This is a genomic window from Scytonema sp. NUACC21 (assembly GCF_054684315.1).
Window position 1 is genome coordinate 57,672 of the sequence record NZ_BAAFZH010000085.1, and the last position, 57,671, is coordinate 115,342.

44 protein-coding genes, 7 pseudogenes and 1 CRISPR repeat array (2 of these 52 cut by a window edge) are annotated in these 57,671 nt (G+C 41.7%); of the genes and pseudogenes, 25 read left to right on the forward strand and 26 right to left on the reverse strand.

Annotated features, from left to right (window positions below):
- From ACYRY3_RS20695 to ACYRY3_RS20730, 8 genes are all read left to right on the forward strand, one after another.
- Positions 1 to 1,245, forward strand: the end of a protein-coding gene (locus tag ACYRY3_RS20695) for a peptidase domain-containing ABC transporter (RefSeq protein ID WP_460203503.1). Its footprint begins 1,758 nt before the window's first position; 1,245 of the gene's 3,003 nt are visible here — the last part of the coding sequence; its start codon lies off the left edge, out of view; it ends in the stop codon at positions 1,243 to 1,245.
- A gap of 99 nt (positions 1,246 to 1,344) precedes the next feature.
- A complete protein-coding gene (locus ACYRY3_RS20700; RefSeq protein WP_460203504.1) occupies positions 1,345 to 2,901 on the forward strand; it encodes an HlyD family efflux transporter periplasmic adaptor subunit in 1,557 nt (518 codons plus the stop codon).
- A 62-nt stretch (positions 2,902 to 2,963) separates the two neighbouring features.
- Positions 2,964 to 3,746, forward strand: coding sequence for a peptidylprolyl isomerase (locus ACYRY3_RS20705; protein WP_460203505.1), 783 nt, complete (start codon positions 2,964 to 2,966; stop codon positions 3,744 to 3,746).
- A 483-nt stretch (positions 3,747 to 4,229) separates the two neighbouring features.
- Positions 4,230 to 4,451: a hypothetical protein gene (locus ACYRY3_RS20710; RefSeq protein WP_460203506.1), complete on the forward strand. Its 222-nt coding sequence runs from the start codon at positions 4,230 to 4,232 to the stop codon at positions 4,449 to 4,451.
- Between the two features lie 95 nt (positions 4,452 to 4,546).
- Positions 4,547 to 4,837 carry a hypothetical protein gene (locus tag ACYRY3_RS20715; RefSeq protein WP_460203507.1) on the forward strand — a complete coding sequence of 97 codons (291 nt, stop codon included), beginning with the start codon at positions 4,547 to 4,549 and terminating at the stop codon, positions 4,835 to 4,837.
- Positions 4,838 to 5,107: 270 nt separating this feature from the next.
- Positions 5,108 to 5,359: a hypothetical protein gene (locus tag ACYRY3_RS20720; RefSeq protein ID WP_460203508.1), complete on the forward strand. Its 252-nt coding sequence runs from the start codon at positions 5,108 to 5,110 to the stop codon at positions 5,357 to 5,359.
- Positions 5,360 to 6,018: 659 nt separating this feature from the next.
- The gene (locus ACYRY3_RS20725) at positions 6,019 to 6,279 is read left to right on the forward strand and encodes a hypothetical protein (RefSeq protein WP_460203509.1); all 261 of its coding nucleotides are present in this window, start codon (positions 6,019 to 6,021) and stop codon (positions 6,277 to 6,279) included.
- A 78-nt stretch (positions 6,280 to 6,357) separates the two neighbouring features.
- On the forward strand, positions 6,358 to 6,612 hold the full coding sequence (locus ACYRY3_RS20730; RefSeq protein WP_460203510.1) for a hypothetical protein: 255 nt from the start codon (positions 6,358 to 6,360) through the stop codon (positions 6,610 to 6,612).
- A 284-nt stretch (positions 6,613 to 6,896) separates the two neighbouring features.
- On the opposite strand, the gene ACYRY3_RS20735 is transcribed toward ACYRY3_RS20730, so the two are convergent.
- From ACYRY3_RS20735 to ACYRY3_RS20765, 7 genes and pseudogenes are all read right to left on the reverse strand, one after another.
- On the reverse strand, positions 6,897 to 7,760 hold the full coding sequence (locus tag ACYRY3_RS20735) for a hypothetical protein (protein ID WP_460203511.1): 864 nt from the start codon (positions 7,758 to 7,760) through the stop codon (positions 6,897 to 6,899).
- Positions 7,761 to 8,402: 642 nt separating this feature from the next.
- A complete protein-coding gene (locus ACYRY3_RS20740; protein WP_460203512.1) occupies positions 8,403 to 9,248 on the reverse strand; it encodes a hypothetical protein in 846 nt (281 codons plus the stop codon).
- 564 nt (positions 9,249 to 9,812) lie between these two features.
- Entirely contained in the window at positions 9,813 to 11,225 is a 1,413-nt protein-coding gene (locus ACYRY3_RS20745) for a M16 family metallopeptidase (RefSeq protein ID WP_460203513.1), read from the reverse strand.
- Positions 11,226 to 11,367: 142 nt separating this feature from the next.
- Positions 11,368 to 12,327, reverse strand: a pseudogene (locus ACYRY3_RS20750) (M16 family metallopeptidase); the annotation flags it as partial.
- 203 nt (positions 12,328 to 12,530) lie between these two features.
- Positions 12,531 to 13,025, reverse strand: a complete 495-nt coding sequence (locus ACYRY3_RS20755) for a DUF6985 domain-containing protein (protein ID WP_460203514.1) — start codon at positions 13,023 to 13,025, stop codon at positions 12,531 to 12,533.
- A gap of 139 nt (positions 13,026 to 13,164) precedes the next feature.
- Entirely contained in the window at positions 13,165 to 14,157 is a 993-nt protein-coding gene (locus tag ACYRY3_RS20760) for a tyrosine-type recombinase/integrase (RefSeq protein WP_460203515.1), read from the reverse strand.
- Between the two features lie 99 nt (positions 14,158 to 14,256).
- Positions 14,257 to 14,646: a four helix bundle protein gene (locus ACYRY3_RS20765; protein ID WP_460203572.1), complete on the reverse strand. Its 390-nt coding sequence runs from the start codon at positions 14,644 to 14,646 to the stop codon at positions 14,257 to 14,259.
- A gap of 974 nt (positions 14,647 to 15,620) precedes the next feature.
- Here ACYRY3_RS20765 and ACYRY3_RS20770 point away from each other — a divergent pair.
- Positions 15,621 to 16,253: pseudogene (locus ACYRY3_RS20770) on the forward strand (biliverdin-producing heme oxygenase); the annotation flags it as partial.
- Positions 16,254 to 17,244: 991 nt separating this feature from the next.
- On the opposite strand, the gene ACYRY3_RS20775 reads toward ACYRY3_RS20770, so the two are convergent.
- Positions 17,245 to 18,336 (reverse strand): glycosyltransferase family 4 protein, encoded by a 1,092-nt coding sequence (locus tag ACYRY3_RS20775; RefSeq protein WP_460203516.1) that lies wholly within the window; start codon positions 18,334 to 18,336, stop codon positions 17,245 to 17,247.
- Between the two features lie 356 nt (positions 18,337 to 18,692).
- Here ACYRY3_RS20775 and tsaA point away from each other — a divergent pair, with 356 nt between their 5' ends.
- Positions 18,693 to 19,259, forward strand: coding sequence for a tRNA (N6-threonylcarbamoyladenosine(37)-N6)-methyltransferase TrmO (gene tsaA, locus ACYRY3_RS20780; RefSeq protein ID WP_460203517.1), 567 nt, complete (start codon positions 18,693 to 18,695; stop codon positions 19,257 to 19,259).
- A gap of 706 nt (positions 19,260 to 19,965) precedes the next feature.
- Here the strand turns inward: tsaA and egtC are convergent.
- A complete protein-coding gene (gene egtC / locus ACYRY3_RS20785) occupies positions 19,966 to 20,763 on the reverse strand; it encodes an ergothioneine biosynthesis protein EgtC (protein ID WP_460203519.1) in 798 nt (265 codons plus the stop codon).
- A gap of 550 nt (positions 20,764 to 21,313) precedes the next feature.
- On the opposite strand from egtC, the pseudogene ACYRY3_RS20790 reads away from it, so the two are divergent.
- A pseudogene (locus ACYRY3_RS20790) lies at positions 21,314 to 21,573 on the forward strand (DUF433 domain-containing protein).
- Positions 21,574 to 22,279: 706 nt separating this feature from the next.
- On the forward strand, positions 22,280 to 22,636 hold the full coding sequence (locus ACYRY3_RS20795) for a hypothetical protein (protein WP_460203520.1): 357 nt from the start codon (positions 22,280 to 22,282) through the stop codon (positions 22,634 to 22,636).
- Between the two features lie 59 nt (positions 22,637 to 22,695).
- On the opposite strand, the gene ACYRY3_RS20800 is transcribed toward ACYRY3_RS20795, so the two are convergent.
- Positions 22,696 to 23,559, reverse strand: a complete 864-nt coding sequence (locus ACYRY3_RS20800; protein WP_460203521.1) for a WCX domain-containing protein — start codon at positions 23,557 to 23,559, stop codon at positions 22,696 to 22,698.
- Between the two features lie 270 nt (positions 23,560 to 23,829).
- Here ACYRY3_RS20800 and ACYRY3_RS20805 point away from each other — a divergent pair, with 270 nt between their 5' ends.
- Complete coding sequence (locus ACYRY3_RS20805) at positions 23,830 to 26,475, forward strand: CRISPR-associated protein Csc3 (protein WP_460203522.1); 2,646 nt, start codon at positions 23,830 to 23,832, stop codon at positions 26,473 to 26,475.
- On the opposite strand, the pseudogene ACYRY3_RS20810 reads toward ACYRY3_RS20805, so the two are convergent.
- From ACYRY3_RS20810 to ACYRY3_RS20830, 5 genes and pseudogenes are all read right to left on the reverse strand, one after another.
- Positions 26,406 to 26,873, reverse strand: a pseudogene (locus ACYRY3_RS20810) (ABC transporter ATP-binding protein); the annotation flags it as partial. The gene ACYRY3_RS20805 and the pseudogene ACYRY3_RS20810 sit on opposite strands and share 70 nt — an antisense overlap.
- Positions 26,874 to 26,888: 15 nt before the next feature.
- Positions 26,889 to 27,731, reverse strand: coding sequence for an ABC transporter permease (locus tag ACYRY3_RS20815; protein WP_460203523.1), 843 nt, complete (start codon positions 27,729 to 27,731; stop codon positions 26,889 to 26,891).
- 22 nt (positions 27,732 to 27,753) lie between these two features.
- Entirely contained in the window at positions 27,754 to 28,182 is a 429-nt protein-coding gene (locus ACYRY3_RS20820; RefSeq protein ID WP_460203524.1) for a hypothetical protein, read from the reverse strand.
- Positions 28,183 to 28,950: 768 nt separating this feature from the next.
- Positions 28,951 to 30,258, reverse strand: coding sequence for a glycosyltransferase family 4 protein (locus tag ACYRY3_RS20825; RefSeq protein WP_460203525.1), 1,308 nt, complete (start codon positions 30,256 to 30,258; stop codon positions 28,951 to 28,953).
- A gap of 1,927 nt (positions 30,259 to 32,185) precedes the next feature.
- On the reverse strand, positions 32,186 to 32,359 hold the full coding sequence (locus ACYRY3_RS20830) for a hypothetical protein (protein WP_460203526.1): 174 nt from the start codon (positions 32,357 to 32,359) through the stop codon (positions 32,186 to 32,188).
- Between ACYRY3_RS20830 and ACYRY3_RS20835 the strand changes: the two genes are divergently transcribed.
- On the forward strand, positions 32,358 to 34,523 hold the full coding sequence (locus ACYRY3_RS20835; protein WP_460203527.1) for a GumC family protein: 2,166 nt from the start codon (positions 32,358 to 32,360) through the stop codon (positions 34,521 to 34,523). The two genes, ACYRY3_RS20830 and ACYRY3_RS20835, sit on opposite strands and share 2 nt — an antisense overlap.
- 103 nt (positions 34,524 to 34,626) lie before the next feature.
- On the opposite strand, the gene ACYRY3_RS20840 is transcribed toward ACYRY3_RS20835, so the two are convergent.
- Complete coding sequence (locus ACYRY3_RS20840; protein WP_460203528.1) at positions 34,627 to 36,216, reverse strand: helix-turn-helix domain-containing protein; 1,590 nt, start codon at positions 36,214 to 36,216, stop codon at positions 34,627 to 34,629.
- A gap of 1,183 nt (positions 36,217 to 37,399) precedes the next feature.
- On the opposite strand from ACYRY3_RS20840, the gene fdxB reads away from it, so the two are divergent.
- The 3 genes and pseudogenes from fdxB to ACYRY3_RS20855 all read left to right on the forward strand — a co-directional run.
- Positions 37,400 to 37,693 carry a ferredoxin III, nif-specific gene (gene fdxB / locus ACYRY3_RS20845; RefSeq protein WP_460203573.1) on the forward strand — a complete coding sequence of 98 codons (294 nt, stop codon included), beginning with the start codon at positions 37,400 to 37,402 and terminating at the stop codon, positions 37,691 to 37,693.
- Between the two features lie 738 nt (positions 37,694 to 38,431).
- The gene (locus ACYRY3_RS20850; RefSeq protein ID WP_460203529.1) at positions 38,432 to 39,430 is read left to right on the forward strand and encodes a cytochrome c oxidase subunit II; all 999 of its coding nucleotides are present in this window, start codon (positions 38,432 to 38,434) and stop codon (positions 39,428 to 39,430) included.
- A 105-nt stretch (positions 39,431 to 39,535) separates the two neighbouring features.
- Positions 39,536 to 40,555, forward strand: a pseudogene (locus ACYRY3_RS20855) (cytochrome c oxidase subunit I); the annotation flags it as partial.
- Position 40,556: 1 nt separating this feature from the next.
- On the opposite strand, the pseudogene aat reads toward ACYRY3_RS20855, so the two are convergent.
- Positions 40,557 to 41,033, reverse strand: a pseudogene (gene aat / locus ACYRY3_RS20860) (leucyl/phenylalanyl-tRNA--protein transferase); the annotation flags it as partial.
- A gap of 135 nt (positions 41,034 to 41,168) precedes the next feature.
- Between aat and ACYRY3_RS20865 the strand changes: the two are divergent.
- On the forward strand, positions 41,169 to 41,498 hold the full coding sequence (locus ACYRY3_RS20865) for a hypothetical protein (protein WP_460203530.1): 330 nt from the start codon (positions 41,169 to 41,171) through the stop codon (positions 41,496 to 41,498).
- A gap of 71 nt (positions 41,499 to 41,569) precedes the next feature.
- Here the strand turns inward: ACYRY3_RS20865 and rpsN are convergent, their stop codons facing one another.
- The 5 genes from rpsN to ACYRY3_RS20890 form a co-directional block, all read right to left on the reverse strand.
- Positions 41,570 to 41,872 (reverse strand): 30S ribosomal protein S14, encoded by a 303-nt coding sequence (rpsN, locus tag ACYRY3_RS20870; RefSeq protein ID WP_460203531.1) that lies wholly within the window; start codon positions 41,870 to 41,872, stop codon positions 41,570 to 41,572.
- Between the two features lie 90 nt (positions 41,873 to 41,962).
- Positions 41,963 to 42,685 (reverse strand): endonuclease III, encoded by a 723-nt coding sequence (gene nth / locus ACYRY3_RS20875; RefSeq protein WP_460203532.1) that lies wholly within the window; start codon positions 42,683 to 42,685, stop codon positions 41,963 to 41,965.
- The gene (gene rseP / locus ACYRY3_RS20880; RefSeq protein ID WP_460203533.1) at positions 42,661 to 43,758 is read right to left on the reverse strand and encodes an RIP metalloprotease RseP; all 1,098 of its coding nucleotides are present in this window, start codon (positions 43,756 to 43,758) and stop codon (positions 42,661 to 42,663) included. Before rseP ends, nth begins: the two co-directional genes overlap by 25 nt.
- 126 nt (positions 43,759 to 43,884) lie before the next feature.
- Positions 43,885 to 45,165, reverse strand: a complete 1,281-nt coding sequence (gene serS / locus ACYRY3_RS20885; protein ID WP_460203534.1) for a serine--tRNA ligase — start codon at positions 45,163 to 45,165, stop codon at positions 43,885 to 43,887.
- Between the two features lie 117 nt (positions 45,166 to 45,282).
- Positions 45,283 to 45,855: a DUF3611 family protein gene (locus ACYRY3_RS20890; RefSeq protein WP_460203535.1), complete on the reverse strand. Its 573-nt coding sequence runs from the start codon at positions 45,853 to 45,855 to the stop codon at positions 45,283 to 45,285.
- Positions 45,856 to 46,808: 953 nt separating this feature from the next.
- Between ACYRY3_RS20890 and ACYRY3_RS20895 the strand changes: the two genes are divergently transcribed.
- Both ACYRY3_RS20895 and ACYRY3_RS20900 read left to right on the forward strand, forming a co-directional pair.
- Positions 46,809 to 47,162, forward strand: a complete 354-nt coding sequence (locus tag ACYRY3_RS20895) for a PadR family transcriptional regulator (RefSeq protein WP_460203536.1) — start codon at positions 46,809 to 46,811, stop codon at positions 47,160 to 47,162.
- 130 nt (positions 47,163 to 47,292) lie between these two features.
- On the forward strand, positions 47,293 to 47,820 hold the full coding sequence (locus ACYRY3_RS20900) for a cofactor assembly of complex C subunit B (protein ID WP_460203537.1): 528 nt from the start codon (positions 47,293 to 47,295) through the stop codon (positions 47,818 to 47,820).
- 395 nt (positions 47,821 to 48,215) lie between these two features.
- Here the strand turns inward: ACYRY3_RS20900 and ACYRY3_RS20905 are convergent, their stop codons facing one another.
- Complete coding sequence (locus tag ACYRY3_RS20905; protein ID WP_460203538.1) at positions 48,216 to 48,533, reverse strand: DUF3155 domain-containing protein; 318 nt, start codon at positions 48,531 to 48,533, stop codon at positions 48,216 to 48,218.
- A 277-nt stretch (positions 48,534 to 48,810) separates the two neighbouring features.
- Here ACYRY3_RS20905 and ACYRY3_RS20910 point away from each other — a divergent pair, with 277 nt between their 5' ends.
- Positions 48,811 to 50,247, forward strand: coding sequence for a sensor histidine kinase (locus ACYRY3_RS20910; protein WP_460203539.1), 1,437 nt, complete (start codon positions 48,811 to 48,813; stop codon positions 50,245 to 50,247).
- 186 nt (positions 50,248 to 50,433) lie between these two features.
- On the opposite strand, the gene ACYRY3_RS20915 is transcribed toward ACYRY3_RS20910, so the two are convergent.
- The 3 genes from ACYRY3_RS20915 to ACYRY3_RS20925 form a co-directional block, all read right to left on the reverse strand.
- A complete protein-coding gene (locus ACYRY3_RS20915) occupies positions 50,434 to 51,678 on the reverse strand; it encodes an S-layer homology domain-containing protein (RefSeq protein WP_460203540.1) in 1,245 nt (414 codons plus the stop codon).
- Between the two features lie 724 nt (positions 51,679 to 52,402).
- On the reverse strand, positions 52,403 to 53,098 hold the full coding sequence (locus tag ACYRY3_RS20920; protein WP_460203541.1) for a TraB/TrbI/VirB10 family type IV secretion system protein: 696 nt from the start codon (positions 53,096 to 53,098) through the stop codon (positions 52,403 to 52,405).
- 411 nt (positions 53,099 to 53,509) lie between these two features.
- On the reverse strand, positions 53,510 to 54,472 hold the full coding sequence (locus ACYRY3_RS20925; protein WP_460203542.1) for a GNAT family N-acetyltransferase: 963 nt from the start codon (positions 54,470 to 54,472) through the stop codon (positions 53,510 to 53,512).
- A gap of 449 nt (positions 54,473 to 54,921) precedes the next feature.
- Positions 54,922 to 55,547: a CRISPR direct-repeat array (repeat unit 38 nt; unit sequence ACTTGAAACTTAGCGATTCCTGGCAACGGGATTGAAAC).
- Positions 55,548 to 55,612: 65 nt separating this feature from the next.
- On the opposite strand from ACYRY3_RS20925, the gene ACYRY3_RS20930 reads away from it, so the two are divergent.
- The 4 genes and pseudogenes from ACYRY3_RS20930 to ACYRY3_RS20945 all read left to right on the forward strand — a co-directional run.
- On the forward strand, positions 55,613 to 55,735 hold the full coding sequence (locus tag ACYRY3_RS20930) for a hypothetical protein (protein ID WP_460203543.1): 123 nt from the start codon (positions 55,613 to 55,615) through the stop codon (positions 55,733 to 55,735).
- 743 nt (positions 55,736 to 56,478) lie between these two features.
- Positions 56,479 to 56,721 (forward strand): annotated as a pseudogene (locus ACYRY3_RS20935) (IS1634 family transposase); the annotation flags it as partial.
- Positions 56,722 to 56,990: 269 nt separating this feature from the next.
- Complete coding sequence (locus ACYRY3_RS20940) at positions 56,991 to 57,263, forward strand: helix-turn-helix domain-containing protein (protein ID WP_460203544.1); 273 nt, start codon at positions 56,991 to 56,993, stop codon at positions 57,261 to 57,263.
- Between the two features lie 12 nt (positions 57,264 to 57,275).
- Positions 57,276 to 57,671: the 5' end (the start) of a hybrid sensor histidine kinase/response regulator gene (locus ACYRY3_RS20945; RefSeq protein WP_460203545.1), read on the forward strand. It continues 2,469 nt past the right edge of the window; only the first 396 of its 2,865 coding nucleotides appear in the window; the start codon lies at positions 57,276 to 57,278; its stop codon lies off the right edge, out of view.

Sequence of the window (57,671 nt, forward strand, 5' to 3'; positions counted from 1 at the left end):
ATTGTGCCGCCATTTTTCCTCGTAGCACTGTTTTCTACCACGATTTTGCGTCGTATTTCCCGAGAGATTTTTACCGCAGGCGCAGAAGAAAACAGCTATCTTATCCAATCCTTAACCGGGATTCGCTCTGTCCGCTCAATGGCAATTGAGCAAACAGTACGCTGGCACTGGGAAGAGCTTTTAAACAAGCTGATTAAAAAAGGATTTAGAGCACAAGTTATTGCCAACCGCCTACAGATTATCAGTGCAACTATTGAAACTTTAGTAACAACAGGGTTACTGTGGTACGGAGCATCATTGGTTATTCAGAACCAACTGACCATTGGTCAACTCATAGCCTTCAATATGTTGTTAGGCAACATTATTCGTCCCTTCCAGCGCCTGAGCGTGCTGTGGAATCAACTGCAGGAAGTGATGGTTTCTGCGGAACGCATTAACGACGTGCTGGAAGCCGAACCGGAAGAAGACTTGTTCACCTCATCCCGTCAATCTTTAAGAAAGCTTCACGGTCACATTCGCTTTGAGAACGTAACTTTTCGCTATCACCCAGAAAGCGAAATCAACGTGCTAGAAAATCTCACTTTTGAAATCCAGCCCGAGCAAACGGTAGCAGTAGTAGGGCGTAGCGGTTCCGGGAAAACTACCCTTTCCAAATTAATCTTAGGGCTCTATCCTCCGACAGAGGGGAAAGTCTTAATAGACGGTCATGACATTACCACTATTTCTCTGCGATCGCTGCGTTCTCAAATCGGTACTGTAGACCAAGATACCTTTTTGTTTGGCGGTACGATTCGGGAAAACTTGAGTATTGCTCATCCAGAAGCCTGTTTGGAAGAGGTCATGGAGGCAGCTCGTCTGGCTGGTGCTGATGAATTTATTCAAAAATTACCAATGGGCTACGAAACCCAAATCGGTGAGGGTGGTGGAATGCTCTCCGGGGGTCAGCGCCAACGTTTAGCGATCGCCCGTGCATTATTGGGCAATCCCCGGTTCCTAATTTTTGATGAAGCCACTAGTAACCTGGACGCAGAATCAGAACGGATTATTCAAAATAATTTGAAAACCATTCTCAAGGGACGCACCAGTTTGATAATAGCCCATCGCCTTTCTACGGTACGCAATGCTGACCTCATAATCGTGTTGGATCGAGGTGTATTAGTAGAAAGCGGTACTCATGATGAATTGATTGCTAAAAAAGGACATTACTACTACCTCAACCAGCAACAACTAGCTCACGCAGGTTAGTCATCAGTCAGTAGTTGTCAGTCCACCACTTTATTTCACGATCTTTCCTAACTTTCCTATTTTTCCTGTCTTTCCTACCTTGTAGTTGGAGAAAGAAATATGCCACAACCATCTCATCATTCATCGTCCTATCTTGCTAGAAGCGAGCCAGATGAATATAGAAGTGACAAAAGTATAAAGAATAATGCAAATCTCGCTGAGATTGAGATAAACGCAGCAAGTGAGGCAAATGATTGGCACTACGGTACTGAAGAGCTGCTAGATGCTTTACCACGTCCTTGGGCTCGCTCTTTGCTTTATCTGTTACTCGGTTTTTGCGCTATGGCTATACCTTGGACAATACTGTCAAAAGTCGATGAGACGGGCAGTGCTAGAGGACGTATAGAGCCAAAAGGCGCAACACAGAAAATAGATAGTCCAACTCTTGGAAGCGTCCGGGCTGTAAAGGTTAAAGAAGGTGAAAAAGTTAAAGCCGGACAGATTCTGGTCGAATTAGAGTCGGATGTGCTACAAAGCAATCTCCAACAAACTTATGCAAAATTACAGGGTTTACAAACCCAACAGGCTTCTTTAGAAGTTCTTAAGAATCAGTTAATGCTCTCTGTTCGGACACAGCAGCAACAAAATCAAGCTCAAGAATTGGCAAAACTTGCTCAAGTCGAACAGGCGCGGCAGAACCTAAATGCTCTCAAAACTGCTTATAACATCCAAAAGGAAGAAAAACTGGCGAAAGTTAACCAGATGCAGCAAGCTCTGGATTCTAGTAAAGCAGCTTATAAGGTAGCATTCGTTCGTTTTCAAGGTGCTCAAGAAAAAGTCCCACGTTATAAAAAAGCTTATGAAGACGGTGCCATTTCACAAGATCGCTTCAATGAGGTGAAACAGTCAGAAAAAGAAAGTTCCGAACGCCTTATCCAGGCTCAAACAGAGATTTTGCAAGCTCAATCCGGGCTGCAAGAACAACAAAGCATTTATGAGAAAGCCCTGCATCAAGCTAAATCAGAGATCCAGCAAGCCTCACTTCGCCTGCAGCAAGAAGAACGAAGTTATCAAAGCTTGATTCATACAGGGAAACTTGCAAGCCTCAAAACTGAAGAACAACTTAAAGAACTGCAAGCAAAGACCGATTCCCTGCAATCAGAAATTGCCCAAACTCAAAGCCAAATTACATCCTTAAAGATTCAGTTGCAGGAACGATTGGTGCGATCGCCCATCGATGGTGTCATTTTTGAGCTGCCTGTTGCCAAGCCAGGAGCGGTACTCCAAGCTGGTGAAAGAGTTGCCCAAATTGCACCCAAAAATGCCGGCTTAGTTCTCAAAGCTAAGATGCCAAGTACCGAAAGCGGCTTCTTGAAAGCGGGGATGTCAGTCAAAATTAAGTTTGATGCATACCCATTTCAGGAATACGGCATCGTACAGGGGAAAGTGACTTGGATTTCTCCAGACTCCAAAACGAGCGAAACACCTCAAGGCAATATAGAAACCTATGAGTTAGAAGTTGCTCTGGATGAATCATATCTCCACAATGGCAACAAACACATTCCAATTACCCCCGGACAGACAGCAACAGCTGAGGTCATTGTCCGTCAGAGGCGTGTCATTGACTTTTTATTAGACCCATTTAAGAAATTGCAAAAAGAAGGCTTGGAATTGTAAGCACTCTTCACAACACTCCCGATCTCCGCTCCTAAATCCAACATCCTTGGAGGGATTGCGTCATGTCAAACATTCTCAATATTTCTGATGAAGACATAGTTCACTACATTAAGTTCTCTTGTCAGATTCCTAGTGTGGTTGAAGCTATTGCTACACAAAAAATTATTGCCGAAACAGCCCAACAAGAAGGAATTACAGCCACGCCAGAAGAAATACAGCACGAAGGAGATAGATTTCGGTTCGCTAAAAAACTGGTGAAAGCCACAGACACTTGGGATTGGCTGAAACACCATCATTTTTCTCTGGAGGATTTTGAAGCCTTAATTCAGACCAACGTCCTTTCTCGAAAGTTAGCGCACCATTTATTTGCAGATAAAGTCGAACAGTTTTTCTACGAGCACCAACTCAACTATATTCTCGCTGTAACTTATGAAATCATCTTCGATGATAGGGATTTGGCTTTAGAACTGTTTTACGCCCTTGAAGAAGGCGAAATCAGTTTTCCAGAAATTGCTCGCTCTTACATCTCAAATCCAGAACTTCGTCGCACGGGAGGATATCAAGGGCTCAAACGACGTGGAGACTTTCGACCGGAAATTGCAGCAGCAGTATTTGCCACAAATCCTCCACAGATTCTCAAACCCATCACTACATCCAAAGGAGTATATTTAATTTTTGTAGAGGAAATTATTCAACCGCAATTGGACGAACAACTACGCTTTCAAATACAGCAAGAATTGTTTTCTGGCTGGTTAAAGCGACAAATTGAGCAACGACAGATTCTGGTTTGTTTAAGTTCAGATAGCAATTTACAACTATCCCAAGAACCTTTACCGTCAGCGTAAACGTTTGAAAATAAGCAGCCCTAAAACGTAGGACTGGCTTTTATCTAAATTTACTGAATAAGAATTGAGTGTAAAAAATTCACTATTTTTGCATTGGCTATATCTTTCTCAATTTACTTTGTTCAGTAAGTAAATAAGATGTGAATGATTGAACATATTTCGAGAGTAAAGGAATTTTATTATGAATAAATAAAAAGCTTTAGTACAAATTTTTTTTATTGTTCTCTCTTATTAGAGTGAATGGGATTCCTGCGTTTATTTTTATGCTGAAAATCCTAAAAACTCTAGGGTAAGAGAGATATATCTGTTGGAAATAAAAAGCTTTTTACTATTATAAAGTTCGGCTATTTATTTAAATAAAAAAATAAAGTTTTTGTAAAAACACTAGTTATTTAGTTTTAGTAGTGTTATTGTTTAAATGTCACTAGAAAACGAATGGAAGTGACAAAAAGATCAGTTTAGTAATTCTTAGGAGAACCAATCATGATTATCAACGATCTTTCTCACGTAGAAATCGTTACCGCTGAAGACAACAATATTCAAGGTGGATTAGCAGTTTCAAATGCTAATGCTAGTGCATTTGCGAATGGTAACTTCTTTGCTGGCACATCAACCAGCACTTTTACTTCTGCTTCTTCATCGTTCTTCTTCTTCCCCTTTAACTCAGCTAGCTCTACCTCTAGCTCTTCTTCTGCTGCAGATTAAATACACTTTAATCTTAGAGTGCATTTAGGCTAGAAAAATCGCTGAAAGCTTTTCACAACTTTCAGCGATATAGCTATTTACCAAGGAGATCTTTCATGGAACGATTAAGAATTCTCGATCTCAGCTTCTGTGAAAATGAAGTTTCCGATCTCGGTCAAGTACAAGGAGGAAATCTTGTAGTTGGCTTAGCAGTTGGTTTTGATGCCGCTAACAGAACCGCCTTTACTTCAAACTTCTCTTTTGAGAGAACTGGTTTGACTAGTGCCGATATTATCGTTAGTGGTGGTGCTAGTGCTAGTGGTGCTACTGGTGGCGCTGCTAGTGGCGCTGCTGCTGCTGGTGGATTTGTTAGTGTCTTTTCCTCTGCATCTGCAACAGCCTCCTAACCTTGTATAACCAGATTTTAAGTAGTCTTTAGGAGCCATCACCATAAAGACTACTTAATTCAAAAGTTACTACCTAAAGCACCGGTTCGGTCATCCCACCCAACCCAGTTTCTGTGTTTTTAAAGACCAAGATTTCCTCGCCTACACTCAAAAAAACTGGCTTTTTTCTCTACTTTTGAAGAGCAGATTTGCTTTTTAGAAGCCCCGATGAGGCTCGTGATTTTCATCAATAATTAATATTTACATAGTAATCCTAAAAAGGAGAATAGGATGGAAATTCGTGATTTGGACTACCAGCAAGGTTATTTAGAGCCTCTGAACGATCTGAGAGATGAAAGGATAGTTGGGGGCAATGGTGGTGTCATTGTCTTATCTACAACTGGAACGTTACTTATTGCCGACTATACCGGAGGCAATACCATACAAGCCAGTAATGCTAGCTTTGCTTCAATTACAGGGTCTTTTCCCGATGTTCAGATAAGTGGTGGAACATTAATTCAAGGAATAATACAACCACGTTAGATTCAAGTCTTTTTCCCAACGTCAGCAGTATAAGTTAGCAGAGGTGCTCGAACCGTCAAAGTGTGTTTGTAGATGCAAGCACACTTTAAATATATAGTCTCATATGTTGCACCGCTATTCCACTCCAAGACACAAGCTCAAGAGTATTACAACAAGAAGGTAATAAGGGCTGGAACCTTGCTTAAGTCTTCACGCATTAAGAGGTCATTTGTAAAGGGTGGGCAATACCCACCAGAGCAAACTCTTGGTTGGTATTGCTGCCAACATGGAACCCTTATTGTTGGGTAGAGTTCTGCCAACGCCACTTCACTCAACTCTGGAGACTAGAGCACTTTTTGTGGCTCCCCAACCTACCTCTTCTTAATATTTACTTTATAAATCATCTCTAAGGCAAGCTCTCGGTTGTTATACATAAAAAGACTGGGCTTTCGTAGCTCTCACTTGAAAAAAGCAAGTTTTTAAACATTACTATATTGATAGTTTTTATTTATCATTTAGCTAGAATTTTGTTTTAGCTAAATTATTCTTTTTTGCGTATTTTTTAAAAAAAATATATTGAAAATCATTTAAAAACCTCTTGCTAAATTAACAATAATGTCTATAATTAAATTATTGAATTGATACAATTCAATTTCAACAATCTCACCTAAAAAGAATTTATGGCTACTACGCTAAAAATAGCTGAATTGAAGCCTACAAATCAATTTGAGCCAGTTTCTGACTCAGATTTAGAGGCAATTCATGGAGGCGAAGGTTTCCAATTGGTTATAGGTTCGACCAGTGCCACCACAGGTGCTGCCATAGGAGGAAGAGTTCAAAACTCTACTAACTCCTTTTTTACTTTAAACGGAGGAGTTGGATCGGATTTTTTCTCTGCTTCCGTTCAAAGTACTGCTATCTCAACTTCTTTCCCTTTCTAAAAATTATTAGGAAGAATTTTAGAGGGATAGCGAATAAGATACGTCAGCATACAATCAAGAAAACTCAACGGAGAAATTATGGCTAGCATCAAAATTGCTGAATTACAATCTGGCTTGTTTGAAGAAGTATCAGCTACAGATTTAGAGGCTGTCAATGGGGGTACTACTCCTGGTGCTCAATTTACTGGCTCAACTTCAGGAGCCATATTAGGTTTTGCTAGTGGTGGTGGAACAACAAGTGTTGGTTCACAGAGTACCAGCCAACTTTCTGGTGTAGTAGGTAATTTTAACGTATTCTTTGGCACGCAAACCTTTGGTTTTACTACACCCTAGTTAGTTCACCTTAAGTATTAGCTAAAATAGTTGTTGGGGCTGGAATTAAGATTGAATTCTAGCCCTTTATATTTACAGCACATTGCAACGCGGAGGAGGTACAGACTGTTGTAAGGGGGCAAGGCGTTGCGCCCCTACCGATGTACTTCATTTACCTGAGATACGCTGTAAATGTCGTGCCTTGTGTCACAAAACAGTTAATTGGGAACTGTTAGGCAGTCTGCTATATAAAACCTAGACAAGTCTAGACTTTACTTTCTACCTCATTGGGAGCATGGGAGCGATTATCTCTCTTCGTTACCTACTAATAATGCAGCCGAAGAGGATTTTTGGCGTTTGCGTATCCAGGTAACACCAAGTACCGTGCAACTAAACAGAGAACTTAGAATTGATGAGCATTCGGGGACTTGAACTCTAACTTGGTTCCTTTTAACTTCAACTAACGTTACAAGAGTTGATTCCTTAAAAATACGGGAATATGTACCGTTGAAAGAAGCCCTAGCATATTCTTGTATTCCATCGGTAGATTTATCAATGTCAATCTGGTTTGGCGCAAAGACGATATTGGAGCTTTGTTGAATTTTAAAAACGTCGTTACCTGGAGTTTGTAAATTTCCAGCTATTGTAAAAAAGTCTAAAAGACTACCATTGGTACTGTCGTATAGTTCTAATGAGAGAAGCCCATCAGCAGTAGCAAGTTCAGTATTTGGATCGTCTATCGATGTTTCCAGATTTAATAAGCCGTTGAAGTCAAAAGAAAACTTTTCGCCTGCTTGTACCTTAAAGTTATAACCGAAAATGGCAGCAATGCTTGCTCCCTTTCCAATATAGTTATAACCTTGACCTTGAGCCTGACTAACTGATGAGTTAGAGGCAGATGTCAGGGAAGAGTTTGTTCCATCGGCTATAAAATTTGCAGTTGCATCAGCATTGGCGCTGACTTGACCACCATCGCTAATCGCTTCAGTTGTAGTATCAGTTAGAGTTTGAACACCTAATGGGCTAATACTAAACCCGTTAATGTTAAATTCTGCGACAGAATGTGCAAAAGTAGCAGCCTGACTTGGTGAAGTTGCCAACATTGAAGTGGCGATCGCAGGCGTGGCTAGCAGCAAAAACTGTTGACCAAAGTTCAAGTATTTTCTCATATAATTATTGGTTGACGAATACGAATTGCGTTACAAACAAGGCAAAGTTACTGACCCGTTTCAATAGAGGACAGCAGGAAAAAGCTGACAAACGATGTTATTGCTCTAGAAAAATTGCCCAGATTCCGGTGTCATGTTTTATATCTTGCACCACTTACAAAAAGGCTTCTAGGCTCGAAATTGTCCGTGTATTATTCAATATTCAAAAATCCGATTAAAAAAATCGATTTCTTTAAATTGGCTCAATTTAATATCGATTTTTCAATCAAAAAAATCGGGTTTTTGAAATGTTTGAATAGAGATTTTAGAGCGTCATAGACAATAGATGTTATGTGCGATGTAACTATACTAATGGTGTCTCAAATAGTTTTTTATAAAACTCAAGTAAATTACTGTGTTTTTTTAAGTAGAGGATTAGCAATGCGCTTGTAAAGCTAATTATAAAAAATTGTAAATTATAGTTTTAATAAAGTTTAAATGAACAAGCAGACATCAAAAGGTTAAGTAAATAAAAAATAGGGTGTGGAGGTAAGCGGTATTACTTAGTTCCACACCCGCTCGCAAAAATGAGCTTTGCTTGTATAGCCTCACCCGCAGGATTTTGTCGAGTGATTGCTTAAAACCTTAAATTGTGGCGTCTTGTCAGCAGGGCTTACTCAATGCGTTGTCCTCAGGCTTGGCAGTAGCTAATTGACGTTTAAGTTTAGCAGCAATACTCATTATGCCCGAGGATAAAACTAAAGCTAGGATTGCTGAAGGTTCAGGTGCTTTGACTCTGGTCTGATTGCTTTTAACTTCTACTAGAGTTACCTTCGTGTTGTTAGTGAAAGTGCGTTGAAAAGAACCCTCAACAAAAATTCCAGCAGTTTCTTCTGTTCCTTCAAAATCCAATTCTTGAGATACCTGAGTTAAGGAAACATTATCACTTGTGTCAAAGACAACAAAGTCGTCATTGCCTTCCGTAATTAAATTTCCACTAAGACTAAAGAAGTCTAAAATGCGATCGCTAGCCGCATCGATTAAAAAGAAAGATATATCTCCACGGGCTGTTGCATTCTCTACAGGTGAGTTATCTATTGATGTTTCCATCTCTAAATTCGCCAAAAAATCAAAAGACAGCGTTTGATTTGTGTCAACAGAGAATTCACCGATAACTTGAGCTTTACTTTCTGCTAGCCCCAGATAATCTTTACCGTCACCAGAAGCTCCACTGAAAGATAAATTGAATGCTTCTGGTGGAGTTGTGGTAAAAAGTGCGTATGCTTGAGCAATCGCTTGCACCCTACCATCCTTAGCAATAGCAACAGTGTTGGTGTCAGTCTCTGTTCCAATATTGACTGGAATTTGACTAAAGTTTGTAAACTCTAGTGCTCCTTGAGAAGTTGCAAAAGTAGCAGCTTGACTGGGGTAAATTGCTAACAAAGAACTACCAAGAGATGGAGCAGTCAGTAACAATCCACGCTTTATGATTTCCTGGTATTGCTTCATACGTTTTTTGTTTGTACTTTTATCGCGCTTGTATTGCAAGTGTTGTATCAAACTTGCTGGTTTACCTTGGTAGTTAGGAAACAGCAAAAAATGAGCTTGGATAATTCTCAAGCTGCTTGTACCATCGGCAGAAATTTTCTTCTGTTGAAGAATGCTTGTTACTATTCCTTACACCCTAACTCCAGTAATAACCGCATCCGTACTTCAGTAATGTACCCTGGAACGTAGATAATTGGTTACATAAGTATACTAATCGCCCCTCAGTAAGTTTTTTGTAAACTTTAAGTAAAAGACAGTATTTTTATTCAAAAGTTTAGTTATGCTCTTGCAAAAAATAGAAAAAAGTATAAATTGATACTAAAATAGGGTGCTTTAACCTTTAGACAAAGTGTGAAGCCCAGCCATTGATTAGCAGAAAATTAGCTTAATCCAAAAGAAGCCCCACGCCTGACACGAAGTGCAGCGTGGGATGAATTTTGGGATAATCAGGTTGCGTCAAGCGACCTATGTTGACCCGCCGCTAATTTATAGATGAAAAATGGCAATCTTGAACCAAAGAAATAGCTATTTGTTCTGCGCTTGTGTTGGCGAACCAGGAATAGTCACATCTATGGGTGTCACCTCTGCTGATAGCTTTGTCAAAGGCGGATTAATAGCAGTTTGATTACCCACCACCAGAGTGACTAAATTCTCTGGTTTAAGATATTGCTTGGCAACCCGTTGTACATCGGCTGCTGTGGTTGCGGCTACCGCTTTTTGATAGCGGAACAAGAAATCAGAGGGATAGCCGTAATATTCATAGCGCATCAAACGTGACAGCGTTTGACTGGGGTCTTCAAAATTGAAGACAAAAGAATTGAGAGTGGACTCTTTTGCAAAAGCCAATTCTTGTGGTTTGACAGGTTCTGCTTGCAAGCGCTTAATCTCTGCTTGAACCGCTTTGACAAACTGTACCGTAGCATCAGAACGTGTTTGTCCGCCAGCAATGAAAACTCCAGGGTAATCATAGCGGGGGCTCCAGGAACCATATACTGAATAAGCCAAGCCTTGACGGGAGCGTACCTCATTAAATAAGCGTCCACCAAACCCACTCAAAACCCCGTTTAACACATCTAGCGCTGGGTAGTCGGGATTGTTGAGCAATCCTCCCAAATGCCCGATCAGAATATTACTTTGAGTTAATTGGGGCTGATTGACAAAAAAGGTACCACCTGTTCTCGCTTGGGATACTGAGGGTAACTGAGGTTTAGCCATTTGAGGATTAGCTTTCCAATCACCGAGCTTGGCTTGGATAAGCGATCGCATTTTTTTAGAGTCAAAATCCCCCACAATGCCCAAAATGATATTTTTTGGGTAAAAAGACTGCTGATAAAACCTGACTAAATCCTCACGGGAGATGTTATTTAGAGTTGCATACTCCACCGTGCGGGCATAGGGGCTTTCTTCTCCATAAATCAACTTCTGAAATTCCCGATTGGCAATCTCATCCGGATCGTCATTGCGACGGGAAATAGAACCCCGTACTTGGGTTTTTGCCAAATCCAACTTGTCTTGAGGAAACGCCGGTTCCCGCAGCACTTCTGCAAACAGCCCAAAAACCGTTTCTACATCCTCGGTCAGCGCTTCAAAGCCAGCACTCCCAGAAGATTCACCAATACCAGTTTCTACTGAAGCTGCTCGTTGTTCTAATAATTGGTTAAGCTCATCTGGAGAATGCTTCAGAGTTCCCCCAGACCTCATCACCGTACCCGTCAACGAAGCCAAGCCAACTTTATCTCCAGGTTCAAAGCGATCGCCAGTACGTACCAATGCCGAACCGCTCACCAACGGTAATTCGTGATTTTCCATCAAATACACGACCATACCGTTACTCAACACATACCGTTCGTACTTCGGTAATTTTACCTCCGGGAGTGGCGGCAACTGCAATTCCGTATAATGCTTTGCTGCCGTCGCCGCTTCTGTAAGGTTCAGCATTCCAAAACACAGTAACGGAACAAGGGCAAAACAAACCAGCAACGAGTTAAACAACCTTTTCACCTTCTCCTTATTTCTTTTACGGCTATACCTCTTCATATCTCTCATAAAGCGCCCTTTGCGTCTTTGCGGTTTATTACTCTTACCCTTGCTTCGACAACAGCTTGCCAATAGTGCGATTTTCAGGTGAAAACGTTGCCCTCGCCACCCGTTGAATATCAGCAGCTGTTACAGCTTCAATTTCATCCAACTGCTTAAACAGATTCCGCCAAGAGCCAGTTTTCACTTCATACTCCAACAACTGCTGCGCCATTCCCATATTAGAATCTAATGTACGCAACAAACCTGCTCTAGCCTGTGTTTTCACGCGATCCAACTCAGTCGCTGAAACAGGTTCCGTTTTCAACCTATCTATTTCCTTTCGCAAAGCCACTGCCACTTCATCCACACTACGACCCGGAGCCGTGAGAGTATAAAATAACATCAAATTCGGATATTTATCTCCTGGAAATCCGCTAAATCCCTGTGCTGCTAGTGCCAATCGTTGTTTTTCTACTAAAGACTTGTACAGCCGTGAGGTGCGCCCGTCACTGAGTAAGCTGCCAATGATTTCATAGACTGCTTGGTCGGGATGAGTTATCCCCGGACGGTGGTAACCTTCTAAATACCAAGGCTGGGAAGGTAACTCTAAGGAAACCGCTCGTGTTTCTGTTTGCTTTGGTTCCGTTGGGATTTTTGTAATAAATTTTGGTTTGGCTTTATATCTTCCAAAGTAAGTTTGTGCCAGTCTTTTCACTTCGTTGGGATTGACATCACCAACAACAGCGATTGTTAGATTACTGGGGACATAATGAGTCTCAAAAAATTTCTGTATATCATCGGTTGTTAGATTGCGGATATCTTCGTCATAACCAATGACCGGGCGTCTGTAGGGATGAACTTTGAAAGCAGCATCGATAAACTTTTCAATCATTAATCCAATTGGTGAGTTCTCAACCCGCAGGCGTCGTTCTTCCAGAATCACATCTTTCTCTTTATAAAACTCGCGCCGAAGAACAGGGTCGAGAAATCTTTCTGATTCCAGAGACATCCACAGTTCTAAACTCTAGACAGGGTAAGCATTTGAGCGTTTATTTTCTAATAAAATAGCTGAAATCAAGATTTTTGGTGAAAGTCTTACGCTGTAAGGATTCTAGATTATTCCCTCCCGAAAGTGATAAAAGAGGGATAATCTAGTTTTCCTTTTAAAGTCGTGTAACAAGCTGCAGGCTCTTAAGAATGAAGGTGCGCTCGCACTCCACAAAATCAGAAAAATTCAGCATAATTACCCAAACTTCTGTCAACTTTTTGATTGGGGCTGGCATTTCCGTAGTAAGGACCTACATACATCAAGAAATTGGTATTCTTGACTAACCATTGCATACCGTGCTCTGGCTCCCAGTCGCAGTCGAGCTCGACATCAACAAAGGTACTGTTGGGATCTTCATCGCTCGATTCAAAATGGATGTTTATCGGCTTACAATACTGCCAGATTTCTGGCGGTGAACCAATTATAAGGTCATCTAACCCGTCGCAGGCATCCGAATAGTCTTTGTAATATTCAAAACTGGCAGACTGTAGCTTTATAAATATAGTTTCCCCCCAATCAAAGAAAGCTTCAATGCACCGCTTGTCATAATCGTCGATCTTTTTGCTCACAAACACAGGAACTGTGCAATCAAAGAAAGCAAAGTAAATACTGCCCTCTGACCCACCTTCATCAAAGGTGGCTAAAACTTTACTGAGTGTATCTGGTTTCATGGCATAAGTGTATAGCTATAGCTATGCATAAGTTCAGTTCAGCATAAGACTTTTATGCAACTGTTCATAATTCTTTACTTATATCGAACATCTGGAATTTGCTTACCCAAGAGCATAGGGCAGCGTAGATTGCTGCCCCCTAAATCAAATCCGATATCTTGTCCGACATCTGTTTCTGTAAATTTTGACGGTTATCATCATATTTTAGGACCGTCTGCACTTGGGCGTGACGGCTAAAGCGCTGGGTAGCACGGTAGTTACCATTATTCTGGTCCAGTACAGTTGTAATTGCACTGTGGCGGACGCGGTGTGGTGACATCTTCTTGGTAATTCCGGCTTGCTTGCACAACCCATCCACCAGTCGCCTAATGGCTTCCCCAGTTAGTCGCTCGCCATTGTTATGATATGCCAGCACCGTAAACATGGGGTCATCATTACGTTTCTTCTTGGCAGATTTTAACCAAACAGAAATCGCATCAACTGTCTTTTCTGAGAGATCCACAACTTGCTTTTGCGTCCCCTTACCTTTACCCAAGATAGATAAAGTTTTTTCCCTAGCGTTAAAGTCCCCTACATTTAAATTGACTATTTCATTCCGACGTAGGGCATTATCCCAGAGTAATCTCAGTATTGCATAATCTCGTTTTCCTTTTAGAGTATCGCGATCGCACAACCCAATGACTTTGGCATAGTCACTCGGTGGAATGCCTTTAGTATCCCGGTAAGGAACCACCTTCTCTCCTTTAACATCATCCAGAGAAAAATTGCACACCCCCAATCGTCGCCCCATTTCTACCATAGATTTGATTGCACTCAAACGGCGGTTGACTGTTGCTTCTGCTAGTTTCTTTTTCATGAGGTGGGCTTTGTATTTGAAAACCAGAGCTACAGCGTGTTTTTGCTCCAAGTGCAGAAATTCCAAAACCAAATCCCGACTGGGTTCTTTTTTAGCTATGTACAAAAAAAAGTCCCGTAAATCTTTTTGGTACTCGCGCTTGGTATTGAGACTTCGCTTGTCCCCAATCAATTGCTCCACCACATCCGGGTCGTTTTCTATTGAAAAGTTTTCCCCGATACTGAGGGCAAAGGAACTTTCTAAAACACTGATATTTTCTGGATGAATGGAACTCATATGAAAACCCAAGGGTGCAGGTTTGGTCGAGAGGCGGAGGAGCTGGGGAGCTGGGGAGCTGGGGAGCTGAGGAGCTGGGGAGATGGGGAGTGAAGATGTCTAATTTTTCATCATTAGCCAAGGTGTTGGGTTGTTAATCATATTGACTAGACTACCGAGAACTTGGTTGTAAACTCCATAAAGTTCTCTACCAATTTCAACATCCATGTAGTTGCATTTAACGGCAAACTCAATCCATGTTTGGGTTTCAGCTGCCTCTGCTTCGCAATCATTGAGCTTGGCAACGAAAGCCGCTTCATATCGACGCTTACGCCAAGCTTCAGCTAAATTAGCACAAACAGAGCGTGATGAGCGACGAATTTGGTCTGTCAAAGAATATCGTTCTTCTGAAGGAAATCTTTTAGACACCTCAAATATTTTCATTGCGGCATCGAAAGCCATTTGATAAACTCTTAAATCTTTATGATTTTTGATTGCAACTCTTTCCATATCTATTCTTTCCATCTCCTTCACTCCTCTGCCCCCCTGCTCCGAAGCCCCGAAGCCCCGAAGCCCCGAAGCCCCGAAGCCCCCCTGCTCCGAAGCCCCGAAGCCCCCCTGCACCTCTGCCCCCCTGCTCCTCTGCTCCGAAGCCCCGAAGCCCCCCTGCTTTCTTATCCTAGTATTTTTTAATCTAAATAGTGCGGAAAGCAGCATTGTCGCACTATTTTTCAAAGGTAAGGGAGACCGCTAACAGAGAGTTTTTGTTAGTCTATTGACAGTTTTCTGAGCGCTCTTGCGGAATCTCTGCTTGGTGAGACCAGTCCTGAAGGAGGGTCTCCCTCCGCTCTTAGCTGGCGAACCCGAAGGGGGAGACCCTGGTTGAGCAAGTTCTGACGTTGAATGTAGAATCCCTGCGGCTAAAGCCCAGGGAGTGTCAACTAGACAGGTGCAAGATCTGAGCCTCTGACAGGCGCGGCGAACGCTCCCGTGAAATATGAAAGAAACACAATTTTCCGGAAGCCTCGATACATAAGGGTTTTGAAATGTGTTTCTTAGGAGTTAATCGGTCATTCATCCCACGCTCCCCTACGGGAGACCTGGGGCTTCTGACCGATTAAGCTAAACTTGAAGAAAATCTTAAAAAATTTATGTTTTTAGGTTCTTGAACAGACGATCTAAAGCCTGAACAAGAACTGGCAGAATTTGCAGTCCAAAATTATATTTTCCTTTAACTTTATTATGTTGTCTTGTCAAAGCTTCAGTGTACTAGCAAACTAAACTTTATAACACCTGCGGCAATGTGTTAGTTCAACCTTGCTGATTTGAGGATGATTTTAAACTTGTAGCACTGCCCGTTAAGTTACCTAAATGTAGGGCATATATCCTAACTACAACTCATCCCTAATTTATGCAACGCCGATTTTTAAACTCCTTCGCAATTCAGCTGACGGGAGTTAACTAGTAAAGTTGAGAAATTTAGCATGAGTAGCAATTTAGCAATTAAACTGCATGAAGGAGCAAAAAAGATCTACACCATAGGAGAACATGTTGATTTTGCTAAATGTGTTCTAAAATGTGTGGTTCAGCTAACTTCATACCGCAAGCTTGTTGCCAACCTCTACTTCGTCTATTCAGCTTTGGAAGAGGAAGTAGAGCGGCATCAGCAGCACCCAATTTTATCAAAGGTCTACTTTAGGGAGTTGAATCGCAAGCGTAACTTGGAAGAAGACTTGAAATATTACTATGGATCTCAATGGCAGGAGCAAATAAAGCTTTTGCCTACTGGTGAAGCTTACGTAAAACGGATTCGGGAAATATCCAATTTTCAGCCAGTACTATTAATTTCTCATATGTATACTCGCTATTTCGGCGATTTGTCTGGTGGACAGATTATTAAAGGTATTGCCGCAAGAGCGATGAAGCTTTCAAATGGGCAAGGTATTGCTTTTTACGACTTTCCTGAAATTCCTAACAAAAAGCAGTTTAAAGCCGCTTATCGTCAAAGGTTAAATGAATTACCCCTTGATGACGCAATGACCAATTGCATTATAGAAGAAGCCAAAGCTGCTTTTTATATGAACATGAAAGTGTTCAAAGAACTAGAAAAGAACTTATAGTGTTAAACACAAGGCAGTGATGTTGATAACGCACCCATTTCAAGGCGAAGCCTTGTTGTGGGTGGGGAATCAAGGGAAGAAAAATTGTCAGGGTTCAGATAGCAGAAAAAGGAATAAGAAAAGGAAACACAATTTGATAATCAGTGTATGCGTAAAACTGAGCAAAAATTCCCCACCCGTAGTTTTCAACTAGATTTTGTCTAAATTTTTATCTAATTGTTTTCAGCACAACAGCATAGCTGCTTTCTTTAAACTATTCCCCTCCTATAGTGAGAAATGAGGTATCTACTATGAAAATCCTGTTAAACCTCATCCATCTTGAGAACTGGAGTTTTTCCAGAAGATATATTACTCTGAATTAAGTGGGTGTGATAAAGAACGAAACACACAGTTTTACTACGATTGACCAGGATTTAATTTGTTTTAGCACGATTTGGTAATACGACTAGAACACCAATTCATTAATAGAACAAAAGACTAATCAACCCTGTTTTAACGTCTTTGATAACCAAACATTCCTTGTTGCAACCCAACAAAACTTGGTTTTTTGTCATGATTCCGATTACTGAATCGCTGTTCTAGTAATGGTTGATTCTGGAGACTGATTCATTAGTTTTCTTTATGACTGCTCAAAAACGAGCAACTTCTTTGAATTCAAGGGAAAACTGTATCATAGACTACTATTTTTTGACGATCTGCCCAAAGCCTCAGACAAAGTCATTTGAGAGGTGTGTGTTCATCCTTGAAAGGTCAGCTTCGACCACGATGAACACATTAGGCCAGGGTAGGCTGCCTAACTATTCCTACTGAACTACGTCATCTAGGTGGTTGGGTCTAGAATCCGCTTGCTACTTATGACGACTACAGAGGAGTACAAAAAGTGAACGATGAAAAACGGGTAATTACTACGATTTACTACGTTTTATCGACTACTCAATACAAATGACCAATGACTAATGACGAATGACAGTCATAAAAAAGCTGCTAACTAACGCCTAAAAGCTGTAATTGATTCCAAAGAGGTTCTGAGAGCAGAATTGAACCAACTCCTAAAGTTGCGTTCCCCGACGATTTTCTCATAAACTGCCTCGTATCCATCTACCATCTGGGTAACACTAAATTTGTTTTCCACGTGTTCTCGGCACTTTTGGCGATCGAGTTCCAAGGCTTTAGGTATCATCGCCGCCATTTCTTCATAGCTTTGGCACACGATACCTGTCTGTCCGTGAGCAATGACCTCCGATACAGAACCCATATTCATGGCTATAACTGGTGTCCCGGTCGCCATAGATTCAGCCATCACCAACCCAAAAGGTTCACACCACGTGATGGGGAACAGAGTAATCGCTGCATTCCCCAAAAGTTCGGCTTTTTGAGCGTGATTAACTTCGCCCAAAAATTCTATTTGCTTACCATCAATGTGGGGAGCAATTTCTTGTTCAAAAAACTTCTTGTCTACAACATCCACCTTACCAGCCATCTTTAAGCGCCAGCCTGCTTGCTTAGCAATATTAATGGCGTGTTGAGGTCCTTTTTCTGGGGAGAAGCGTCCTAAAAATGCCAGATAGGGTGGTTCTTGGGGTTTTGCAAAAAATGGAAACGCAGAGACGTTGATACCGTTGTAAACAGTGGCAGCGTAATTGAGGTTTAGCAGACGTTGGGCATCACTAATGCTAATGTATGGTTGCGTGTGGTACTGTCTAAATACTTTGCTGTTGTCGCGAGTGAAGATACCATGCAGGGTATGCACTGTTGGTGTTGACACCGTACTAGCCCAAGGCAACGACCAAACTCCTATGTGGGAGTGGATAATATCAAATTCTGCAGCACGTTGGTAAGCTTGGCTAGCGTGTAAAATCTCGTACATTACGGGTTCTTGTATGCTTGTATCCAAGCGCAATGCACGGGGGCTACAGGCTTCTAATCGAGCTAGGGTTTGGGAATCACCCGATGCGAATAACGTGACATCGTGACCTCTACGTACCAATTCATCGGTCAAACGACTCACAACTAGCTCTGTGCCTCCATAGGTGGTAGGCGGAACTTGTTCCCACAAGGGGGCAATTTGTGCAATTTTCATAATATATCCGATTCAGCAGTCAAAAGCCCTATAGATTGGACTGGATTTCAGATTGAGGTAGAATATCCTCCCCTGACATCTGCAATCGACTGTCACCTCACTTGCAGTAAATTATGCAGCAATGGTCAACCGAACCGAAAAACTCATCTCCAGTGAGTGTAGATATATTTACTACTAACGAATATAAAAGCGGGTTTTGGGAAAAACATCTATCTAAAGGATTAATATTGTAATCGGCTTATCGCGATCGCATTGAGGAGGTTCCAGAAGAATTAAACTAGTAGTATGTTAAAAATTCCAAAGAGTGCGATATTGCACTCCTAGAAGCACAAAATGTCACGAGATCGACTCACTTCATGCCCAAACTGCCTCCTAAGGACTACGTTCAAGCTGTAACCTTTCCCGATGGAATCACTTTACGCCCCATTGGTGTAGTGCATTCTCCCTACAAAGAGCGTCACGGGACACCGCGTCAATCCCAACTTCAATATGCACCGCCATATTACAAGCCTGCGATCGCGCAAATCGAGATCTTTGGTGATATTGTGCCAGCGATCGCACTTAAAGACATGGATGGATTTGAGCGTATTTGGGTGATTGCATGGTTGCACCTGAACAAGCATTGGAACCCAACTGTGATACTTCCCCGTGGTCCACGGGTGCGACGGGGCACATTAGCAACTCGCGCCCCCCATCGTCCCAACCCTATTGGAATCAGCGCACCCAAACTGATCAAAATAGAAGGTTTGGTTTTGCACGTGGAGGGGATTGATTTACTTGACAAAACGCCCATACTAGACATTAAACCTTACGTAGCCTACTGTGATTCCTTTCCCAATGCTAGGTGTGGCTATGTAAATGAGATGGAAGACGCTAAAGAGCATGAAATAGATATATTTGGGCACCACAGACCGCCTGTATGAGTTCCAACGAGCAATTTTCCGTTCTGCACGCTGTTGTTGAAGTTGTGCAGCAATAGCAATTAAACCTCAGAAAATCCTCAGGTTTGTTTGGTAGTTTTTAAATTGTTTTTGTATCCACTGGCTGGCCCGCTTAGCGGGCTTTACTTACACCATTCTACCTCAAATTCATAGCGTTGATTATTGTTTTCACAAAATCGCCATCAAACCTGCTTTGTAGTCTTTGATGTATTTCAAAATACAAAACCCGTGTTGCCTGTCCACAAACAGAATGATTGGTTCTGGAGAAGAGCAGGTTAAATTTTATTAAAAAATCCCCAGTGGTTACCAAATAAATTTAACAGGAAAAGAGGGCGAAATTCTGACTTGAATAGTAAATTCTGAACTGAGGACAAAGGCTTGCTATCTCATGAGGTAAAACTCTTGCACTAGCTCTAATCCAGCGATCGTGCTGATTTTTCTTGATTTCCTAACTTGCCCGTAAATAAAAACCACGTACTAGGATAGTTAGTACGTGGTTAACCAGCAAAGTATTTAACTTCCAAAAGAGAATATTAACCTAAAAGGTCTTGTTACGTGACAATTATGGTTTGTCTTAAGAATTCCCCTGAAATAAATAATCCGAAAATCTGAAGTGGTCAGAAGAGTAGTGCGCCCTGATACCAAAATGCATTCAAAGATATCACTTGTTCTAGAGACAACCTAGCAATTAACAGGCGATGGCGATTCTGCTAGTCCTTGCCTGCAATGACTCCGCTTCAACAAATAGCGTATTGTGGTCGGCAAAGGCAGTCCAATTTTGGTCAGATAAAGGCTCAGAAGCAACAATCACTTGAGTTGGGTGGTGTACATCATTACAAGACCAATAAAGAGTAGGGGCTTCCATGCGGTAGGCATAGCGACTCGCCGCCAGAGATTGACCATCACTGACAATGACATTGGCACTAAAACGGGTATCGTATTTTTTAGCCAAGTCTGTCAACTTTTGGAGTGTGGCACGTAAGGCAGACAACAGAGTACTGTCTGGAGACGACTGCCACATTTCCACCAGCAGGGCGAAGATGTGTTCCGAGTCAGTCATACCTTTAATGAGGCGGTATGTAGAATCAGAAAGACTCTCACGTATCGGTCTGTAAAGCGTTTGTGGAAAGTTTGCGATTTCACCATTATGCACAAACAACAGCTTGTCACTGCGGAATGGCTGACAGTTGCTAATATCGAGGGGTTCCCCCATTCCAGCCAGTCGGACATACCCCACAGCACAAGAAGATTGTACGTAATGGCTCAACTCTTTGAGATTTGAATCGTTCCACATCGGGATAGTGTTCCGATAAATAAATGATTTACCCGTATCATCGTACCAACCTACACCAACCCCATCTGCACAAACGACTCCTGAGTTTAATTCCAGAGCGTTGTAACTTTGGTTGTAGAGCGAATGCTCTTGCTTGTACAGTAACTCATCCAATCGGATGCTATTACCAAGGTAGCCAACTAATCTACACATCAGAAAAACAGCTATATTTTAGCTGGATATAGTTATCGACATAAGGTTTGCATATAAAATTTTAGCGTCCTAACTTTTTTCCGCTATCCTACACAAGGGAGATATGGGTAAAAAAGGATGAAGGATAAAGGATGAACGATGAAAAGTAGCCCACCTTAATAAAAGTAGGGTGGGCACTGCCCACCTAAAGAAGGATGAAGGATAAAGGATAAAGGATGAAAAATAGCACCTTCCAATCAAAGTAGGGTGGGCACTGCCCACCTAAAGAAGGATGAAGGATAAATGATAAAAAATGAAAAATAGCACCTTCTAATCAAAGTAGGGTGGGCACTGCCCACCATTAATCAGCTTTCTAAACTGTAGATTGCGCTGCAAGAACAGTTAATGTAGAGCTTACTTTTCACAGTTGCTTGAATTCTGAGGAATCAATTTTCTACTTACAGCCAAAATGAAAAACTGCAACCAATGGTTGCAGAAATTGGTTTGATACCATTTAGTAATTTTTTATACCGCAATACTTACCGAATTAACCAGAAGGATGGGGAATACTATGACCAAAGATAATTTGCTATCAAGAATTTCCATCGACCCGAATATTTGTTTTGGCAAACCTCATATTCGCGGACATCGCATCCCAGTTTCTCTGATTCTCGATCTCCTGGCTGGTGGCGAAACTATTGAAGCAATTCTTGAGGAATATCCGAGTATTGAGCAGAAGACGTGCTGGCTTGTATTGCCTATGGAGCAGAAATGTCACGGGATGTTTTTGTTGAAATTCCTTTAGGTACAACCAAGGAAGCAGATGTATAAAGTTAAAGCTGGACAAAGGGGTGTAAGCGAAGATAAAACCTTACATCATCATACTCATACTCTGTAAACTTGTGCTAAATACTCCGATAATCTAGAGCATCGGTGTAGAAATCATAAAAAATCCAATTTTTTGTAGAGACCAAGCATGGCTAGTCTCTACATTCACGAAAAATCAAGGATTACAGCAGAGAGAAAATGTATTTTTTGTTCCCATTTTGACTACTGTATTGGCGCTCTAGCAGATTAGTGCAGGCTAGGGTAGATAACTAACCATGATTAAGTGTAACTTTTTACACAATAATCCGCGTTCAGCACTACTACAAAGAGCTATTACTTATTTTTGCCGCGTTGCACTAGTGGAAAAGTTTCTTAACCATTCAGTTTTGACAACTATCAAAAGTCCATACAGATCAAGAGCTACTAACTGGACTGAAAGGGAAACAAGAGAGACATAATTACTTGAGGTTTTTATCCCTGATAGGGATTCACTTATCTTGCTCATAAGACAAGAAAGAGGGCGTCAACACTATTGAGTAGCTCGTGTTTCAATCCCTAATAGGGATTCATACTCACTGATTAGTTCCAGAGAGCTTGCCCTCTTAGAAATACTAGCAGAAAGAAAGGCAACCTTATATAATACTTTTGGGGTTACTAGTAATAATACCATAACTATTAGTAACTCGTAACCTAAAATAGGAAACTTTCAATGCTGAATCAGAAGACTGATTTAGAAGTAATCTGCCGTCAGGTATTAATGCTTCAACTCCAGATGCTTCAACTCCAGATAGTTGATTCAATCAAAGCAGAGCGGCGTCAGAATGTCATCCAGGACTATCGGCTCACAGACAATGACAACGGCATTAGTAATCTAGAGAAACAGAATGAAGAAATTTTGCGGACACTTGCAAAATTTGACAAGAAGTTGAGTATCTATGAAACCCAACTTCAAGAGTTTCAGGATTCAGTCCAACTTTTGGAGGCTGAAATTCCCTATCTCAGACACCTAGTATGTAGGAATGAGGAGCTACAAAATGAAAGAGATTTTTTTTACCCACCAGATTAAGATGCTGTTTACAGTTAATATGCTAAGCCCAGACATTTATTTTGAACTGGGTGATACTATCAAGCATCGGTATCAATCTCATATAACTGGTAGAGAGTGCGGAGCTTGCGCTTAAGGCGATCGCGCATACTATCAGGCGCGACAATCTCGCACTCATCCCAGTAACGAGCAATTTCCCTAATAAGCCAAAACTCGTTGGCGACGCGTCGCACGACTTGGCGCACATCTCCAATGAGTTTATCATCAACATCATCATCTTTGGGTTTATAGCTTTTTTTCATCCAACCTCGAAAGTGTAAGTACACTTTTAAATAATCTAGCTGTCCTCGCCAATTGCCGTTGATAGGTACAGCAGATTTGATGCCGTCGTAGGTTAAACAACGGTTGTGCCATAGTTCTGGTAGCTCAGGAATATCTTTTTCAACATCTTGTGTTTCTTCACACCAGACGAGAAGATAAAAGCGATTATCAAAAGAGCGAGGTTCTGCATGACGTATAGTATATTCCAGTTCTAGTCCTTGAGAATTACGATAGAGAATGTAGAAAGGCTGTTGCGTTTTCATCCATTCCTCAATCTGACGCCGCCATCCTTGAGTAGATTGGCTAATTTGTTTCATTAAGGATTGACGCAGGGGAGGTTCAAGATTACCTCGCTCTAGTAAAAGCGCAAGTACAGTTTGGGCTTCCCCAATACGACCCGCATCGTTTAAAACTTTTATAGCCTGTTGCAAAGCATTAACCTGGTTTGAGTTCAGGCGAAAGGGCTGTCCCACTTCAAGGGATTGTTCTGCGATCGCCACTATTAAGCCAGAAATACTTGGTTCTTTGCCCCATAGGATTTTGAGGCTGCGAGCAATTTCCTCCAACTTTTCCTTGGTTCCGGGTGGAATTGACAGTGTAATCGTGTCTTTTTTTCTAGGCATTCTCTACAAATGTACTTGCACTCGCAAAAATTTTGTGCGATAGTCGTAGATGTAATTATAAATCTAGTAGCGAGCAAGTGCGGCGAGATTATTGTTGAGGAAATCATTTCTCATTGCGGATGTACCTGACTTACAACTTTGCAGTCAGATCGCACATCATTAAGTGAACACTGAATAAAACTTTCATAGCAGTGAAACATCAGTGTAATTAACAGTCTCAATAACTTGCTTTGTAACATAGACTCAATTTTGAATTCCATTATCTTTGATATGCCTAAGCGCACTCGGCTTTTGAATGGTCCTCCGAAAACATTGGAAGAACGTTATTTTAGTGAAATTCGCCCCCTATTCTACGAACGATTGGGGACTCATCATCAGTATGGTGTTAGGAAAGGAACTACTCTTGCAGAACACTTAGATTCTGCTTGTCAGTTCATGTTGACCGTTAGCCGGATCGCTGAAGTTCCAGAAGACAAACGACCTGTGCTGTTAGCAGCAACTGCAGTTCACGATTTAAATAAATTAGACCCACAAGAACGCAAGGTGAAAACCTTGGCTAGAGACAGGAACTTTTTACAACAACAGTTTGAACTTGCAGGTGTACTGGGTTTCGTCTCAAATGAAGAAGATTTTGAGTTAGCCAGACGGCTGATTGAACGGCATTCCGGGCATAATGTCACCGATGGCGCGAGGTTTTTACCAGAAGATCCCAACATTGAACGTTGGGCGGCGATGATAACGGCTGCTGATTTATTTGATCTCGGAATTCCTGATGCAGAACGTTTTCGCAAAGTTCAAAATGAATTGACAGTTGCATTTGACCGTTCTAGCAACCTTTTCAGAGTAAGCTTGTCAGAGGACAGAGGTTATATTACTGCACTTTTACTAGGCGCGTGTGAAGAGGTTTTGAGAAAATACCGCTTGTTTCCTCTTGCTATTTTCCCTGATGGTGAACTTTTTGAGGGAGCAGCGATACCAGAGGTAGATTTAGCAACCGAAATAGCTGGTATTTGGCAAAGGAAGATTGACGAAGTTTTTGGAAATAATATTGAACGACTAGTCAGACCCACTAAAGATGGAATCAAAGTTGCTCAACAAGCGATTCAACAAAATATTGAAGAGGTATTGGTCAATGTAGAAGCACTTTTAGAAAAGAAAAAAGCGGGTTATAAAGCAGATAAAGTTGCAAAAGATATAACAAAGTGGGGTGATACTGCTGGTTCTGAAGCTATAAAGAAGGCATCTGAACTGGGGTTATTACCTGTAAGTGATGCAGAAGAGTTCGCAATATCTGAAGGATTGAAAGCTGCATACCTCAGCTATCGGGAAGTCGGATTAAACCCAAAAGAAGTTTGGGACAAAATTGCTCATCATGTAGGCATTTCTGAACAACAACGTCCAGTATTAGAAGCATTTAACGGACAATACGGACGACCTTTGTTTGCAGCAAAGGCAGTAGTCAAAGGTATCGAAGGTATTAAGGAGGCGTTACGAGAGTCTTTTCAACTGAGAAAAGAAAGTACACAAGCATCACAAGTAACAGGAATATCAGAAGAAATGGTTTCTGTTGTCAATCGAATGCTAAATTTACCTATTTCATCTAAATTTGATGGACTAAAGGAATTAGATGCTTATGTGGAAGCTAATCCCAGACAGAGGTGTTCTCTAGGTTTTACTTCCAATGATATTGACGAGCTGATTTCTGATGCTATGCCTCCCGGTACAAAGGTACAGGCTTTTTCTAACCGCTTGCCTGGTGGAATCAGTGCAGAACCAAAAAGACAAGCAGATTCAATTGCAGCATTAGCATACCAATTGATGACAGTTGGAGCAAACTTTCCTGCTATCAAAAAACAAGACCCGCTGTATTTACACTTTGCATTGCCTAAAGGTTCAAGCCCAGAACTGTTGAGATTTTGGCGGGAATACTTAGAAAGGCTTGCTGCTACTAATGCTGAAGGTGGCACTGTCACAGTTGATGAACTCCAACTTTATCGAGAAAATTCTCTAGACTTTAAACCTAACAAAGTTGTCGGGTTTGCTTTTCCTAAACGTCGAGACTTTGTTCATACAACAGTTATTCTTCCGTTGGTTTGGGGTGATGCAAATGCTTCTTTAGCTTTACTCAAATCCCTACGTTTGGCTTTAGAGATGTCTTTATCCTCAGAGTTTGGATTTCCTTTCTCTCTCGGTGGAAATTTGGAAGTAGAAATATCGCATGATAGTGCTGAAAGTAGGATTTTTGGACGGGTGGAAGGAATACCAGCAGCGCTTACCCCTCTTTTAAGAAATGGACATTATTGTCGATGTAAGGATGAAGAATCGCAAAAAAACACAGATATTATCAGCGCTGAAAGAATTCTCGAAAGCCTGCAATGCATAGGAAAACTCGCCATATCTGTTGCCAATATTCAGAAAGTAGATGATTGCCTGTATGATTTAGCCCGTGCTTGTGCAAGACCAATTGAACTTTATTACGTACTTTTACGATGGGCTTTGCGAGAGCAAGATGAACCAAATTTAAGTGTAATTTGGAACCGAATTCGGGAACCATTAAATACTCTATTGGAGAACCTTATGCCTGATGAAAACTCACTATTAACCCAATATCTTAAAGAAGCGGCTCAAGTGGCTGCTGAAGGGAAAATTTGGGGAAGTTCGTTTAAGCGAACTGCACAAGCTGAACCTTTTACAGCCTTTATCTCAGCTATTCGCTCTCAAAAGCCTCATTTGGGTTTAGATATTATTTTTGCTGCTTTAATTCAACAGTATCATACTCGCTTAGATCGCATTCGCGAATATGGGGTAGGTCAAACTAAGTATGAGCAAATCAAACGTTATTACGAAGCCACAATTTCATCAAATTTCTTTTCAATCTCGGCTTTGCTCATTCCCAAAACCGAACCATTGAGGTAAATATTCTCTCGCCCTGTGAGTTCTGGGTGAAATCCTGTCCCTACTTCCAGTAAACTTGCTACCCGCCCTTGAATGGTGATGCTTCCTTTGGTTGGTTCTGTAATTCTGCTTAAAACTTTTAAGAGTGTTGATTTCCCCGCCCCATTGCGTCCGATAACTCCAATGGCTTCACCTTGTGAAATCTCAAAACCAACATCTCTCAATGCCCAAAACTCTTCACGATGTGGATAGGATGCTTTTTTTTGAGATGGTTTGAGCAATCCCTTAGTGAGAGATTTGGCTCCAGTCGCGATCGCATCACGTAGAGATTTGTAGCGATAGCGACCGGAATTTCCCTCCTGGTGACTGATGATATATTTTTTCCCTAGATTTTTGACACTAATGACTGTATCAGACATCCGCTTTACTCCTTATTAAATGACGTCAGCAAACGTCCGCTCCATCTTGCGGAAGTACCAAATTCCAGTAACCAGTAAAAGGGCAACCAACCCTACAGATAAGGCGAACCCAGGCAAGTACAGTGTCGTATCTCCACCTAAAATCGCCCAACGAAAGCCATCGATCGCACTCACCATTGGGTTTAAAGAATACAGTAATCGCCATTGTTGTGGAACAATGCTGCTACTAAAGCCCACTGGCGATATGTACAGTCCAAACTGGACAATAAACGGTACAATGTAACGGAAATCTCGGTATTCAACATTCAGTGCTGCTAACCACAGCCCTGCTCCAATTGCCGCTGCAAATGCGATTAAGATAAACAACGGTAGCGTTAAAATTCGCCAATCTGGTACAAAGTTGTACCACGCCATGAGCCCAAGTAGAATCATGCCAGAAACCATAAAGTCTACAAAGCTAACTATGACCGCGCTAATAGGCACAATCAGACGTGGAAAATAGACTTTAGAGATGAGGTTGGCGTTGCTAATCAGACTGTTACTGCACTCACCTAAAGCATTGGCAAAAAACTGCCAGGGCAACATGGCAGAAAAAACCAGAATAGGATACGGTACACCTTCAGAGGGTAATTTTGCTAAATTTCCAAACACGAAAGTAAAGACGACCATCGTCAAAAAAGGTCGAATGAGTGCCCAAGCAAGACCAATTGCGGTTTGCTTGTAGCGCACTAGAATATCGCGCCAAGCAAGAAAATAAAAAAGTTCTTGATAGCGCCACAGGTCTTGCCAATACTGGCGTTCCGTGCGTCCCGCCTCAATCACTAGTTTTTGTTTAGAGGCAATCTCTTGATTACGCATAAATTATTGTTGTCTTAATGGCTCAACTCATAAACTTATAATCTTTAATGTTCTTGTAACTAAAAAAACGTGCTTGTCTGCGGGTAAACTCTCCTACTGAAGGGTTTCCCTCAGGAAAAATGACTCCTGTTGCTTGCTGCCAAAGTTCTGGCGGTGCTAGTGAAATTTCATAAGTACGGTTCTCGCCCTTGCGAACGTGATACCACTTTGTTTGTTCGCACTGCTGACACCAGAAAGCTTCTATCCATTCTCCATCTAGAGGGACTGCTGTCTGGTTTGCTACCAGTAGCAGGGCATTCCGCCGACTTATACCCCTCGCTTCTAATTGACTGGAGGAATCTGCGTATAGCTGATATTTCTGACTCATGCTATCCAGATAGCAACTATGGCTGGGGCAATAAATAGCTCGTCTTTTTGAACGTTTTCGATTTCGATCGCACCTTCTCTGCAATTTGACCTCCCATGGTAATAACAAAAAAGGAAGGTTACGTTGGATAGACTGAGATCAAAATGACCATCAAAGCCCAGCGCCTAAATTTACCAAATATTATTTAATTTCAAATCATTCAGTCATTGTTGTAGGGTTTTCTTTTTGAGATTTTTGAACTCCCAAAAATCAGGATTTTTATTTTTTGATTTTTGTTAGATTTGTCTGTGTTTTTGTTGGTTTTTCTGAATTTCATAACCCTCATTATACAAAAAACTTTTTTATACACTTAAGTATATTATTTAGTTATGATGAATTTTTCTTCTAAAAATTAAAAAGAAAGTATGAAGAAGATATAAATTGCCTCTTATGAGGTCAATTTCTGAAATTTTCTTGGTAATTTAGCCACTTCTTGCTTCAATAAATATTATCATTGCAAAGATTTGTTGAGCTTTTTATGTAAAGTTAGATAGAAAGCAAAAGGAAGCATAGCAGCCATTTTTATGAGTTAGTCAATAATAGAACATCAATACAGAAATTTTTAAAAATTTAGTTTTTTGTAAAGACGCGCCATGACGCGTCTCTACATCCATGAAATATCAAGGATTACAGCAGAGAGAAAATGTGTTTTGTGCTCCCCTGCTTGACTAGTGTACTGGTACTCTAGCTTTCTCTTGTTAGTTATACTTTTCTTGCTTTACGTCAAGAAAAGATGAATCAGTAGAAACGGTGAAGGGTGGATATTAATAATGTAAAGCCCTTATACAAAATTGATGCTTTGTAACTTTGCTTTTAATGTACAACCTTCTCCAAAACCTTTAAGTATTGCTGAGAGATGATTTGAGCAGTGAAGTGGGATTGCATATACTTACGACCAGCCATGCCCATACGCTTTGCTAGTTGGCGATCGCTATTGAGCAAGGAAATAAATTGAGCCAGTCCTTGACTATCTCCATTTTCAAAGACACTGCCACAGTTAGCATCTGCAATCATTTGCCACAAATAGGAGTACTTTGAGCAAATCACTGCTATCGGTCGTCCAGTTGCTAAAGCCGGATATAACTTGCTAGGAGCCACTAAGCTTTCCATACCCGCGTCCACACTGACCAAGGATAAATCGCAAGCTGTTAAAGAGTAAGGCAGTACTTCTTTGTCTTGATAGGGTAAAAACACTATATTATCCAGCTCTAAACGATGTGACTCTTTTTGTAATTCCTCACCTTTTGCACCCCCGCCTATAAACACAAACTGAATAGGCTCATCTTTTAAGAGTTTTGCTGCTTCTAAAATAGTCTCCATGTCATGACAGCGTCCCATATTTCCTGAGTAGAGAACGGTAAACTTCTCAACTAGGTTATGCTTCCAGGCAAACCAGTTTTGCTGCTTCGCAATGGGCACAATCAAGTCCGGATCGCCCCAACTGTGAATAACGAAAACTTTATCTGCTACCTGCGGGCAGTGAGACACTATCCGCATTTTCATAGCAGGGCTTAACACTATAATAGCTTTGGACTTTAGCCAAATCTTTTTGTTAATCCTTCGCCAAATCGCTGCTAACCAGTGCTCCTTGGAGAGCACTCCCAAGGAAATGGCAATATCTGGGTAAAGGTCATAGAGGATGCAGACATAGGGAAGTTGAAACAGGGTATCTGCTAAATATCCCAGAATAGGCAAGAATGGAGGCGCTGTTGTCAGCAACAAAACATTACAACGACGACTTGTTTTAAACAAATGGAGTATTGCTCGCAAGGTGAATAAAACTCCACCCAGCGCCTTACCACGAATTCTCCCCAACCAAAGTTGAGCAGAACGCGATCGCTGAATCAGGATGTGTCCGAATTTTTCCAGCGCTGGAGCAGAAGAGGTTTTAAAAGCATATCCGGGTTGGCTTGTAAAAACCTCAATTTCTACGCCTTGCTGTCCTAAATGTCTCACGAGTTCCTCAATTAATTGTCCGGTAGCTGCATAGTCTGGTGGAAAGAACTGTGTAATGACAGACAATCTAATGCTCTGTTTGGTCTTAATAGGTTCTGTATTTTTACCTCCTAGAGTCGAACTTGATTGCAACAATTTTTCACTAATCCGGTTTCTGGGTGTCATCGAATCCGTCCTTGAGCAAAGTTTTTCAGGTATCAATTGGTAAAGATATACCTCGATTGCTTAATGCCTTCGATAAGTTCTTGGAGAGTGGATTTCACTAAGCACATAAAAACAGCTTGCGTTTCACAGGCACTGCCGCAAGTGTCCCAAATGAATCAAACTACTTCCACAAGCGCAGTCTTGTAGAAGTAGCTTTACACAATTGTCAAAAAGATGATAATATTTCTACAAACGACGCACTACTTTACGTCTTGGCAATGCTAGCCCTAGTGTTAGGTCAACTCCCCTGCAAAGTTAGTTCATCCTACTTCTTGCGTGAGGGGGAAGATTGATATAAATTTGCTTTGCGATCGCTGTGAAAAATCATGTATCAAGCTATCTGGCAGTCATAAGTAACTTGTAATTTCTGCTTCTAGCATCCTACAGATACACTTTCTCCGCGATCCGGTTTTCCTCACTGTTCTATAAACAACAACGAAAGCTCCGTTGGATAGACTGAGATCGCAATGACCATCAAAGCCAAAATCCTAGATTAACAAAAAATTATTCTATTTTTATTGGTTTACAGGCTTAAGAACTTATTCGGTTTGTATTGTTAGTCATTTGACGACCCTTGCCAAAGTCGCCTCTTAACAGAACCAGTATTCAGTTCATAAACTTAATCTTTCTATTGATTTTCCATTTTTGTCTTGCTGGCTGTTTTCCTTTAGGAATTAAATCTTAACTATGAGTTTTACCTTCAATACAAGATATACAACATTTTTCAATCCCCTCATAGATAGATTTTGTATTTTTTTGATGAATTTTTTTTTTACAGAGAAATTTTGACAACAGACCACAATGGAGACTGTACTTATCAACCATATTGCATCTGCTACATGGGTTTCACCCACCTACTTGTCGATCTCTCAAGAGCTTGCGATTCACAAATGGTGTCGCAAGTTCTTCTACGATACAAACAATTTAATCATAGGGTTGTGCTTGTGAAAGCGAAGATATGTGGTTGTATAAGATAGCTGCATTTACGGATAGTTTTTTATAGCCTAGCTTAACCAGCACACTGGCTACTCACTTCCACAGCTTTGTATTAGCAAACAGTCTAATTTTCCCCCTAGTAGCGATCCAAGGGGGAAATGGAGGTAGATGATATCCATTTTTTCTTACATATATTTATTCACAAAGTTTTTTAATTCTGTCCTCTTGAAATACTTTTTCAACCGAAACCAGACAGTTCAAACTATATATTGAGGTTATCGGTCGCGTACTTAGCTTGTTGTAAGTACTATCTATGATGATATAAACACATCGCTCGCTTGATTACTCCATGACATATTCACAATTTACCATGCTTCAATTTTACTTATACATACAATAGTATCAAAATAACTTATGTACATCTACTTACGTAGTTTCCTGCTTTTCTGACGTAAAATTTTCAAAACACTACAGTACATAAGTACAATTACTGGACTAAAATCTTTTGATTGTAAAGACGATATGTACTACTAACTGAATAGTTTAAGCCTTGATGAAGAGACTATAAGACGTTAAAACACAGTATCGCTTATAGCTGGATGCGAGCGCGACTGGATTGATTAAATTTACTTATACTTTTTTGGTTTTTTCGATTTTGTTACCTAAATATAAGGAATAAACTATGCATTTGTTCTCACCCCTAAGGCAGAGAACGGCAAAAACAGCGCTTATTAGCTTGATTTTAAATCAATATTAAACTGTTTAAGTGCTCTCGAAAAAAGTGGCAAAACCTGGTGCCAGAAAGCACGACCTGTTGAAGCTCCGTAAACGAGCCAAAGTGAGTTTGTTTTGGTACTCAGACATTTACCGTTATCACTAGACAAGACTGCTACTACAAAGTAGAACATAAATTTTTACCGAAGCTTGAGTATTTATCTAGAAACTGTATAGTTTAGTCTGATAAGATTAGGTTATTATTTTTGGTCGCTTCAAAGCTGCCATAATCGAAGGTCACTGCGATCGGATGACAAATTTGCAGCAGTTCCGACTCAGTTGCCGTTACACCGATTGTTTCTGTTGTTATATAAATCCTGCTTGTGTTTTTTTGGTATTGATAATAAATCATGGAGAAACATTCTTCTCAATCCCCTAGTTCTGAGCAGAATAAGAACTTTGTCCCTTCAGTTGTTCACCCCCAAGATTTTCCGTGGTCTCAAGGACAAGGAGATGATTGGAATCTAGGTGAACTTTTAGGTACTGTACGGCGAAGGGGGCTAGTGATTGCAGCGATAGCCACAGTTGTCATGGGTGCTAATGTCTATTCAACCCTGAAACAGAAACCAGTTTATGAAGGGAATTTTCGGCTGTTAGTAGAACCTCTCAATCAAGAGAGCCCATTGCTAACTCTTACCTCGGACAAACAAGGCTCCAGTCCAGCTCAGCCCGGTTTAGATTACGAGAGCCAAATACAGGTTCTTAAGAGCCCAGAGTTGATGAGAGCCATTGCAAAGCTCTTGGCTGGCTCGTATCCAAACATTAACGATAGTTCGCTTGCCAATTCTCTAACTATCACTCGCTTAGGTGAAACCAAGATTCTAGAAGTTCGCTATCAGAGTAACGATCCGAAAGAGATTAAAGTAGTTCTGGATCGGGTTGCTGAAGCTTACTTAAAGTACAGCCTTGAAGAAAGGCAGACAAGCTTGCGTCAGGGACTTCAGTTTGTGGAAAATCAACTGAAGTCTATGCAGTTGCGAGTCGATCGGCTGCAAAAAGACCAACAAATTTTTCGGCAAAAGTATAAGTTAACCGACCCAGACGTCCAGTCAGCGCAAATAAACAGTCAAGCGAATTCTCTGTCTCAACAAAGACTGGCAGTCGATCAGCAACTGGCAACAGCTCGCGCCAGATTGACCAGTCTACAGAAACAAGAGGGAGAGCTAGTAGCACTGAAAGAAGCAACAGGTTATCAGCAGCTGATGGGTCAGGTGCGTCAGTTGGATACTCAAATAGCCACTGAATTAACTCGTTTTCAAGAAGACAGCCCTCCTATTCAAGCGTTGAAAGAGAAACGTGAAAAACTGTTACCCTTGCTCAAGCAAGAAGCAGCGCGTTTTTTAAATGTAGAAATGGCTAAGCTAGCTACTGATGTCCAAAGTTTAGAGGTTCAAAGCAAAGAACTTGCAAAAGCGGAACAAAAAATCGAACAACAACGCAGGCAGCTACCAGTATTGGCACGAAGCTATACTGAATCACAACGGAAATTGGAGATTGCAACAGAAAGCTTGAATCGTTTTCTCAGTACCCGTGAAAGTCTCCAAATTCAGGTAGCCCAGACAGAACTTCCTTGGCAGTTAATTCAAGCACCGATTCAACCAACAGCACCCGTATCTCCTGACATCCGTCGTAATTTAACAACGAGCTTTATCCTCAGTTTGGTGTTAGGTATTGGCGCTGCAGTATTGATAGAGAAACTAGACAATACTTACCAAAGCCTTGACGCCCTCAAGAAGAAGGTCAAAGAACCGTTATTAGGAGCTATTCCTTTTGAAAAACAGCTTCAAAATAGTTTACCTCGGACTTATAAGCCTAAAATTCCCATTAAGGCAGTCCCAGATGCTTTTTCCAAGCACATTTTTGGGTTAGCTGCAATAGCAGAACAAGGCTCTAGCAACTATTCCCCCAAATTTTTGGAAGCTTTGCGGGTACTGTATACCAATATCCAACTGCTAAGTTCCGACCGCCCTATCCGTTCCTTAGTAGTGAGTTCAGCGATGCTTGGAGACGGTAAGTCTACGGTGGCATTTCATTTGGCTCAAATAGCAACAGCAATGGGGCATCGAGTGCTACTTGTGGATGCCGATCTCAGGCAACCCGTGATTCACACCCTATCAGATTTAAATAACCAATGGGGATTAAGTAATTTAATTTCGACAAACTTGCCACTAACAGAGGTTATTCGGCAACCCCCTTTTATCAACCAATTATCTGTACTTACGGCTGGACCCATACCACCTGACCCAACAAAATTGCTTTCCTCAGAAAAGATGAAGCGATTGATGGAGAGTTTTCATAACACCTTTGACTTGGTAATTTATGACACCCCTCCCTTGCTGGGGCTTGCGGATGCTAGCCTGCTGGCACTCCACACTGATGGTATTTTACTGGTAACAAGAATACATAAAACAAGGTGTACGGTTTTGAAGCAAGCTTTGGATAATCTCAAACAATCTCCCATGAATGTCTTAGGTATTGTTGCCAACGGTCAAACGACTAAGTTTGATGTTTATTAACACTAGGGCAAACGCCAGCGATTGGCAATCAGCCATTGATATCAGCAGACAGCTGAGATTAATGGTTGATTGCCTGTGCTCTTAATTTGCGGTACGTAAAACTTTAAGCTATATTAAGCACTTTGCGGAGCAAAGCTTGGTCTTCTAATTTGGCTTTGAGACGACCATTTTCCAAATCACGAATCCAACTTTGGCTTTTACCTGCCAATTTCGCTAATTCCCTCTGGGAAAGGTTCAAATTTTTTCTGGCTTGCAGGATTTGTTCACCTAGCAAATACCCTGCTGTGCTTTTTGACTTTTTTTTGTTCTTAAGATTTCGTTGCTTTTTATCTGGTTCTGTTGTTTGCTGTTCCCACTCTTGGGGTAGCTCAAATGATAAAATTCGGGCATTCATAAGCATATTCCACTTACCACGGGGACCAGAGTCTGTTAAACGCGTTTTCCCACCTGCATCATGAATCCAAAAATCTAATGCTTCGTCTGGGTCTTCCGGGAGATTGACTAATTTTGCCCATAACGGCTGAATCTCTGGTGGATAGGTCACTGGGTCAAATATGGGTTTTATGCCATAATGGTTAAGGACTTCCAAATCATTTTCAAAAGTCCGCAGCAACCGCTTGCGTTCCTCTCTCTGCCTGCAAGCAACAGAGGTTTTTTCTTCGCCATATGCTACACGCAGTAGGGTAGGAACTGTGATGCGTTGTTCTTTACCCATTTTGGTTTTAAACAACAGCCATAGCATCAGTCTTGCTGTACCTTCATGTTGCTGCCAGATACTCATAACTGTTGTTAACAGGGATTTGGGCAAACTGCCATATTGATAAAATGCAGTTCTTTCCTTACATCCTTGTTTATTGAGGAAATACTGTGCCCATATACCTGCTCTCACTTTAAAGGTTAACCCAGTCAGGTATTTGCACCCAATATCATCTTCTTGAAAGTGATGCTGAATTTCCATCAAATCCCACAAACGAACTCCCTCTACAGAAAATCCCTTGATATAACCCTGTTGGGGCCAGTTAATAGAAACAATCAGAGAGCAAGTCTGCTGCACCAAGTTTTTTATCAAACTCAACTTGGCTGTTTTGCTCAAGTCTTTACGCTTCTCGAGCCCCAAATATTTCTCAATTTGGCGATCGTCAATCGTAAATTCTTGCTCCCAAGGTTTATCCAATGCTGTTGCATGAGCAGCAAAAATCAGATGGATACAAGCAGCTCTAATATCAAACTTCTCGACTGCCCCTAGCTCTGTGACAAGTTCGCCTCCATTATGGAAATCGGAAATATGAAATGCTATTTCCCCCTTCCCTTGATTAACTTGTCGGCGGTAACACACCTTCTGTGATTCATCAATGACCCAAGGTAACCACATTCTTTGGGAAAGAACATTACAAGCTTCCCAAATGACAATTGATGAAGCAAAGGGGTTGCTCTTACCGTTAGCAAATAGATCGGGGCTTGTTGCCTCTCTTAAGTCAACCTTACACCGCCCTCTTTTTGGCTGCATGGGAATTGGAGACTGAATTGGGCAAACTATTACACACTGAGGTTCGGGGTAATAACCTTCACAGTTGTTACAAAGACAAGGATCTATCCAGTATTCATCATTCTCGAGTTTGATAGCACCAGTAGGACATTGGGGACGGCAATTGTCACATCCAACGCAACTGTTGTTAGGAATCGTATAAGGCATAAGGCTTCTTCCCACTCTAATCGTTGAGATGTTTGGCTCAAGTCTCCCCTGGATGTGTCTTCTTTCTTAACTCCCCATCACCACTTTATTTTCTGGTAAAAATTTAATTTTTACCGTACTTATTACCCACATCTTTATTGGGACTGTGCATCCAATTGGAGGCTATTTAAGGATTGTCACCCGAGCCTATTTTTTAGGGTTCCTTACTCTATAACATTTCATAAATGTTTTTATAATTGTGTTCGTAATGAGCTAAAAGTGTTTTTATAAATTACGTTTATGAAGTAATTCAATAACACTTTTTTGTATTTATATATTTACTTTTGCGAGTGTTAATCCAGAACAAGTTAATAATAACCCAATTCTTTTCTCCCAAATTATTAATAACATTAATATTTTCCAATAGTTAGCCTTGTCTTATTTTATTGACATTTTACCTTTCAAAGAAATGAGGTGTATCAATGACAGTTACCCAAAAACATAAAGCAGAAAATATTTTGTATATGTCAGTACTTTTTGCTGTTAAGTAGGTTGTCACAAATAAAGTTAACAAGTTAGAGACGTTCTTTGTCATTTGTCATTGGTATGGGTTGCGATCGCTTTTACATTTTTTAACTTATGTAGTTTGATTCTCAACCACCTACTTATATCAAGTCTTACCCCTCGTCACCTCCACTTTCTAAGGAGAGGTGACGAGGGGTAAATTCAACTTGTACACTGCCACAGTAGCTTGACTAACGGGAGGTACTGCAGGCGGTGGGGTTCTTTCTGTGCATCTTCATATGGAAACGGTATTTTTAATAGTTTCTTGCCAAAAAATCTCAATAAATAAGTCAGCAAAAAGTCAAGTTCATAAGTTCACGCTTTCGGTGGGATTTAGCCCCACCAACAAGTATTGGTAGTTTTCTAGAGGAAAGGAAATCAGGCTGATTTCTTAATATTGATTTATGTAAATTGGTTAACCGATAAACCTAATTTGTTTTGATTGTGCGGCAAGGATTCAAATTTTAGTAGAAATAAGTTGCATTTAAAATATACAAACAAAATTCTCTTAATATTTTGTAAGTTATCAAACTTTAATGAAATAGAAGATTGTTGGGAGAAGTTAAGAACATCAAAAACAGCTTATGTTAGGATGAGCGTAAGAGTAACATTTGTAGACAAACTGGCAAAAGGTAGATTCATGGCAACACTAACAGGATTGACATTTGGTGGTAAAACTTGGACACCTCAATTTGTTCAAGAAATTGACAAAGACAAATGTATTGGTTGTGGTAGATGCTTTAAAATCTGCGGGCATAATGTACTGCTTTTAAAAGCAATGAATGAAGAAGGCGAATTTGTTGAGGATGAGGATGATGATGAAATTGAAAAGAAAGTCATGACAGTTGCTAACCAAGACAACTGTATTGGTTGCGGTGCTTGTGCAAAAATTTGCCCCAAAAATTGCTACACCCATGCTACCTTAAATAACTGAGTTGCTGTTTAAGTCTATAGGGTCAAAAAGGATAAAAGGTAAAGAATTAAGGAGAAAATGCTTTTTCCTACACTTCATGCTTAATCCTTGACTTGGCATATCGCTTCACAAGCAAGGTTTTTAGAGGGGAACTTTGATATTTACAGGAACTCAGCAAAAAGTTCACAGTAAACAAAAACGTAAATCACGAATTGTTATCTATTAACACAATAAACCTTGCAGCCAAAGACCCTAATCAATTGTTAAGACTAAGGCGACTTCCTCTACTACTGGTTTATGCTGAAGAAGAAAGCTTGTACACCTTGGAGTAGAGAGATAGTTTTGAATTTTATGGAGGGGAAAGATTTTAAAACATTATAAACTTTTCCCATCCAATTTTCCTAGTATTGACACAGAAAACGAATTAAGCTAAAACCTTGGCTACTGCTCGTTGTTCAAGCAAAGTTACTGGTTTTTAGTATAGCAAAATACTAAATATATAGGGTTGCAGGAATGTTCGCCCTACTAACCAATAACTGCTAACGCATTAGCCTTGTACAAATGTGTTCATTGAGAGGAAAGAGAAAACTATTTTTATCCTTGGTGTGAAGCATCAAAAACCTAAGATGCAATGTACTGGGTACAAGCTGTTAGTCATGACAAGGCACAAGAAAAAACTGGACTTTGAGCTTGTTTGACTGATAGCTTATACAACTCAGACAAATACACCTTTAACTATTTTTTAAAGAGCAGGTATTTATGCAACAAATTCCTGTTGCACTATTAACCCTAGTTGCTGGAATGGTCATTACACTTTTCAGCATATGGGTAGGACAAAACCACGGTCTATTACCAGTACAGGCATCGCAACAAGCACCCCTGGTAGACGGTTTTTTTAACATTATGGTTTCCATTGCTACTGCTTTATTCATTGTAGTAGAAGGAACCATTGTGCTTTTTTTAGTGAAGTTTCGTCGCCGTCCGGGAGACGATACCGATGGAATACACGCAGAAGGAAACCTTCCCTTAGAAGTTTTTTGGACTGCTATTCCATCAATTATCGTTATCTGTTTGGGAATCTACAGTGTTGATGTTTATCAACAAATGGGAGGATTTTCCGCAGGAAGTCATTCCCCGTCTCATGTTTCCCAGACCTCAGGAAGCGCTATTGCCGCAACTCTGAGTGACCCATCACAAAGTGAGTTAAATACAGCAACGCCTTCCTCCACGACTCCAAAATATGGCTTTGGCTCAACTCCTAAAGAACAAGGTCACCCAGCAGATTTGGTTGTCAACGTTACAGGAATGCAGTTTGCTTGGCTGTTTGACTATCCCGAAAGTGGTTTGAGTGCAGGAGAATTACATATCCCTGTTGGAGCCGATGTACAGCTTAACATTTCTGCAACCGATGTCATCCACTCTTTTTGGGTTCCACAATTTCGCTTAAAGCAAGATGCTATTCCCGGTATACCCACTGAACTGAGATTTGTGGCTACCAAACCAGGTACATACCCCATCGTTTGTACTGAATTGTGTGGCGGCTATCACGGTTCTATGAGGGCACAGGTTGTTGTTCATAACTCCAAAGAAGAGTTTGAAAGCTGGCTGGCAGAAAACCTAGTTGCTCAAAAGCCAGAATCGAAAGAAGTTGTTGCAGTTAAGCCAGCTGAGTTATCAACATCGGAATTTCTCGCACCCTACGTGCGTGATATGGGAATTCGTCCCGCAACTCTCCAGTCATTGGTCATTGGTCATTAGTCATTGGTCATTGGTCATTAGTCATTGGTATTACAGAAAGAACAAAGGACAAATGACACTGAACAAATGACACTGAACAAATGACACTTGTACAAAGGACAAAATATGACCCAAGTAGGACTTCCACGCAACACTCCTCCTGAAGACAACCAAACTGGAATTCAGGTGGTTGAGCATCAGACCCATTCCTCCCATCCTAAGGCTTGGAAATGGTATCACTACTTTACTTTCAATACTGACCACAAGGTTATTGGTATTCAATACCTAGTGACGGCGTTTTTCTTTTATCTGATTGGTGGGCTGATGGCGGTTGCCATGCGTGCCGAGCTAGCAACACCAGATGCAGATTTGCTAGACCCAAATCTGTATAACGCTTTCATGACCAATCACGGGACGATCATGATCTTCTTGTGGATCGTACCCAGTGCAATCGGTGGATTTGGTAACTATCTAGTGCCGTTGATGATTGGTGCTAGAGAGATGGCTTTTCCCAAACTGAATGCGATCGCCTTTTGGTTAAACCCACCTGCAGGATTGCTGGTACTTGCCAGCTTCTTGTTTGGCGGTTCGCAATCTGGTTGGACAGCATACCCACCTTTGAGCTTAATTACTGCCAACGCCGCCCAAACCTTATGGATACTTGCCATTGTTTTGGTAGGAACCTCCTCAATTTTAGGGTCGCTGAACTTCGTCATCACCATTTGGAAGATGAAAGTTCCCAGCATGAGATGGGATCAACTGCCCTTATTCTGCTGGGCGATTATGGCAACCTCTGTATTGGCACTTGTGTCTACTCCAGTCTTAGCCTCCGGGTTGATACTGCTGTTGTTTGACCTTCACTTTGGTACATCTTTCTTTAAACCAGATGCAGGCGGTAACGTTATTATTTACCAACACCTGTTTTGGTTCTATTCCCACCCGGCAGTTTATCTGATGATTCTGCCTATCTTCGGCATTATGTCCGAAGTCATTCCAGTTCACGCCCGCAAGCCAATCTTTGGCTATAAAGCTATTGCTTATTCAAGTTTGGCAATTTGCGTTGTTGGTTTATTCGTCTGGGTACACCACATGTTCACTAGTGGTACACCCGGTTGGATGCGGATGTTCTTCACCATCTCTACCCTTTCATCATTTGGGCGTCGAACAGTACAAATTGTCTTTCCCGCAATCTTTCCACTAACTTTACCAGCGCCACTTTCGAGCCCTCGGGAATGCGGTAAAACATCGACTCCCCAATAAAAGCACCCCCGATAACTATTCCCAAAATGCCACCAGCCAGTTCATCCCCTTGCCAAGTTTCAAAGCTATACGCCCAACCTGCTTGGTAAAGTTGCCAGTAAATCTCTTCTAACTCCAGTGAAATCCATGTGGTTTCACGGTTAGCGCAGCCAGCGACAACAGCTTTAAAATCCCGGTTGACTGCAACACTGAAACGTTCTTGATTGAGGACACGCCTTAAGGACTTGGGGTAGCGAAATCTTTCATCTAAGGGCATGAGAGTGCGATCGCGACTTCTATACCATCCCAAGACATTATTCTCATCAGCCATGAGAAAATAGCCTTGAGCGTAGCTTTGAACAATAGTAGCGATATCATAATTCATAAAAATCAACAGCTTAAGAGCCGTCAGCAATCGCCAAAAAGCTGTTAGTCCATCAACTGTAGACTAAAAAAGCTAATTGCCGATCGCTCGTTTATGCTCATAGCTTAATAAAAACACCTGCTTAATATAAAGACTATGAATGAATCAATTCCACCTATCACTTTACCACCCGCTCAAAATCCCTTCCTAGAAGGAGAGTGGTTGCAGTTGCGCTTGCATCGGTGGTTGGATGAAGAATTTATCCCAGAAGCAGTCAATCAGAGTATTGCCTCACGAGCTGCCCAAATCTTTGTACGCCAGCGCATGGAAGGAGAAAACGACTTAGGTTCTCTGGTCATTGCCATCGTCACCGAAATGCAGGCGTTTGATTTTTCCAAAAGCTTCTATGGAGAGTTTGCGGTTGCTAACGCCGTCAGCGATTTACTCTTAGAAAGTCTGGGAATTGACAAGTGTTGCGGGCAATAAGCTTAGTCATTAGTCCGCAAGTCATTCGTCATCTGTCCTGTGACCAATGACTAATGACTAATGACTAATGACTACCAGCTAGACTTAACCACTCCGGGCAAAAGACCTTCGTGTGCCCATTCCCGAAGGACGTTCCGAGATAGACCAAAGTCACGGTAAACACCTCTAGGACGACCGGTTAACCAGCAGCGGTTGCGGCGACGGGTAGGTGCGCTGTTGCGGGGGAGTTGTTGAATTTCGCGATGAATTTCCAACTTATCCAGAGGAGACTCTGCTGCTTTGAATTCTTCCAGCAACGCTTCTCGCTTAGCAGCGTATTTTTCAATCAGTTTAGCGCGTTTCTTTTCGCGCTCAATCATGCTCTTTTTTGCCATATTATCCGTAGTTTACTTTTTTGACAGCATTCTCCATTTTATATAATTGCACGCTTTGTGACCAAATTAGTAGGGTGGTCATTACCCAACTTACAACTCAAGATTTTCCTCCACCTTTGGCTTCACCGTTTCTCTTGGTACGTGAAAAGCAGAGGGGCAGAGGTCAGAGAGTTCACAAGCGTCACAAGCGGGCGATCGCGCTTTACAAATAGCACGACCGTGATATATTAACCGAATTGACCAATTTTCCCAATCTGGTTGAGGAACCAAGCGCATCAAATCGCGTTCAATACGGATGGGGTCTGAATGTTCGGTTAAACCCAGACGTTGGCACAAACGCTTCACATGAGTATCAACTGTTACCCCGACATTAATGCCATAGGCATGAGCGAGGACGACATTTGCAGTTTTCCGCGCTACACCAGGAAGCTTGAGTAACTCCTCCATCAGCTTTGGCACCTGGGAACCAAATTCGGTAACAATCATTTGACAGGCTGATTTGATATTCTTCGCCTTATTGCGATAGAACCCAGTGGAATGGACTAAGGTTTCCAACTCTGACAAGTCAGCACTCGCTAAACTCGCTGCATCTGGAAACCGACTAAATAATGCTGGTGTCACTTGATTCACACGCTCATCAGTACATTGAGCGGAAAGAATTGTTGCTACAAGCAGTTGCACTGGGCTTGAGTAGTTTAAAGAACAAGTGGCATCTGGGTAGAGGCGCTTCAGGCGGACTAGAATTTCTAATGCCCGTTGCTTCTTAGATGACCGTTTGCGGGTACTAATCACTGGAATAACTTTTGCACCCACTCCAATTGGGTAGTTTCTTTAAGAATGAGAAAAATGCCTAATCCCAAAAGTATCACCAAACCAGTTTGCATAACACCTTCTTGAATGCGATTGGGTAAAGGCTTACCCCGCAAACCTTCAATCAGCAGAAAAGCGAGTTGTCCCCCATCTAAAGCTGGTAGGGGCAATATATTAATGATAGCTAGGTTGATACTGATGAGAGCAGCGAAGAAAAACAGACTGCCTGTATCATTTTGAGCAATGTTAGCACCTATCTCCACAATCTTCACTGGCCCTGCTACTTGATTTGCTGTTTCTTGAAAATTGGTGATAAGTTGGACAAAGCCCTGGAACGTCATTGTGACAATCCGCTGAAATTCTGCAGCCCCAATGCTAAAAGCTTGCACTGGATTCCTCACGGGACGGCGCTCAACTTTGCCATTAGGAGCAAGTTCTACGCCAATACTGCCATCACCACTTGAATTGGCTTTAGGAACAACACTCAAAGACAATCTTTTGTCACCGCGAGCAATTTCTAATTGAATTGGCTGACCTGGGTGAGTTTTAATAATATTCCTTAAAGCTTCTATCTCTTGCAGTGATGTACCAAATTCTCTGTTATCGGCTGCTACTATGACATCTTTTGGCTTAATTCCGGCTTCTGCTGCCACAGAACTCACACTTGGTGCCAGCTGTTGAATTAACACTCCAGGTTGAGTTGCTTGTGCTGTACCGATAACACAGACTTGTGTCACAAGAAGCAGGTAAGCAAATAATAAGTTTGCTATGACTCCTGCACTGATAACAATTGCCCTATCTAAAACTGGACGGTTCCGCAAAAGATTTGGGTCATTAGGTGGAATCGTGCTATCCGGATCGTCGTCAGGAAAACCGACAAAACCACCCAATGGAATGGCACGGATAGCATATTCAGTCTCCTCTCCTTGGTACTTCCAAATAATTGGACCAAAGCCCAAAGAGAAACGGTTGACGTAAATACCTTGAGACCTTGCTGCAATAAAATGCCCAGCCTCGTGTACCAAAATCAAAACAGCTAAGACTGATATCGCTGCTAAACCCGCAAAAAATGACATAAGAATGAGTGAACTGATTCAGCTATATTTCTTTCCATTGTAGAGGTTAGTCGTTAGTGGTTAGTCGTTAGTGGTTAGTCGTTAGTGGTTTTCTACTAATGACTAACTACCAACCACTAACCTCAATCACAAAATCTCACGTCTCAAGTAAGGTTGTAGCGCTTCTGGTATCCGTACTGTTCCATCTTCTTGTTGGTAGTTTTCCAAAATCGCTGCCATTGTCCGTCCTACTGCCAATCCCGAACCATTGAGGGTATGAACGAATTGAGTTCCCTTTTTACCGCTTTCTTTAAAGCGAATATCAGCCCGTCGTGCTTGGTAATCCATGATGTTTGAACAACTCGAAATTTCCCGGTACTTTCCGGAAGAGGGAAGCCAAACCTCTAAGTCATAGGTTTTAGCAGAGTGGAAACCTAAATCTCCAGTACACAAGGATAAAACTCGGTATGGCAATTGCAACGCCTGTAAAATTGCTTCTGCATTGCCCACCATTTTTTCCAGTTCCTCACTAGAAGTGTCAGGATGGACAAATTTCACCAGTTCAACTTTATTAAATTGATGCAGTCGAATTAATCCCCGCATATCGCGCCCGTAGCTACCTGCTTCTCGACGAAAACAGGGAGTATAAGCACAGTGGTATATGGGTAATTGTTCCGCATTGATAATCTCACCACGATAAAGATTGGTGACAGGGACTTCCGCTGTTGGAACAAGCCACAAATCATCAGCAGGACAATTAAAGCTTTCTTCAGCAAACTTAGGCAGTTGCCCTGTAGCTGTCATGGATTCGCTATTCACCAAAATCGGAGGTAGGATTTCCACATAAGAGGCTGCTATTTGGCGGTCGAGCATAAATTGAATTAATGCTCTCTCCAATGCTGCACCAGCCCCTATTAAAGTGATAAAGCGACTTTGTGCCACTTTTACAGCTCGCTCAACGTTAAGGATTCCTAACTTTTCGCCAATTTCCCAATGGGGAAGAATGTTTGGGTTCTGTGGAAGGTATTCATCACCCCAACGGCGCACCTCTACGTTTTCTTCCTCACTCTTACCAACGGGTGTGGTGTCGCTTGGCAAGTTGGGAAGTGCAAGTAGATATTCTTTGATTTTGGCTGACAAGTCTTTTTCTTGAGGTTCTAGTGTCCCAATTTCAGCTTTGATGGAACTCCCTTCCTCTCGCAATGCTTTGACTTCCGATCCATTGGGGTCGCAACCAGCTTTTATCTTGCCAGGAATAAGTTTAGCAATTTCGTTACTGCGTGCTTGGAGTTGATTTCGCTTAGCTTCCAAGTCGCGTTGTTGTTGATCTAACTCAAGCAGCGGCTGAAGGTCATAGTTGCCACCGCGAGTATTCAACCTTTCCTGAACTAATTGTGGATTTTCCCGTATTTGCCTGATGTCTAGCACAGATTTGTCTCAAGTTTTAATAGTCATTTGTTATTTGTCATTTGTCATTTGTCATTTGTCAATGGGCATTGGTCATTGGGCAATTGGGCATTTTCCCCCTTATCCGTTCTCACTTCCCTACGGCTGAGGTTTGGAGATGCGATTGAGCAACCAAATTGAGGCAACAAGCCCTGCAAAATGCGCTGTCACTGTATTAGTGTTTGCTTGTACGACAAAAATATCTAGGGGTTGGATAATCCGGTTTGGGTCGATTTGCGTGTAAACACCTACACCACCCAATTGCGGCAACGTTAGTGATTTGACGATTAAAGTGCCTGCGATCGCCTGCGCCCCTAGAAGAGTCAACAGCATTCCTACAAGATGCACCACCAAAGCCAACTGCAAGATTTGAACGGTTTCAATTTTCCGAGGGCGGTTGCTAGGGTTAGAAGAATCCAGTTGCCTGCCAATTCTAGTGTAACGGAAAGCCAAATAAATTCCGACACCTAGGGCTATCAGTCCTGCAATTGCAAAAAAGGCACCAAACCCAGTTCCTGGATTATTGCTGTTGTTGCCACCTCGGCTAAAAACCACCGCACTTAGCAAAATCCCCCCAGAAACCACGCCTAGTACTAACTGGGTCCAAAAGCTAATCCAACCTGTTAGGCGAAACGCAGATGCGATCGCCCGGAGTCCAGAGGAATCTGACATACTCACATCACCAATATCTCGGGCGCTTGTTCAATTTATCACGAAGTTTCCCATCCTTGAAGCGCAAGGATTTTCATGAAACGATAATTTTTATCACATTGACTTGTTTATGCAAAAGCTTGGCTGGCACCCAAAGACTTTACACCTTTCCGAAGAAAAACTCTCCAATTCCCACCTTTGGGGTGCAACCAAAGGGAGAGATAATGTTATTTTCTCATTATCCTATGTTACAGTAAAAAATAATATTTCACAAAATTCAAGGTACTGAATTTCTCTTTTAGACGGCAAGTAGGTGCATGGTCTGTCTTGAACAGAACCACGACAGCCTTAATTGTAAATTCAGAACTCAGGCGGCATAGTTAGGCGGAAAACTTGCTATGGAACAGACCCAGTAACTTCTGCGAAACCGGGTTTTTGAAGAATGTAGGCTCGCATATTACCTTGTGTACCCTCATAACTTTATCAAAGGACTACATAGAGACATTGGATACCAGAAAGTAACTTAAGTGTAACTACTGTCTGTGGAACTTTTTTACTGAAAACTACACCTAATCTTTAGCATTACCTTAGGATAATTACTGTCTAGCAAAGTTTTGATTAAGTTGTTTATAAAAACTCCATTTTCCCTTTAGAATTGCTTAGGCGGTATTTTATGCTTAAGCAGTTTTTACGCCATCTGCATCACCTAAATTAAAGGCAGTAGTACCACTGCTGTCCAATAGCTCCTCAACACAACGCCAAAAGCTTGGGTAGGGGTGCAAAATTTTGCACCTCTAAAAATGGCGCATCCGTCCTACGACTTAAATGCGTAGGTATTTTGTAAATATGACTTTTGCCCTTTGGTATTACAGCCTAAGTAGCACTATATTCTTACGAATTTTCAGGGTAGCATCTCAAACTCTCTTATGGGATTAGAAGCTCGACCCTTAGGCATTTTTTAGCCATTTACTACCATGAAACTTGAGGATATATATAAGTTCTTTGAAAATCCTCCCCCAACTTACCTTTGCCAAGAATTGGCTATTTGTTACATCTTGTATGTCCTACTACAAGGAGAATCCTACGGCACAGAGTTGATCCAACGATTGGAAACCGAATATCCAACCTACAGGCTTTCTGATACTGTACTTTACAGTGCGATTAAGTTCCTCGAAGACCAGAAGGCAATTACTGGATATTGGAAGAAACTCGAAGGAAGAGGACGTCCGAGGAGAATGTATCAAGTTTCGCCTGAATGGCAATCCCTAGCGGAGGATTTAGCTCGTCTATGGCAAGAGTACATATACGGGAGAAGTGTTAGTAGTTAGAAGTTAGTGGTTAGTTGTTATGACTGCTAACCACCAACTTCTAACTAACTACCGCAATAGTTATGTTGACTTAAGCCCAGTTACTTGATAATGAATAAGTCCCCTCCAATCGAAGATTGACAATCAAGCTATGGATACTGCTATTCTGCCATCCACGTTGCTGCTGACCTTACTACTATCTGTCGGGTTATTTTTTTTCATTCGTGCCTCTATAAAAGACCGTACAGAAACAGCGCAACTGGTTTCAGAGCAAGATGAAAATACTTTAATGCCTTTATTAAGGGATTATTTTCAATCGCGGTCTTACCGAGTGGCAGCGGTAGACCCAGTACAAAACCAAGTGACTTTTGAAGGTTATGTTAAGCCTAGCTGGTTTTTAGCTATATTTTTAACTGTTCTAGCAACAGCTGGTATTCTCTGTCTATCACTAGTTCTATCTTTTCTATTCCCCAACCTCAACAAGGTTTTCCTTGGAGTAGTAATACTTTCACCTTTAAGTGGTGCTTTCTATTGGAAAAAAGCTGGAAAACTTGAGAAGGTTTCGTTGAAATTGGAAGAAACCAAAAGCGACGAAAACCTCCCAAGTAAATTGACCGTAACAGCTCACCGTGATGAACTCATTGAGCTTCAAAGGGCTTTAAGCCTAAAAAAGCAGTAAACCATCGCTCTACGCTAGTTACTATCTCTAGAGAATGAGATACAGACTTGTGACTTTCTTTAAAAAGAACTTGGAGAAGAGGTAAAACGTTCCTGATTCTACAGTTTCTCCCTGCATATTGTGGAGAGAAACTCTATTGCTCTGAATAGAGCTATCTATGGTTTGCTTGAAACAGGAACTTTTCTCCTCCTCTCTTATGTACTCTTGCACACAACATCAGCTCTTTGTACAAACACGTAGTTTGCTAGGAGTTGATTGTCAAAATTAGGCTTGCTCCTCACTGGCAAATAAACTGCTTCCTTAAAAAAACATGAAAATTACTGATATACCTAGCATTTTTGCCAGTTAATGATTGTCATGGGTCTAACTCACACTCTAGGATAGCCATTGATAATTCAACGACTAGCAAGAGCTATTGGTTCTTGACCTGGAGCAGGTTCTAACGTTCTCAGGCTGGGAAATAAAAAGTGATTTTCTTCAACGTACTGAGCACCAAACAGCCCTTTCTCAGCCCAGAAGTAACGGTCTGTTGTGTGTTCGTTGCGCTTGACTAGTAACAACGCGGGTGGCAAGATCCCCTCAGCTTGAATGAATTTTCTAGCTGCTGTCACAGGCTTCTCTTCGCCGCTTTCGATGCTATATTGGGGCACGTGCTCCAAAATCCGCCGTCCTTCTTGGCGACGACGACTTTTCCTTTTTCGTCTCCTTGCCAACCTTCTTTCCTCCTCTTGAAAGCAATAGATTATTGTAGTGATAGCTACAAAATCCGTCGTAATTATAAAAGTTCTAGTTCAAAAGTTCAAGAGTTATTAACCTTTTGATACAAGAAATTTAATTTTTCCTGAGAAAAAAATTACAACAGATAAAGGAGTGTCTTACCCTGGAACGAACCTAGACCTGTCAGATTGAGTTAAGCTTTTTTTAATGAAGGATATTCCCCTGTTCCTTTTCTTACCCTTATTCGTAACTCACAAAAATAAGAGCTGAGCAATGTTAACGTCTACCAGTTCTGAGTTTGTTGCACTATGCCGAGAGCAGTTGGCACTGTTGGCCCAAGGGCTAGAGGCATCATTGAGTGTTGTTTATTTAACACAAGAATTGGTACAGGCTTCGACAGCACGCGAAGTGAAGCTAATTCCTATGGTGTTTTATCCAGAGACGGCAGTAGAACAGCAACAAGCTAACACCCTGGTGTTACCTATTTCTGTTTCAAGCCCCGATAAGGATTCCTACGCAGCAGCCCAGACCGTCATAGAGGGAATTTCACATTCACCTACGCTTAATTTAGTGGATTTACGAGGAACCCGTCAAAATCGAAAGTTATTAAAAGCGGCAGAAGAATTTCCAGCTCCCAAGCGGGAAACCACAGCAGCCGACGCACCGCCATCGCATTTTGCTGAAGAGTACCTAATTGGGGGCGACCAAATCGTTTTGCCTCTCATCCATGAGGATATGATGTTAGGGCTGCTTATGACTGTTAGGGAAGATCGAGAATGGAATGAACGGGAACGGGGTGAACTCGAACGTGTTGCCCAAACAATATCCCTAGCTTGTGTTCTAGACAGACGTCGAGCTTGGTTGCAGCAGCAGCTGCACCAACAGCAAATCTTACAAGAAAAACAACAGGACTTGTTGGATAATTTACTGCACCAGTTCCGCAACCCATTAACTGCATTGCGAACTTTTGGTAAACTTTTGTTAAAGCGCTTGCGTCCAGGGGATGCTAACCAAGAAGTGGCAAATAGTATCGTCAGGGAAAGCGATCGCCTCAAAGAATTGTTACAAAAGTTTGATGAAGTTATTGACCTGACCGCAGAAGATTTAGGTCCAGTCACATTGCCAGCACAAGAAGCCTATGTAGAAGCAGGTGTCCAAAAAGACCAAAAAGCGCCACTCTTGTTACCAGGAACGGGAGACAAAGAAATTGAGTGCTCAATCGTAGATATTTTAGAACCACTATTAGTTTCCGCTAGTGCAATTGCTCAAGAAAGAAATTTACGATTAGTAGTAGAAATTCCACCTCATTTACCTTTAGTACGTGTTAACTGTAAGTCATTACAGGAAGTACTGAACAATATTCTTGATAACGCATTAAAATACACCCCTGCAGGCGGGCAAATTTTGATACAAGCAGGGCAAGAAAAACCATCATTCCAAGGCATCGCCATCAGCGATACCGGTCCTGGCATTCCAGCAGAAGATTTAAAGCACCTTGGCGAAAGACATTACCGGGGAGTACAAGCTCAAACTGCAATTCCCGGTACGGGCTTGGGGTTAGCCATAGCCAAACAACTCATAGAACAAATGCAGGGCGAAATTCAAGTTTTCAGCCCTGCGTTAAACTCCGCTATTACATCACCCAATGCCCCTGGAACTACCTTTATGATTTGGTTGCCAGAAGTAGAGACGAAAGTAGTTAGTTTGTAGGGTGGGCAGTGCCCACCAACTCTACTAACGGTGGGCAGTGCCCACCCTACTTGGTCCTTGACAATACAAAGGACAAATCACTACCTGAGGGCAGTGCCCACCAACTCTACTAACGGTGGGCAGTGCCCACCCTACTTGGTCCTTGACAATACAAAGGACAAATGACTTATGACAAAGGACAAATCACTACCTGAGCGAAATCTGCAAATTTCTCTCCACAGTCATTTGCAGGTCGGTATCTGGGTTAATAACGACTAGGTCAACACTCTTCTTACCGAAGAATAAACCAATCAATCCACCGATCGCCGCACCACCCAAAACTTCTTCGGTTGCGATAGCGCGATCGCCAGTCACCGCAGAAACTGCCGCCGCCGCACCTGCGCCCAATGCGGCATTCTTCACAACCGCAGTTGCGCTAGTACCTTTTTTGATGGTTTCGGTCTTGGTAATGACCTCAGAAGTGGCGCTCAATTGATATTCTTGACCGTTAGTTAGAACCAGTTTTTCAGCCACAAATTGAGAACCGGTTTTAGCAGGTTTGAGTTTACCCAGAACTTGGCTACCTGCAGGAATGACCAAAGTGCCTCTATCAGTGACCACGTTTTGAGACACAGTCAGAGTCAAAGGTGCTGTTTCATCCTTAGTGACCAGAATTTTATCTGCCTTATCATATTTAACGGGAATCACAGTTCCTTCAGGAATTGTCACTGCTACGGGTTTTGGTGGAGTTGTGTTGGCACCGGCGACGATGTAGGGCGAGTTGATTGCCGATACTTGACCGGTAGTTACCAGCGCTTGATAGATAAAGGCTGCTACCTGTGCCCGTGTTGCAACTTCTTGTGGTCTGAGGAATTTCACATTGGGGTAGTTAACCACCATTCGCTTCTCTGTTGCAGCAGCGACGGGAGTACGGGCATAGCTAGCAATATCGTAGGCATCGTTGTAAAACTGCAAAGTACTTTCAGTACTGTTGGTAGCAGTATAATCCAGACCGTTAGCCAATGAAACCAACACCTGCTGGCGGGGAATATTTTGGTTGGGCTCAAAACGATTGCCGGGATAACCAGATAAGAAACCAGCAATATAGGCTTCATTAATTGCCATGTAAGCCCAGTAATTGCTTGGCACATCGTAAAATCTAACTGCCTGCCGTTCTGGAGCCTTTTGGAAAGCTTTGCGGATCATGGCTGCAAATTGAGCCCGTGTGACCGGTTGGTCTGGGCGGAAAGTACCATCAGGAAATCCAGCAATGACGCCTCGCTGTGCTAGTTCCTGAATAAACTGAGATGCCCAATAGTTGTATGAAACGTCTGAAAAGCTTGTTTGAGCTAAAGAGGCTGTAGGTGTAACTAAGGGTGCGATAGTACCGGCTGTAATACCCAAGGTCATGAATGCTGCACATCCAGCCTGCCAACGAGAATGACCAAACATTTTATTCTTGCTCCCCAACAATTTTGTTCTTTCTGTTAGTTAGTAGGACTATTTTTGAATCCAAAAGTTCCATTTTGTAGAACGTTAGTTCAGTATTCAAATGTGAGACTAAAATCCAGTTTTCTTTCTAAAAAAGACCGAAATATCGGTAAAAAAACTGGGAGAATCTGAATTTTCAGATTAATGGTCGATGCTCTGTTTATTATTTAATGGCTATCAATCATTAGTTAACTATCAGCTATAAATAAAAAAATATTACCTGTTTAGTATTCACTCTTGACTGATAAATATACCCTGTTTAAAACCAATTAAATAGCAAGACGTGACCCTGATAAAATAGTTGCAGAAGAATCAACAAATTAGATAAATGCATCTTCAAACATACGGAATGACTTCAAAAGCAAATCGGGAAATAGTAACGTCTCGGTCTAGAGATGTTTGGAAGATGCACGGCGATAAAATCATCTACTTTATTCCCAGATTCTGCATGGGAATAGTCTTTTATGAGCTACTGGCTTTTGTCCCGTATTTTTAGTAGCAGTAGCAACCCTGGTTGTTCTCTAGTTGCGTTCCAAGTATAAATCAATGCAAAATCGCTTTGTCTGAGTATGAGTACGGAAATTATCTGGCAATGGCTAACAAAAATCAAGCGATCGCAGCCTCAAGATGGGGGCGCGATCGCAACTCCTAAAGATTAGATTCACGACTTAAAATTGAGTTAAGTCTAGTAGTTGTTGTAATTGTCGTTCCTATCATATCTGCGAGATAATTGCAAATTAGAGCGCAATGTGAGGTCTAAATCCCCTTCTTCCGGTCTAACAACAACAACTTCAGCTTCTTTCTTCCGCAGTAGAATACTTGCGACAGCACCAGCACCAGCACCAATAATAGGTTCTAGAGCTTCAATTCTGCGGTTACCTGTCAGCAGTGAAATCACACTGGCAGCACCAGCACCGATAGCTGCGTCTTGTAAAATTTTACCTGAGTCGGCACCTTTGCGAATTTTTTCTTTGTCAGTCACAACTTGAGAAGTTGCATTAATAGACTGACGATCGCCATTTGGGAATACGAGCTCTTGTGCTTCAAAACGAGTTCCTTTTTCTCCCCTTCTGGTTGCAGGTTGCAATTGTCCGACAATTTCCGTTCCTTCAGGAATTAAGACATTGCTAGAGCGATCGACTATATTTCTTGCCACCTTGAGAGTGATTGGTGCCTTTTCATCAGGAGTGACTAGAATTTTTTCTTTTTCGTAGCTGACAGGAATGGTAACTCCAGCGGGAATGGAAACTGTTCTGTTTTGATTGCGTATAATTTGTGCATTAGCAGGAGCCAATGTGAACATTGGTGCAATAGTACCTGTTGTAATAGCCAATGCCATAAGTGCAGAAGCACCTGATTTCCAACGAATAAAACGAGTCATAGAGCAGGGTCCTTTCGTGTCTTGTTAGTTTTTATGACGTGCTGTCACTGAGATTGTTTCTGACCTTTTTTCAACCTACCTCTAGGCGTATTCCGAGGGTTAACTCACTATGACACGGGAAGAATATGCAATTGTTCCACGTTATTCTTCTTGTAACGCTAAATCGCACAAATTGAACAGTAACGAAAGACAGAGATGACGTAATTTCTATACAATTGTTCCCAAAAGTTTTTCAATATTGGTGTTTACTCGTAAATGGTAAGGCAGTGGGTTAATTGCTGTTTGTGGCTGACATTGTAGTATTAATTCCTTGATAGACACCAACAAACTGTAACCAAATCATATGCTATGCGATCGCATCTGCTGTGTAGGAGCGCAAAATAAAGCGACTATTCACACATTTAAAACACGCTAAATATCCTTTACAAACGTAATCTGGGTGAAAGCCTTGGAAAAACCAACCGATTCATACAGTTGCAATGCACCGTTAGGATTATTAACATCGACATCAAGCGTTACTATACTCATACCAGCAGCTTTTAATCGTTGCATTCCGGCAAGTAACACGGCTCGTCCCAGTCCCATTTGGCGAAAGCCGGGGCGTGTACCGAGACTGCGGATGTAGCCTTCTGAACGTCCACTACGATTGTTGCGCTCCGAATTAATCCAACAACGGCAGAAAGCTGCAAACATACCATCTGCTGCAACAGCTACCAAATCTAATTCAGGTCTGTAGTTTGAGTCAGATAAACACTGAAGGTTCTCCTCAAGCGTAAACTGGGGGTGATTCCAGTGATCGATAAACGACTCGTTGAACAGATCCACCCAGGACTGGTTATCTTCTAAGCCTCTGACTTGGCGCAACGTGAAGCCATCTGGAAATTGGGCTTGAGGTATAGTTATGGTAAGCGATCGCGCCATTGAAACAAAGTATCGCTCAGCCGTAAATCCGCTATCTTCAAACACAGCAATCTCATCGGCTTTTTCTGCGCGTATGCTAGAGCGCAGTTTTGCCCGTACACCATGCTCTTGGCTGACAGAGCGAGTCTGAGCTTCACTCCAAGCAATGATTTTCCTCTCCAGATTTTCGCCTCTTACTTTGGGGTGGATGCGGGACCCAACATAGACCTCAATGACATCGCCAACCAACGGTAGAACCGACACCCAACCACAACCTATTAGCTGACCATCTGTATCTTCCCAAATGCAAAGACCACAGTCTTTATCCAATGATAGCTTGTTAAGTGCTTGACGCAGTTCGGGAACTGATACGTTTTCATTCAGTTTATCGACGAGTTCACAGGCACTAAAGAGGTCGGCGATCGCTTCTAAATCACCTTCCCCACCATAGGAACGCATAGTTAAAGTAGTCATTATTAACCTTTTGATTTACGTTTATGGCACGAGCTCGGTCACATCAACTTAAAATAAGTATTTCAGCAAAATTACTTATTATGCCCTCCTGTTTGAAAACAGTAACAATATTATCACGATAATTATAATTAACCCAATGGAGGCAATTTTCGATACCCCAGTGACCGAGAATTCCTCAAGCAAATTCTTGTGCAATAGTAGAACGTAGGTTGGGTTGAGGAACGAAACCCAACACAATCTCAGGATGAACGCAGAACGTAGGTTGGGTGGCTAAAACCAGGGGGGTTCTGCCAAAATCGCCAGAACCTAGACAATTTAATAGTTACAGCGTTTTGAGATTCGGGGCTATTGACATCTTATGTCAATAAGCAAGCCGCAAATGAGGTCATTTTTGCGATCTGCCAAAATGGCTGGTAGAATCCTTGCTCTGTCAGGGTTTCAGATGGCGGACTTGAAACTTAGCGATTCCTGGCAACGGGATTGAAACCAAAGACGTTACTTATACAATCGTCGTAAACTTCAGCAACTTGAAACTTAGCGATTCCTGGCAACGGGATTGAAACAAGATTGAAGGATTAGCAGCTCAATTAAAGAATAAAACTTGAAACTTAGCGATTCCTGGCAACGGGATTGAAACTTGCTCTTTCCCTAATTGTATTGGGTGATACAACACTTGAAACTTAGCGATTCCTGGCAACGGGATTGAAACAACCTACCTTTTTTATCTCTAGTCATACCCACCCAACTTGAAACTTAGCGATTCCTGGCAACGGGATTGAAACTTAAAAAGAGAGGCAGCCCCAATGGGAAATATCGGGTCTTGAAACTTAGCGATTCCCGGCAACGGGATTGAAACGCAGCACTAGCCCAGCCAAAGCGTGTTTCAGACTGTGCTTGAAACTTAGCGACTCCCGGCAACGGGATTGAAACACGTTGCACGTTCTGCTGGGGCGATTGACATTGTCCTTGAAACTTAGCGACTCCCGGCAACGGGATTGAAACTACGTGACCGAGCCGAAGGAGATGAAAAATCGCCAACTTGAAACTTAGCGACTCCCGGCAACGGGATTGAAATTTTGTTTGCGATCGCAAAGATAAGACCTGTCACTTTACCCACAGGATGACAATGAGGTGGAAGCAGTGGATGGCAGTAAGAAAGCTGGAAATGCCTATGATGAGGTTGTACCAAAGAGGAATTCTTGCCCGAAGTGGAAGCAGTGGATGGCAACAAGTATAAGAATGGAAGCAGCAAAATGGCAGTAAGTATGTAAGAGATAGACAAACAGGGGAAACCCCGATCTAGCAATGGTTTGTGAGCTTGATATCATTGAGCATTGAGGCGTTGCTTGCATACTGAGGGGGGGAAGCAACAATGGCAGTCAGACGAGTACAAAATTACTAAACACCGGAAACTATATAGTACAACAGATGAAAAAAATCTCAAAGTTTCTGAGAAAAATGTAGGAATTGATACAGGAACTCAAAGAGTTGAATGTAAGTCCAGCTGAGGGTTTGAGCGATTCTAAGCCAAATTGAATGTAAGCAGTTGGTGGCAGTAAGTAGAAGACCAGGAACGCTACTGAAATTTTTGGGGAAAAACAGTTGCTCAAATGTCTGGATGCAATTTAAGTAAAAAGCTCATACCAAAGTGGTAATAGAGACAGATTTTGATTTAAGTAAATGGATTTACCAGCTAGGTTGGTCATGAAAAAGGTATAAAAGAATTGAATCAATACGGTGTTTTCTCCTTGAGTGTGGGAGCAAGGAAAAGGGTGAGCTTTTGTTGCAAGATGATATTCAACTTAAGGGAAGCTATTGCGATCGCCAATTGGAAGAGTGATAAACTACACAACGAGTCTGATGGAAAATCTGGTGTATATTTATCGTCCTAGGAGATCGCTCAACCTTAGTGAGGATTGAGTCACGAAAATAAAAGAAATAAAAAAATTTAAGTTTTCTCAAAAGAAATATAGAAAAATTGAGACAGAATTGCTGAGGAAAATTCTGCGGATGCAGTTAAAGCATTATTAAAACTCTCTCAAAATTTCAAATATCATCAAATTGAGAAACATAAAGTCACGGTAATAACGCCAGAACTACAAGCATCTCTAACCTCATCATCTGCTGTTTATCAAATATCAGCAACAATCACGAAGGATGAAAATAAAATTAATCAGGATTGTCTAAGTGCTGGAAGATGTATCATTGCGACAAATGTTTTAGAAACAAGTCAACTTGGCAATAGCACTTTCTCATCTGTTTTTCTGGGTAAAACAGTATAATTTTATTCTTTTTTAGAGATTTCGTTCAGTAATTCCCGCTTGTGATAGTTGGGGTGCGGAATGGGGGATATAGAGACATTTGGTTGCCCCCAAGTCGCTTCGCTTTAATTCGTAAGCTTTAAATTTGAATTGTTGAAATACGAGTTTACTAAATAACAACTTGTGCCTTGAGATATATTGCTTTTTTGTTGAAATTATCAAAAATTATATAAAGTATTTTATAAATTGTGAGCAGTATGGCGTTTCACCAGCAATACGTCAGTATTGAGCAGCCAGCCATCAGTCAATTGATTCGAGAGCTTCGGCAAACCCTAAAGCTGACCCAGGAGAAGTTTGCGGTTCAATTGAGCGTCACATTCCCAACGATTAATCGCTGGGAAAACGGACATACCACTCCCTCTCCTTTAGCCCTCAAGCAAATTGATATGCTGTTGAATCAGCTATCGGAGTCATCCGATGCCACTTTACGGGAACGCTGCTTTGAAATGCGAGGGAAATACTTTCCATAAGGCACTGAACGCATGAGGGCAGAGGAATCTAAGGCAATAGCTGAGAATTTGTTTGTTGGAGGCGGTCAGTTGGGGGCTTTGCTGCAAGCGCACGATTGGTCGCAAACGCCATTAGGTGCTATCGAAACCTGGTCAGACGACCTGAAAACAGCGGTGCAGATCCTACTGACTGAACTCGAACGAGCGCAGCCACCCGAAAAGACGCAGCAAGATGCTGAAGAGCAACAGGATAGCTCTGCCGAAGCCGCTTTACACCAAGCCAATCAACTCAATGCGTTCCGAGTAAAACTTACGGATGCGCTTCGTCCGCTCACCGATGCTTCAGAGATACAAGCGATTGCCGCTCGCATTTTGGGTGAATTTCTAGGGGCAACTCGTGTCATTTACATCGAAGTCGTGTCGGGTGGT

Coding starts and splice junctions, on each gene's coding strand:
- ACYRY3_RS20700 (WP_460203504.1), top strand. CDS start 1,345: ATGCCACAACCATCTCATCATTCATCGTCCTATCTTGCTAGAAGCGAG.
- ACYRY3_RS20705 (WP_460203505.1), top strand. CDS start 2,964: ATGTCAAACATTCTCAATATTTCTGATGAAGACATAGTTCACTACATT.
- ACYRY3_RS20710 (WP_460203506.1), top strand. CDS start 4,230: ATGATTATCAACGATCTTTCTCACGTAGAAATCGTTACCGCTGAAGAC.
- ACYRY3_RS20715 (WP_460203507.1), top strand. CDS start 4,547: ATGGAACGATTAAGAATTCTCGATCTCAGCTTCTGTGAAAATGAAGTT.
- ACYRY3_RS20720 (WP_460203508.1), top strand. CDS start 5,108: ATGGAAATTCGTGATTTGGACTACCAGCAAGGTTATTTAGAGCCTCTG.
- ACYRY3_RS20725 (WP_460203509.1), top strand. CDS start 6,019: ATGGCTACTACGCTAAAAATAGCTGAATTGAAGCCTACAAATCAATTT.
- ACYRY3_RS20730 (WP_460203510.1), top strand. CDS start 6,358: ATGGCTAGCATCAAAATTGCTGAATTACAATCTGGCTTGTTTGAAGAA.
- ACYRY3_RS20735 (WP_460203511.1), bottom strand. CDS start 7,760: ATGAGAAAATACTTGAACTTTGGTCAACAGTTTTTGCTGCTAGCCACG.
- ACYRY3_RS20740 (WP_460203512.1), bottom strand. CDS start 9,248: ATGAAGCAATACCAGGAAATCATAAAGCGTGGATTGTTACTGACTGCT.
- ACYRY3_RS20745 (WP_460203513.1), bottom strand. CDS start 11,225: ATGCTGAACCTTACAGAAGCGGCGACGGCAGCAAAGCATTATACGGAA.
- ACYRY3_RS20755 (WP_460203514.1), bottom strand. CDS start 13,025: ATGAAACCAGATACACTCAGTAAAGTTTTAGCCACCTTTGATGAAGGT.
- ACYRY3_RS20760 (WP_460203515.1), bottom strand. CDS start 14,157: ATGAGTTCCATTCATCCAGAAAATATCAGTGTTTTAGAAAGTTCCTTT.
- ACYRY3_RS20765 (WP_460203572.1), bottom strand. CDS start 14,646: ATGGAAAGAGTTGCAATCAAAAATCATAAAGATTTAAGAGTTTATCAA.
- ACYRY3_RS20775 (WP_460203516.1), bottom strand. CDS start 18,336: ATGAAAATTGCACAAATTGCCCCCTTGTGGGAACAAGTTCCGCCTACC.
- tsaA (WP_460203517.1), top strand. CDS start 18,693: ATGCCCAAACTGCCTCCTAAGGACTACGTTCAAGCTGTAACCTTTCCC.
- egtC (WP_460203519.1), bottom strand. CDS start 20,763: ATGTGTAGATTAGTTGGCTACCTTGGTAATAGCATCCGATTGGATGAG.
- ACYRY3_RS20795 (WP_460203520.1), top strand. CDS start 22,280: ATGCTGAATCAGAAGACTGATTTAGAAGTAATCTGCCGTCAGGTATTA.
- ACYRY3_RS20800 (WP_460203521.1), bottom strand. CDS start 23,559: ATGCCTAGAAAAAAAGACACGATTACACTGTCAATTCCACCCGGAACC.
- ACYRY3_RS20805 (WP_460203522.1), top strand. CDS start 23,830: ATGCCTAAGCGCACTCGGCTTTTGAATGGTCCTCCGAAAACATTGGAA.
- ACYRY3_RS20815 (WP_460203523.1), bottom strand. CDS start 27,731: ATGCGTAATCAAGAGATTGCCTCTAAACAAAAACTAGTGATTGAGGCG.
- ACYRY3_RS20825 (WP_460203525.1), bottom strand. CDS start 30,258: ATGACACCCAGAAACCGGATTAGTGAAAAATTGTTGCAATCAAGTTCG.
- ACYRY3_RS20835 (WP_460203527.1), top strand. CDS start 32,358: ATGGAGAAACATTCTTCTCAATCCCCTAGTTCTGAGCAGAATAAGAAC.
- ACYRY3_RS20830 (WP_460203526.1), bottom strand. CDS start 32,359: ATGATTTATTATCAATACCAAAAAAACACAAGCAGGATTTATATAACA.
- ACYRY3_RS20840 (WP_460203528.1), bottom strand. CDS start 36,216: ATGCCTTATACGATTCCTAACAACAGTTGCGTTGGATGTGACAATTGC.
- fdxB (WP_460203573.1), top strand. CDS start 37,400: ATGGCAACACTAACAGGATTGACATTTGGTGGTAAAACTTGGACACCT.
- ACYRY3_RS20850 (WP_460203529.1), top strand. CDS start 38,432: ATGCAACAAATTCCTGTTGCACTATTAACCCTAGTTGCTGGAATGGTC.
- ACYRY3_RS20865 (WP_460203530.1), top strand. CDS start 41,169: ATGAATGAATCAATTCCACCTATCACTTTACCACCCGCTCAAAATCCC.
- rpsN (WP_460203531.1), bottom strand. CDS start 41,872: ATGGCAAAAAAGAGCATGATTGAGCGCGAAAAGAAACGCGCTAAACTG.
- rseP (WP_460203533.1), bottom strand. CDS start 43,758: ATGTCATTTTTTGCGGGTTTAGCAGCGATATCAGTCTTAGCTGTTTTG.
- ACYRY3_RS20890 (WP_460203535.1), bottom strand. CDS start 45,855: ATGTCAGATTCCTCTGGACTCCGGGCGATCGCATCTGCGTTTCGCCTA.
- ACYRY3_RS20895 (WP_460203536.1), top strand. CDS start 46,809: ATGAAACTTGAGGATATATATAAGTTCTTTGAAAATCCTCCCCCAACT.
- ACYRY3_RS20900 (WP_460203537.1), top strand. CDS start 47,293: ATGGATACTGCTATTCTGCCATCCACGTTGCTGCTGACCTTACTACTA.
- ACYRY3_RS20910 (WP_460203539.1), top strand. CDS start 48,811: ATGTTAACGTCTACCAGTTCTGAGTTTGTTGCACTATGCCGAGAGCAG.
- ACYRY3_RS20915 (WP_460203540.1), bottom strand. CDS start 51,678: ATGTTTGGTCATTCTCGTTGGCAGGCTGGATGTGCAGCATTCATGACC.
- ACYRY3_RS20920 (WP_460203541.1), bottom strand. CDS start 53,098: ATGACTCGTTTTATTCGTTGGAAATCAGGTGCTTCTGCACTTATGGCA.
- ACYRY3_RS20925 (WP_460203542.1), bottom strand. CDS start 54,472: ATGACTACTTTAACTATGCGTTCCTATGGTGGGGAAGGTGATTTAGAA.
- ACYRY3_RS20940 (WP_460203544.1), top strand. CDS start 56,991: ATGGCGTTTCACCAGCAATACGTCAGTATTGAGCAGCCAGCCATCAGT.